Origin of the sequence: Aestuarium sp. (assembly GCF_023253315.1) — a bacterium.
Lineage (GTDB): Bacteria > Pseudomonadota > Alphaproteobacteria > Rhodobacterales > Rhodobacteraceae > Marivivens > Marivivens donghaensis.
In genome coordinates, this window is sequence record NZ_JALRGW010000022.1 from 1 (window position 1) to 47829 (window position 47829).

Genomic DNA, 47829 nt, shown 5'->3' on the forward strand with positions numbered 1-47829 from the left:
TCACCTGCTCGCCGGTGGCCTGCTCGGGGGCCATGTAGGCCATGGTGCCCACCACGCCGCCGGTCTGGGTCATGCCCGTCTCGCCCGACAGGCGCGCCACGCCCAGGTCCGCCACCCGTGCGTATCCGTGGTCGTCCACGAGGATGTTGGCAGGCTTGATGTCGCGGTGGATCACGCCGCGCTCGTGCGCGTGGTCGAGGGCGTCGAGGACGTCGGCGGCCATCTCGGCGACGGCGCGGTCGCCGGGTGGTGCATCCGCATAGACCTTTTCGAGCGAGGGGCCATCCACGAGCTCGCTCACCAGGTACAGCGATTCGGAGTCCTCGCCCCAGTCCAGCATGCGGACCACCCCGGGGTGCTCCAGTCGCGACGCGGCGCGGATCTCGGCGGCCACGCGCTTCTCCAGCCCGAGGTCCACGGGGATCTCCTTCACCGCCACCTCACGCCCCGTGGCGCGGTCCAGTGCCCGGTACACGCGCGAGGTCGCGCCGCGCCCGATCACGGCGATCAGGTCGTAGCGTCCCAGCACGCGGGCGGGTGCGCTGGCGCGGGTGGCTGCCTGGCTGGATCCTGGGATGCGCATGGGGCGAAGTGGCCTTCCACCGGCGACGGGGGAATCCTGCGAAGGAATCCGGGGCATGCGTGCCGAACGGACTGCCGATCGTAGACATCGCCTGCGCGGAGGCTGTGCGGCACGGGTGCGCTAGTGTTCCCGCGCCTCAAGGCCGCTCACCGGGCGGGTGGCGGAATTGGTAGACGCGCTGGCTTCAGGTGCCAGTGACCGCAAGGTCGTGGAGGTTCGAGTCCTCTTCTGGGCACCATAAAACTCCCCATCTCATGTTTTATGGAACAAACTACGCCTAGTACGGCGTGTTTCCGCCGTTTTCGCAGACATCTGCGCTCCATCCCGAGGTTGCGCGATAGCGACAGCAGGACTAGACCCGTTCCAAAGCCTTAGGCCAAAGACTCTGGAACGATATTTATGGCGAACTTCCTGTATCAGAATGACCTCCCCGACGGACTAGACCTCGGGAACATCGTCGCGATTGATTGTGAAACGATGGGTCTGAACCCGCATCGTGACCGTCTTTGTCTTATTCAGATGTCGGGCGGCGATGGGAACTGCCACATCGTTCAGGTCGCCTTTGGTCAGACCGAAGCGCCAAATCTGTGCAAAATGCTGACCGATCCAAACGTCCTGAAACTGTTCCATTTCGGCCGTTTTGATATCGCAGCGATGTACAAAACCTTTGGTGCGCTCACAGCTCCAGTCTATTGCACAAAGATCGCGTCAAAACTGATCCGCACGTTTACGGACCGCCATGGTCTCAAAAATCTTCTGCAAGAACTCCTGAGCGTCGATATTTCCAAGCAGCAACAACAGAGCGATTGGGGCGCGGAAACACTTACCAACGCGCAGTTAGACTATGCCGCGTCGGACGTACTGTATCTTCATCGTTTGAAAACTGAACTGGATAAAAAGCTCGCCCGCGAAGGCCGCACAGAGATTGCCCAGTCCTGTTTTGATTTCCTACCAACCCGTGCACAGCTCGACATTGCAGGCTGGCCCGATATGGACATTTTTTCGCACTGACATGGATAGAGAAAAGCTCATCAACACCGCCCGCCGCGTGATCGAAGACGAATCGCGTGCGCTAACCGTTCTGGCCGAGACGATTGGTGACAATCTCGCCCAAGCCGCAGAAATGATCCTCAACGCGCCGGGCCGCGTGATCGTGTCGGGCATGGGCAAGTCGGGTCACATCGGGAAAAAGATCACCGCGACTTTGGCCTCCACTGGAACGCCAGCGCATTTCGTACACCCCGCCGAAGCATCGCATGGCGATCTGGGCATGATTACCAAAGGCGATGTCGTTCTGATTCTGTCGAACTCTGGCGAAACACCTGAACTGGCCGATCTCATCGCTCATACGCGCCGATTTGGGATCACGATGATCGGCATCGCGTCTCGCGCAGAGAGTTCCCTTATGCAACAGGCGGACGTTCAGTTGCTGCTCCCGCAGTTGGGCGAAGCCTGCGGTCACGGCGTTGTTCCAACCATCTCGACCACGATGACGCTCGCGCTCGGGGATGCGCTGGCCGTTGCACTGATGGAACACCGCGAATTTGGCGCGGAACATTTCCGCCAATTCCACCCAGGTGGCAAGCTGGGCGCGCGCCTCTCCAAAGTGCGCGATCTGATGCATAAAGACGATACCATCCCACTCATCGAGGAAAACGCAGCGATGGGCGATGCTTTGCTCACCATCAGTCAAAAAGGGTTCGGCGTCGTTGGCGTTCTCAACTCCGATGGTTATCTCTGTGGCATCGTAACCGACGGCGACTTGCGCCGACATATGGACGGTCTACTGGATCATACCGCGGGTGAAGTGATGACCAAATCACCCCGTACCATTGGCCCCGACGCCCTCGCTGAAGAAGCCGTTGCCGTGATGAACGAAAAGAAGATCACCTGTCTATTCGTCGAGGATCCTGTGCAGTCGGGTCGGGTCGTAGGCATCCTCCACATCCACGACTGCCTACGTGCAGGTGTGGTGTAACAGGTGCAAAACGACGCCTACAGCCAGTTCGTCTCTTGGGCTAAGGTGGTTCTCCCCCTGAGCGCAATTGTGCTGTTGTCGACACTTTTCTTGATTGCCCGAAATGTGGGTGACACAAGCCAGATTCCATATGCCGATATCGAGGAAATCGCGCGACAGCCACGGCTCTCCGCGCCCAAAATGGTTGGCATGAGCGAGACAGGCGGGACCTACACAATTGAAGCAGATGTCGCGCGACAGGACCCCGACACAGATAATGGGCTCATTGCCGAAGCCATTGTAGTCAACATGACCACCATCGACGGGATTGAGACCACCGTGTCTGCGGGAATTGGAAAGCTCGATTCCAATGCAAAGGTTGTCACGCTCGATAACCTCGCTCGGGTGACCACATCCGATGGATATCTGATGGAGACCAGAGGCCTCGTCACATCCCTCACTGATGGTAGTCTCGAAACGACCGATCCGCTTGAGGTCCGCGCTCCATATGGAAGCCTGACCGCTGGCCGATTGACGATCACGCCAGATTCAGACGAACCGCAGCTAATTGTTTTCAACAACGGGGTCAGGCTGATATATCAGCCTCAACCCGAGGAATAATCATATGTCTTTGAAACGCGGATATTTGTTTGCCCTGTCGCTTTTGCTGGCATCGCCAGCCATCGCGCAAACGAATATTGCGCTGGACGGATTTTCCGCCGATGCGACTGCGCCCGTCGAAATCGCGTCCGAATCTCTTACCGTGAATCGGGACACTGGATCGGCTGTATTTACGGGCGATGTCGTGATTGCCCAAGGGACCTTGCGCCTGTCCGCCGACAGCGTTGAGGTGATCTACCTCGAAGCCAGCGGCGATATTTCCCGCCTTTTGGCCGAAGGTCATGTGATCTTTGTCACCGAAAACGATGCTGCCCAATCGGATCGTGCTGAATACAACCTCACCGACCGTCGACTCATCATGACAGGCAACGTTATGTTGACCCAAGGCGCCAGCTCGATTGCCTCAGAACGGATGACTGTGAACCTCGACACAGGCGAAGCGCAGCTTGATGGTCGGGTGCGGACGACGCTCACGCAACAGGACAACAATTGATGACTGACCTCTCTGTCACCGAAGGCGATGTTGGTCTGCAAATCGTCAATCTGCGGAAAAGCTACAAAAAGCGTACCGTCATTCGGGACGTAACACTACGTCTCAATCGTGGTGAGGTGGTCGCCCTGCTCGGTCCAAACGGCTGCGGTAAAACAACGACCTTCTACTCGATTGCGGGCCTCGTTTCGCCCGAAGGCGGTAAGGTGATCGTGGATGGCCGCGACGTGACTGCCCTACCCATGTATCGCAGAGCCCGTCTTGGCATCGGCTATCTTCCCCAAGAGATGTCGATCTTCCGCGGCCTCAACGTCGAAGACAACATCATGTCGATCCTCGAAATTTGCGAGAGTGACCCCAAGAGCCGCCGTGAACGACTCGAAAGCCTACTCAGCGAATTCAGCATCGAACACCTCCGCCGTGCGCCCGCCCTCGCGCTGTCAGGCGGGGAACGTCGTCGCGTTGAAATCGCCCGCTGCCTTGCTGCGGGTCCGAAATATGTGCTGTTCGACGAACCCTTTGCAGGCGTTGACCCGATCGCCGTAGGTGAAATTCGGCATCTCGTATCTGATCTGAAAAACCGAGGTATCGGCGTTCTGATCACTGATCATAACGTACGGGAAACATTGGAAATTGTGGACCGCGCATACATCCTTCACGATGGCAAAGTCCTCATGTCTGGCACCACTGAAGACGTGGTGCGCGACGAAAACGTGCGCCGCGTTTATCTGGGCAATACGTTCCGCGTGAACTGACCGATTTTCGCCGCTAGCCGAAGTGGGTCATTGACAAAACTTCGGAACGGTCGTGTCATGAAGGCGATGACACAATTTGTTCCCCTTCGCGTTCCTTCGCAGGCTCACCAGCCTGACGGACGCGCTCAGACCAACTGTCATCTTATCCCACACACCATCATACCAGCCGCGTTGACTCGCGAATGCTTTTCTATGGTCGTGTAAGCAAGTGAAGAGGAGATACCATGCGTTACCAAATCAGCGGAAAACAAATTGATATCGGCGAAGCCCTGCAGAGCCACGTCAAAACCGAACTCGGTGAGACGTTAGGCAAATACGCAGGTCGACCAACCGATGCGGTTGTTATCTTCTCCAAGTCCGGTCCCGAATTTGTTTGCGAAACCGTTGTCCACCTATCGACTGGCCTTACGGCCCAAGCAAAGTCGCATGCACATGAAATCTATGCAGCTTTTGACAGCTGCTGCGAAAAAATGGACAAACAACTCCGCCGCTACAAACGTCGGTTGAAGGATCACCACTCCGAAAGGACAACTCCGGTTGAACTTATGGCCAGTTCCTCTTATATCCTCGCCGCAACCGAGGAGTCGGAAGACGAGAGCGAAGCAGCTGTCGCGCCGATGATCATCGCTGAGATGGAAACCAAAATTCCATCCATTTCAGTTGGTGAAGCGGTGATGCAGATGGAGTTGGCCCATAGCACGGTCCAGGTCTTTAGAAACGAAAAACACGGCGGACTGAACGTAGTTTACCGCCGGGAAGACGGAAACATAGGCTGGGTCGATCCGAAGTAATCGACTTATGCCGTCGAAAGGCCCAAGGCGATTTAATGCAACTTTCGGATATTCTGAAGACCGATGCGGTCAAGACAATCACGTCTTCGACCAGCAAGAAACGGTTGTTCCATGACCTCGCCGACTTGGCGCAGAATTGCTACGGCTTTAATGCGTCTGACGTTGTCGATGCGTTGTTGGATCGCGAAAACCTTGGGCCTACTGGCGTGGGACACGGCATTGCCTTGCCCCATGCCCGCTTGAAAGATGCGACCTCCGTACGCGGCATCTTTCTGCGTCTCGAGAAGCCGCTCGACTTTGATTCCGTTGATCGCCAGCCTGTGGACCTCGTGTTTGCACTCTTGGCCCCTGACACTGCTGGTGTTGAGCACCTTAAAGCACTCGCTCTCGTCTCGCGCACAATGCGGGACCCTGCGATCTGCGCAAAGCTACGGGCGAATAGCGATCCTGCGACCCTGCACGCTATCTTGACGGAAGTGCAGTCGACACAGGCCGCCTAAGCGCACCACGCGTCAAAACCAAAACTCATGTAATCGCGTGAATAGGCATCGTTAGATGCCTTTTCTAATTCTGCGTCATAGATGCGCGCCAAACGATCCGCGAATGGATCGGTCACGGATGCAAAATCAGGGGCGTCCGTACGTCCAACAGACGCAGCAAGGTATGCCAAATCCAAGGGAAGTTGGTCTTCGCGGATGATAATGTCTGGCGTCGCGAAATTCGAAAACCCCTGAACAACGGCCCATTGCGAGGCCCATGAGTTATCGACCCTGATCGCCGTCTGCGCCTGCACGTTTGCCTTGAGGAAACTCAGAAACGACAAAAAGGCCGCCCGATGGGCATCGTCGTCATAAGCCTCGCTCGGAGGGGTGTCTTTTGGAATCGGCACCTTGAACATCTGGCGCAGGGTCTTGCGAATTTCACCATAAACAGGCCCGTCATCCAGCCCGAGGATATGTGCGCAGAACGCAGCGTGGGCGCGTGCCAAAGGATGACGCACAACCGTAAACGCTCGATGCCCAGGATTAGACCGTTTCCACTGACGCACCGTTTTCTGGGTAAAGCCCTCTATCACAGGGGCACCATCCAAACAGGTCAACCATTCTGCCACGGCAGCCTCTGGTCCACCTTTGATCGGCATATACATCAATGGCGTCTCGGCCGCCGCGATATACTGGGGGATCATGGCCCCACGGCGCGGTTCAAAGTTCGGCGTGCGAGACAGATTGAACCGATCCAACCGCGTGAGCGCCCGCTCCATCGCATCGAAGTTACTGACCTTCTCAGATATCGGCTCTGGGTTCTGTTTCTTGAGCGTCTTATCAAGAGCCTCAAGCCGTGCATTCGTGCCGAGGAATGCCGCGAGGCCATTCATCACATCAACGTCTTGTAGGTCCTCGTAGGCCACATAGAACGCTGTTTGACCCGTCTTTTGCAGGCTGTTGAGGAGGTAGATTTGAAACTCCTGTAAGGCCGTCAGATGGTTTTCGAACTCTTCGGCATTGAACGTGACAGTCTCTGACCGAACGTTCTTAACATTCGTAAGCTTCCACTGCCCCGTCGCCTGCGCGATTTTCCAACTCACATAGCTATCGACTGGATTTCGAGTCAGGACGATCTTTGCACAACGCGGATCAGACAGGGCAATGTCCAAAACGCGCGGATCGTGGTCGTGGAAATAGCGAAAGCCGCCCAGCCCATCGGAATGCGCTTTGATCGTATCAATCAGGTGGTTTGCATTTGCGTCTCGCTGAGCTTGCGACACACCCAAGATATTGTCTTTGTTCGGGTATCCGATGAAGTGCGGGTTAAACGCCTCGCCGTGGCATTCAATGCCGTCAAAAGCGTTCAAATTTGCTTCGAGGAAATTCGACCCCGTCCGCATTTCAGCAAAAACAATAAAGTAATCGAATTTCGACATAAACTACCGAACCAAATAGGGTTTTCGCGCACTGCGCGGTTCATTCGTGGCCACGGGATCGACGGGAAAATCTCCCATGAGGTAGGGGTGCATCCCCTGATTTTTCAAATTCTGTAGGAACTGCCCAAAGCCTGTTAGATCAACCATCCGGGGGGCTTCGGTCAGACGACGGACGTTCTTGCCGGTGATTTCGTCCACAACAGTTTGCAGCGCTTCCATCGGCGATTCAATAAACTCGGCCATGGTCCAAATACGGACGCGCGCCTTTGTATAAATCGCACGTAGCGCCAACAGGTGTTCGCTTTCGATCCTTTGCAGCCGCGCGGCTTCTTCGCGGAGATCAGCAAAATTGCGGTTCGATTGGAACAAAGGCACGGCCCATGCACCAGAAATCACACTGATCTGTGCGTTAGGATCACGCGCAACGTCCCAGCTGATATCTTGGGTGTCATGTGGGCCGAATTGAAAACACTGACGTTCGCCGCGGGTATTCCAAACAAGGCTCCGCAAGAAGCTTCGCGTGTTGTAGTCCCGCAACTTCGGACAGTCAGAAAGCGCACCAACAAAAGTCGCCTGGCGCCCCTCGAACTCAACCCGTTCCGGCGCAAACAAGTGACCGTGCACCCGCGCACCTGTCGCCTTCGCCAACCAAGGTTCGAAATCCTCGAACAACTCAGTAAAGCCTTCGAACATCGAATAGGGACCGCAGGTTACGCCATTTTCCCAGTCTTGGTTTGGAAAACGGCTCTGCATGTAGAGACCTGCGCGACCACGGGTTCGACGATCAACCGCGCGGGCAAAAATTCGATCGATTTTACCGGGGTTCGGTTCAGCCGCCTTTAGGCCCGCCGACGGTCCAAGGAAGGCGTCATACAAACGGTTCGCATGAGGCCAAATCTTACGCGCCACAAAACAATCCGACCGCCGCAAAAGCTGCAAGTGGTCGTCATAGAAAATGTGCGGCTTCCCTTGGAAATCGAATTTCGACAAGGTCAGCGAACGGCTCTCAACGTTTGGTGAATACAAACGAGACAGCGTTTGGAAATAGCTCTCGTCGGGGATCCAAACCTTCTTGAAATACCGATCATAGGTTGGTCGATCTGGGTCTTCGAGGATGGCAGACAAGGTCTGACGCGTCAGGCACCACCATTGGGAGCCCATGTGCGGGACGATGCCCTTGGGGATTTTACGTTTGAATTTCACGCGGCGCTGCAGGTCCACGTAGAAATCGAACAACTGGCGCTGGGTCTTCCACGAGAATGGAAACCGCAGCGTGAAACGTTCGTGGTCAAGCCCGCCGACCGTCCAAGGCACGTCAGCCGTTGTCGCGCTCTCGATAAAATCAACGCGTGGACGTTCGGTCAGATAGTCGTGCAGTTCATCAACGGGCCGCAAAGGCAAGCACGAGCCAGACGCCAAATAGACATGCGTAACCGATGGATGATCCCGCAGGATCTTTTCGCTGGCCTCTTGGGTCGCGGCAACGATGCCCCATGTTCCCCATTCACATTTATGACGGGGCGAGAAGGTTACTTCAGGCATGTCCGACACGGCACTTACGAATTTGTCGTAGCGCGCCTTGTTCACCTTGGCATCGACATGGACAACGACAGGGCAACCGCTTTTCACCCAATTGCGGATCACCTGCTCTGCACGATGCAGCGCGGTGTGAACCAGCATAACTACCCCAACCTGCGTCATGCCCAGTTCCCCTTGGACATAAGGCCCAGAATTTCGAGCTGGCGCCAGTTGATGTATTTTTCGGACCACTTGCACCACAGATCAGTGTTGTCCTGTAGCCCTGCGACATAGGCCTTATATTCGTGGCTCGCCGCGTAATGTTGTTTACGCGCGAGTTCCTCGTGGGCTTTCACGGTCAGCGTATCGAGGAACTTTGTATGGAGCAGAATGCCCGATGCCTTTTCGCCGCCCCATTCATCGTAAACGAGGTTCAGACCACGCGGGAGCAACATGTGAGTGCTGCTGACATAGGCGTAACGACGATCCCATTTCACCAATGGGACCTTATTCAACGCCGGTGCACGTTCCGGGTTTTCTTGGAAAAACGCCCGCGCCCGTGGGCCGCCTTGAATCCAAAGGTTGCCGAATGACGGGTTCCGCTGGATGGCGTAATTTCCGCTATCAAACCAATTAGCGATCTCTAGGGGGTCATCACCGCGGCGGTATGGGATCGCTGAAATGGGGCCTTTTGGATACATATCCAACAGCATCGCCGAGAACGATTTGATCGATGACGCGTCGAGCCAGTCGGTCAAAGCGCGAATGGGTCGCGTATCGCAGAACGGGAAAACAAACAGCTCGTCTGGATCGACGACCAAAGTCCAATGCCCGTGGCCGTATCGCATCAACAGCCAGTTCACCCAGTCGATGCCAAAACGGGACCTCTTATAGCTTTTACCCGTCGACCAAAGCGAAACGTCCGATTGATCCGCAAGATACTCTCGCCCACCATCATCGCTATCGTTGTCGATCATCAGAAAGTGGTTAACGCCGAGGTCACGGTAATACTTCAGGAAATACGGCAACCGCACGTCTTCGTTGCGCAGTGTCGAGACAAGCAGGATGTCGCTTTTCCGGATTTGAGAGGTGCGATCTGCGATAGGCGTAAGTTCGTGACGCTTGCGCAGCGCACGAACGAGCCAGCGGCGACGCTGAACCCTTAGCCTGTATGATCTCCAAAGCCCCAAAACGGCCCCTTACCTAGTCAGCTTTCAAGCGAAGCTGTCACTACTCCCAACACAGCCGCAAAGTGATCGTCCCACTTTGGCAATGATACGTAGGCAACCCGCTCCCCGTCTTCGTTTGTCTTTAATTCGTTAACGGTTTCCCGCCAAGAATAGTTATCTTGTGGGTCTAGGTAAACAATCCGATCACCCAAGGTTTCGCGGTAAACGGGTAAATCTGCGCAAACGACAGGCGTGCCCAGCGCGGCAGCTTCAATTGGGGGCATCCCGAAACCTTCTGCAATCGACGGAAAGAGCATCCCCTTAGAACCATGCACGACCGCCGCGAGAGCAGAATCGCTTAGACCGGGCACTTCGATCACATCGGGCACACCACGATCCAAAGCCTCAAAGACCGTTTGGTTCAGCCAACCACGGTTGCCGCAGATCAGCAAAAGAGGTCGCTCTTCGGCATCCAGAGACTCCCAAACCTCAAGCAAGAGAGAATGATACTTCCGTGGTTCAATGGTGCCGACTGTCACGAAATACGGTCGAGACAGATCAAGATCTGGCGGAATTTCCGCATACCGCGGCATCACGGGATCAATACCCGGATGCGCCACAATGATCGGCGGAACGCGCCCGTGCCGCTGCAGATGCGGTGTTAGGCTATCGCTCGTGACCTTAGACACTGCGATCACACGGTCGGCTTCTTCGGACACGACACGCAGTTGCCGATTGAAGTCGGTGACGGTTTGCGGACGCTGAACCTCTGGATAATCCAACGGGATCGTATCGTGGATCATCACGTGGACACGCGCATCGACGCTTAACTTGAACGCAGAAACGAATTCGAACTCCAAATTCGTATGCCCAACAATGTAGAGATCGACACCGTTGGGCAGATGCTCTGATAACATCAACGCCAATCGGCTGCGTCCACAACGGGCGACACGATGCTTGCGAACAAAGCTTTGAGCTGCCTGAACACGCTTTGGCATCTTGAACCTGAGACGCGAAAGAAGGTCTGACTGCCCCCACTCACCTTTCAATGTCGCCCGAAGAATGGATTGCCCGCCAGAACGATCGAGCAAAACATATCCGTAGGACGTTCGGGCGATGAAATAGCAAGGGACATCATCGGCTAGGAAACGGCGCAGATAGGCTAGTTCGACACGATCAACACCCGTCAGGACTCGACCCGCACGCCCAACCAGACGTGTGATGTCCAGAACCCTGCCTGAAGCGTTATTTATTATAGTGTCCACTTTGGTGCCAACGCCACGCGTCTGTAATCATTTGACGAAGTGTAGACCGAGACGGCGCCCAACCCAACTCCTCAATTGCACGCGTGCTACCTGATACCAATTTCGTTGCATCACCGGGTCGGCGATCCCCTTCGATCATCGGGACCTCTTTGTTCGTGACCTCGGCAGAATGCGCCACGACTTCGCGGACGGAAAAGCCGCTGCCTGTGCCCAAATTGAACACCCGACCATCTTTGCCATCTTCGAGCCACTTAACGCCCAACACATGCGCATCAACAAGATCGCAAACGTGAACATAGTCACGAATGCAGGTGCCATCAGGCGTATCGTAATCGGTACCAAAGATCGTCAACGCCGCGCGCTTACCGTCAATCGCATCCAGCATGAGCGGAATGAGGTGTGTCTCTGGCTGATGGAATTCGCCGACTTCAGATTCGGGATCGGCGCCCGCGACGTTGAAATATCGGAAAATCACTGACCGCAGGCCATGGCTCTGACCAAAATTAACCAACATGTCCTCAATGGCGCGTTTGGACGCGCCATAGGCGTTGATCGGCTGCTGAACACAGGTTTCGTCGAGCGTCACGCCATCCTGTTCGCCATAGGTGGCACAGGTCGACGAAAATACGAATTGCATACAGCCCGCATCGACAGCGGCCTCAATCAGGTTCAGGGACCCGCTAACGTTGTTTCGCCAATAGCTCCCTGGATCTTTCATACTGTCCCCAACTTGGCTCAGCGCCGCAAAGTGCATCACGGCAACGGGTTTATGCTTTGCAAAAACCTCGTCCAAGCGCGCGCGATCAAGCAAATCACCGCGTTCAAATGGACCGAATTTTACGGCGTCTTCCCAACCCGTGATCAAGTTATCAAAGGTGACGGGCGTATAACCCGCCGCCTTGAGCGCTTTGCACGCGTGCGAGCCAATATAGCCCGCACCACCCGTTACCAGAACAGTTGTCATAAACTTCGCCCTTAAAGTTGGGCCTGACGAACCGCGTAGAGATCATCAAGATACGTTTCGAATTCACCGCGAAGGTCCGACCGAGCAAGACCAAACGCAACAGTTGCCTGCAAGAAGCCTGCCTTAGAACCGCAATCGAAACGCTGGCCTTCGAAACGATAGCCGAACACATTGCGGTTCTGACGCAGTTCTTCTGCGATCGCATCGGTTAGCTGCAATTCACCACCCGCACCACGATCAATGGTCTCAAGGTTCCGCATCACGTCGGGGGTCAGAATATAACGGCCAATAACAGCGAGGTTTGACGGCGCATCCTCGGGCTTTGGCTTCTCAACCATGTTCTTGACCGAAACAACCGAGCCCATGTCAGCTTTGACATCCAAAAGACCGTAGGACGACGCCTTCTCCTGCGGGACTTCCATAGCGGCAACCATGCAGCCGCCCGTTTCTTCGTAAGCTTCGACCATCTGCTTCAAGCAGGGTTTATCAGCCGCGATCACGTCGTCAGGCAGCATGACGGCAAAGGGTTCATCGCCAATCAAACGACGGGCACACCAGACCGCGTGACCCAGACCCAAAGCACGGTGCTGACGAATATACGCAATCGCGCCGCTCTCCATGTAGGTGCTCTTCAAAACGTCGAGCAGTTCATGTTTGCCCTTCGCTTCGAGGTCAGTTTCCAGCTCGACCGAGCGGTCAAAATAATCCTCGAGCGCAGATTTCCCTTTGGACGTAACGAAGATGAAATCGGTAATACCTGCCTCGCGAGCCTCATCGATCGCGTATTGGATCAATGGGCGATCCACGAGAGTCATAATCTCTTTCGGGACCGATTTGGTTGCGGGCAAAAACCGCGTTCCGAGACCAGCAACCGGGAAAATCGCTTTGGTTACTTTTCTGCTCATGTCGTACTCCAATTAACTTGGCTAAATTTTTTAACAGCTGCCGCCTATCACAACAAAAATGCCGTTCACATCGCCTTATTCACAATAAGTAACAGTATCGACACGCTCGGCACGTTTCAGCCCAATGCTACGGAAATTTGTCTCTGATCCCAGCCAATCGGCTCATTTCATGTGCGGTTCGTGACTTTTTTGTCCACAGACGGAACATAGGATCTGACCGATCAGAGCGACCAAACAAACCACCGCGCTGTAACCAGATGCCGTCTTCTTGGAACCGAACGTGATGGAACAGAGCTGTTAGACTGTAGCGGAACACAGTCACACGGTAGCCTTCTTCGCGGGCCATTCGCGCAGCTGCCTTGACCCGAGACCAGGAATACCAACGCCCAACCAACGCCATGTGCCCTGCGTCAGCGACGTCTTTTTCAAACTTCAAGAACGGCTCTTTTGACGGCGAAATAGGCGCTAGTGGAGCGATATTCGCGGTTTCACCCTCAAGCAGACCTTGGGTCATCGTCGCCATGAGCACTGACACATCCTTCGGCTCAATCCGACCTGCGATCATATGCTCAATCAAACGCCGACGTTGGGCTTTGACTTCGGAGTCGATGACAGGACCGTGCTTCGCCTCGGGCAAGTGCTTGCGCAGGAAAACCTTCAAGCTCCGACCGATTGGAAAAAGCGTTGTCGGCGCACGGTCCTCACGACGCTTATCACTGGCTGCGAAACCATGATGAACCTGAGCACGCGGGACAATCGCTGTTGTCATTTCCAATCCCGCCAGACGCATGTTCAGGTCTGTTTCGTCCAAATAGAACTGAAACGCAGAATCAAAGCCACCTAGCTTGCAGAGCAAATCACGATCAAAGGCCATATTCGTGCCTTCGGTTTTGATGCCTTGCTGTGCTGAGCCTTCAACACAAATCGGTTCATCACTGTCGAGAAGCAGTTCCTCTGACCACCCGTTCGGACGCACGTCGCGGGCTTTCCATTGAAAAGAAATTCCATTGCGACCGCGCACATAGCCCCCAGCAGCAACGGCCTGACGGCTCGCTATTGGTCCGACGAGGTGGTCGAGCCACGTCGGCTCTGGGATCGCATCGTCATCGATAAACGCGACGATGGTCCCTGCCGCCACCTCAAGCCCTGCATTGCGCGCTGCAGCAATGTTGGCCTCATCGAACGGGATCAACTTGATGCTTTTCGCAAATCCACCCGCGGCCATCTCTTCGCAGCCGCGTTGATCCGCGACCACAATGATTTCGAAATTCGGGTGCAATAGCTGCATCAGCCCCTTCACGCACCGCCGCAAATGCTGCGGACGGTCGCGGCTGACGACAATTACGCTGACAGGAGCCGCGCTCACGCCGCTCCCATTTTCTTGAGCATCGCTTCGATGCGCGGCACGTCTTCGGGGTTATTCAATTCCCAGAATTGGCGACCACGGGCTTCGACCTCAACGCAGAGAACATGTACGCCACGTTCAAGAAAACGAAGCTGTTCAAGCCCTTCCAGTTTTTCCAACGGGCCAGCAGCCCAGCGCGGGTAAGCGGCCAAAGCAGAGGGACGGTAGGCATAGACACCGACGTGGTGGAAAACGGGTGTTTCTTCGTCATCAGCGTAAGTCTTGCCAGTGTAGGGAATGACCTCTTTGCTGAAATAGAGTGCGTTATAGTCGATGCCGAACACAGCGGTCGTGCCACCAACACGCCCAGCGCGGCGATCTTCAAGGAACCCGTTGAGAGCTTCACCTTCGGTCCGCAGAACAGGTGTCGCAACTTCGGCAACGGGGCTCGCCTTTAGACCCTTGATCAGCTCTTCGACGAACCAATGCGGGGTCAAGGGTGCGTCACCTTGAAGGTTCACAACAACATCGTAACCGCCGCCCAGTTTATCAAACGCTTCTGCGCAACGCTCTGTGCCGTTCTGGCAGGACTCAGAGGTCATAACGACCTCGGCACCGAACGCTTCCGCAGCCTCGCGAATGCGGTCGTCGTCAGTCGCAACGACAACCTTGTCCACGCCTTGAACCATCATCGCGGCTTCCCAGCTGCGCTTGATCAGGCTTTTCGCTTCACCCGTTGCGCCCTTTAGCTCAACAAGAGGCTTCCCCGGATAGCGAGTGGAAGCAAAACGTGCTGGGATTACGATGAGTGTGGACACTTAAGCCTCCTTGAGATCAACGCCCGGCGCATAGGCGATAAAGAACGGGTTCGCGAAGCCCTCTTTGCCGTAGCGAAGTGGCTGATGGTTGTCGAAACGCACAACGTCGCCACCTGCGCCGACCAAGACAGCGTGTCCAGCAGCCGTATCCCACTCCATCGTGCGGCCAACGCGCGGATAGAGATCGGCCTCACCCGTGGCAACAAGGCAGAACTTCAGCGAAGAGCCGGCGGACTTCAAATCTTTAGATTTGTATTTCGCCAAATAGTCATCTGTTGCCTGATCGCGGTGCGATTTCGAAGCAACCACAAACAGCGCCTCATTATCAGGTTTTGACACACGAATAGGCTTCAATTCGCCAACGGTCTCTTTATTGAACGGACCGATTTCTTCGACCGCGTTCCCGCCGGCATCGGTGTAGAACAGGCGTTCTTTTGCAGGTGCATAGACAATACCGCGCACAGGCGAACCATCCAGAACATAAGCAATGTTCACAGTGAAATCGCCGCGGCGGTTGATGAATTCTTTGGTACCGTCGAGCGGATCAACAATCAAAAACGTTGAAACATCTTGGCCGTGGCTGTCAGCTTGCTCTTCGGTCACGAGTGCCACATCAGGAAACGCAGCCCGCAATCCAGCCGAGATGATCGCATCAGCAGCTTCATCGGCCTCGGTCACTGGGCTTTCGTCGCTCTTGGTCTTAATTTCAAAGTCAGGACTATTGTAAACTTCCATGATCTTGTCCCCCGCTTCGAGCGAGAGTTGACGCATCACGGTGACGAGTTTTTCTAAATTCATTAAATTCTCCTGACGGACTGCCCGTATTTACCATAAAATTGATCGGCAAAGTCGTGCCTCTTATGGTAGAGGCTTAAGAGAACGGCAAGAAATTCGTTGATATTCGGGCGCAAGACCCGGCCAGTCACAGGCAAGTTTAAGATGTTCCAAGTCAAGCAACCGCGCACAATGCTGGGGTCCCTCGGGTCCATGCTGGAGCTCATCTTCCACTCGACTGTGCGCGAGATTCGCAAAAGCCACCGCAACGCAATCGTCGGCCTGTTGATGAACATGGTGCAGGCGCTCGTTTTTGTTGGTGCGTTCTATGCGATGTTCCAACTTCTTGGCATGCGACGGAGCCAGATCCGTGGCGATTTCCTACTCTAAATTATGTCAGGCGTGTTTCTCTTCCTCACCCATACCAAGGCGATGGGCGCCGTTTTTGGGTCTGGCGGATCGACCTCAGCGATGCTCAAACACGCACCACTGAACTCATTAATACTGATCTCATCTGCGGCACTAGGCTCGCTCTACACACAGGTGCTCTCGCTCCTGACGATCCTGTATCTCTACCACGTGATCGGGAACCCGATTTCAATCGATAACCCCGTTGGTGCTATGTCCATGCTCCTCCTTGCTTGGTTCTCGGGCGTGGCAATCGGCGTGATTTTTCTGTCGGTCAAACCATGGCTCCCCGAATTCACAGGCATTGCACAACAGATCTATGCACGCATGAACATGATCGCATCGGGCAAGATGTTCGTCGCCAACGCAACGCCGAGCTACATTCTCGCCATGTTTGACTGGAACCCACTGTTCCATTGTATCGATCAGGAGCGCGGATTTGTTTTCGTGAACTACTACCCGCACCACAGCAATTACACTTACCCAATCGTCGTCAGTGTCATTTGCATCACAATCGGCCTCATGGCCGAATTCTTTACCCGCAAATATGCATCCGAAAGCTGGAGCGCCGCTCGGTAATCACGTCACCACCCGCAAGGTGACATTAATCCGACCACCGTTGGTCAAGAGCGTCGATGTGTTCGGCTTCACCCGGTCAATGCCGTGAAACAAAAGACGCGAAGGCCCTCCGAGGACACAGACATCGCCGCTTTCCAACCAGATACTCTCGGTCGAGCCACCGCGTGTTTCGTTTCCAATGCGGAACAATGCAGAGTCTCCCAAAGAAATCGAAACCACGGGAGCGCCGAAATCCTTTTCATCCCGATCCTGATGCAAACCCATTTTTGCTGTTGAGGAATAGTAGTTGATCAGACAACTTTCAGGACTTCGCTCTGATCGAGAGACCGCATTCCAAACGGCAAGAACCGATTGAGGAATCTCAGGCCACGCGACACCTGAGGGGTGCTGCTGTTCGTAGCGATAACCCTTTGCGTCTGACACCCAACCGAATCGACCTGCGGATGTCATCTTTACACTCATCGACTGCCCGCTTGCCGTTTTCGGCGTAAAGAACGGAGCCACTTGGGCAACCACGCGCAAATCATCAACCATCGCGGACTGCTCGGCTTTCGATAATAGCCCATTGAACACATTCACACCCCGAACAGTCAGGGTTGGCTCTGGTTGATCCTGCATATCTTCGTTGCCCAAGTTGTTTTTTACCATCTTTGCGGCCCTGCCCCCGTTGCAGGCAGCAATTGTCAACCTTATATACCCGTTGATCCACGGTTCGGACCACTTTCCGAGCCAGATTTAACTCCAGATGGTTCAGGTGCCGTTCACCGGGCCTGGGCAGCTCAAACCGCCTAAGAAGAGGGATTTGAAAAATGGGAAAAGTCATTGGTATTGACCTTGGTACCACGAACTCCTGCGTAGCCATCCTTGATGGTTCCAAACCGCGCGTCATCGAAAACGCTGAAGGCGCACGTACCACTCCGTCGATCGTCGGTTTCACCGAAGACGAGCGCCTTGTTGGTCAGCCGGCAAAACGCCAGGCCGTTACCAACCCTGACAACACTGTATTCGCTGTTAAGCGTCTTATCGGTCGTCGCACCACCGACGCTGAAGTCGAAAAAGACAAGAAGCTCGTCCCCTACGCAATTGTAGACGGCGGCAACGGCGACGCATGGGTTGAAATTCGTGGCGAGAAATATTCGCCGAGCCAAGTTTCGGCTTTCATCCTGCAAAAGATGAAAGAAACCGCTGAGTCCTACCTAGGCGAAGAAGTGACTCAAGCAGTTATCACCGTTCCGGCATACTTTAACGACGCTCAGCGTCAGGCAACCAAAGACGCCGGCAAAATCGCTGGCCTCGAAGTTCTGCGTATCATCAACGAACCGACCGCTGCGGCACTCGCCTACGGTCTGGACAAAGATGAAACCAAAACCATCGCTGTATATGACCTTGGCGGCGGTACATTCGACGTAACCATCCTCGAAATCGACGATGGTCTGTTCGAAGTAAAATCGACCAACGGCGACACCTTCCTCGGCGGTGAAGACTTTGACATGCGCATCGTCAACTACCTCGCTGACGAGTTCAAGAAAGAGCACGGCGTTGACCTGACCTCTGACAAAATGGCTCTGCAGCGTCTGAAAGAAGCCGCTGAAAAAGCCAAAATCGAACTGTCGTCGTCGCAGCAAACCGAAATCAACCAGCCGTTCATCTCGATGGGTTCGAACGGTCAGCCGTTGCACATGGTCATGAAACTGACCCGCGCAAAGCTGGAAAGCCTCGTTGCTGACCTGATCAAGAACTCGATCAAACCGTGTCAGGCTGCTCTTAAGGACGCTGGTCTCACCACTTCCGACATCGACGAAGTCGTTCTGGTCGGTGGTATGACCCGCATGCCGAAAGTTATCGAAGAAGTAACCAAATTCTTCGGTAAAGAGCCGCACAAGGGTGTGAACCCGGACGAAGTTGTTGCGATGGGCGCTGCTATTCAGGCAGGCGTTCTGCAGGGCGACCTGAAGGACCTCGTTCTTCTGGACGTAACCCCGCTGTCGCTGGGCATCGAAACGTTGGGTGGCGTGTTCACCCGTCTGATCGACCGCAACACCACGATCCCGACCAAAAAATCCCAAGTCTTCTCAACCGCAGAAGACAACCAGAACGCTGTGACCATTCGTGTGTTCCAGGGTGAACGCGAGATGGCTGCCGACAACAAAATGCTCGGTCAGTTCAACCTCGAAAACATCCCGCCAGCACCGCGCGGCATGCCGCAGATCGAAGTGACCTTCGACATCGACGCAAACGGTATCGTATCCGTTGGCGCGAAAGACAAAGGCACAGGTAAAGAACAGCAGATTACAATTCAGGCCTCTGGCGGTCTGTCGGACGAAGACATCGAAAAGATGGTCAAGGACGCAGAAGAAAACGCAGAAGCCGATAAGAAGCGTAAAGAGTTGGTCGAAGCGAAAAACCAGGCTGAAAGCCTCGTTCACGCAACCGAGAAATCGATCGAAGAGCACGGCGACAAGGTTGACCCGTCGACCATCGAAGCGATCGAACTGGCAGTCGCTGCCCTCAAGGACGAACTTGAAGGTGACGACGCTGGCAAGATCAAGTCGGGCATCCAGAACGTAACCGAAGCGTCCATGCGCCTTGGTGAAGCCATCTACAAAGCATCCCAAGACGGTGGCGACTCTGACGCTGCTGACAACGATGGTGCAGATGACGATATCCTCGACGCTGACTTCGAGGACCTTGGCGAAGACAAGCGCGGCTAATCATAGCCCTGCTGTGAATAGGCCGGCCCAGACTGATTGGGCCGGTTTGTTCCTTTCCCAAAGGGGGAACGCATGTCAAAACGCGATTATTACGAAGTTTTAGGTGTATCCAAAGGCGCGACCGCGGAAGAGCTGAAAAAGGCCTACCGTACGAAAGCCAAAGAACTGCACCCAGACCGTAACTCTGACAATCCGGACGCAGAATCCCAGTTCAAAGAAGTGAACGAGGCCTATGACGTCCTGAAAGACGCCAACAAAAAGGCAGCCTATGACCGTTATGGCCATGCTGCGTTTGATGGCGGCATGGGTGGCGGACCACGTGGTGGTCAAGGGCACGGCGACTTTGCCTCTGCCTTCTCGGATGTTTTCGACGATCTGTTTGGCGACTTCATGGGTGGTGGCCGTCAAGGCGGTGGCCGTTCGCGCGCTCAACGCGGCAACGACCTGCGCTACAACCTGCGCATCACGCTCGAAGAAGCCTTTGGCGGTCTGCAAAAGACCATCAACATTCCAGCATCGAGCCAGTGTGGTTCGTGTAACGGAACGGGCGCCGAAGGCGGCAGCGAACCCATCACCTGTCCAACCTGTTCGGGCATGGGTAAAGTGCGCGCTCAACAGGGCTTCTTTACCGTCGAACGGACCTGTCCGACCTGTAACGGCATGGGCCAGACAATCAAGAACCCGTGCAAATCCTGCCACGGTGCAGGCCGCGTCGAAAAAGAAAAAGCACTGTCGGTCAACATCCCGGCAGGCGTTGAAACTGGCACTCGCATCCGCCTCGCTGGCGAAGGCGAAGCCGGTCTACGCGGTGGCCCATCGGGCGACCTGTATATCTTTATCGAAGTGGCAGAGCACGAGCTCTTTGAACGCGAAGGAACATCCTTGTTCTGCCGCGTTCCAGTATCGATGGTTGATGCAGCACTGGGCGGCGAAGTTGAGGTGCCAACAATCGAAGGTGGCCGTAGCCGCGTGAAGATCCCTGAAGGCAGCCAATCTGGTCGCCAGATGCGTCTTCGCGGTAAAGGTATGCCCGCTCTGCGTGGTGGCTCAACTGGCGATATGCTGATTGAGCTGGTTGTCGAGACACCTGTGAAACTGACGTCCAAGCAAAAAGAACTCCTCCACGAGTTCCAAGAGCTCAGCACTGAAAACAACCCGCATTCGTCGAAGTTCTTTTCGGCGGTCAAAGGGTTCTGGGACTCGATGAAAGGCTAATCCAGCCATCATCCCAACGATCAAAGGGCGGCCATCACGGTCGCCCTTTTTCGTTTACTCGGCCTTAATCTGTCATCGGCAATGCTCGCAGTATGACCCAGTCCCCGCACATGGCCGAAGCGCCACTCCCGTTTTTCGACCTCAATGATGAGGTTGTTTTGCCTATTCAGGCAAAAGGCCAGCCATCCTACATCAAAGATCACCGCACCCGCCTACGGGAACGGTTCATGACGGGTGGCGCAGAAGCCCTCCCCGATTACGAAATGCTAGAACTCGTGCTGTTTCGCGCCATTCCGCGTCAGGATGTGAAACCACTGGCGCATGCGCTTTTGGATAAATTCGGGGATTTCGGTCGTGTGATCACCGCGCCAACTGCTACTCTTAAAGGGATCAAAGGCGTCGGTGATGCGGTCGTCGTTGAACTCAAGATCATCGAGGCCGCCGCGCAACGGCTCGCACGGTCAAAGATCATGCAACGTCAGGTGATAAGCAGTTGGAATGAGGTTCTCGACTACTGCCACACGGTCATGGCGCATCGGGAAACAGAACAATTCCGCATCCTGTTTCTCGACCGAAAGAACGTCCTGATTGCCGATGAAGAACAGTCCAAAGGCACGGTCGATCATGTGCCCGTCTACCCAAGAGAAGTCGTCAAACGGTCCCTTGAATTGAATGCCTCCGCTTTGATCCTCGTTCATAATCATCCGTCTGGCGATCCGACCCCGTCAGAAGCTGACATAACCATCACGCATCAAATCGAGCAGGCGTTAACCGTCATGGGGATCACGCTGCATGATCATCTGATCATTGGAAAATCTCGGGAACGCAGTGTCCGCGCCGAGGGTCTGATCTAGTCACCGACCCAAAGTTCTACACGGCGATTCATGCGGCGACCCCACTCTGTTTCATCGCAGCCCATCGGCAGGGCCTCACCGAATCCGTTCGCCGAAATGCGCACCCCATCAGGAACGTCGCCACCCAGTGCTGCTGTAAGTTCTGCCAACACCGCATCGGCCCTAGTCTGAGAGAGGTTCTTGTTGATGCTCGCGGCCCCAGTTCCATCGCTAAAACCCGCAAGGGCCAGACGGCGACCGTCAAACTGGCCATCGCGTATCGCTTGGGCGAGGAACAATAGATGCGATTCAGAAACAGGTGTCAGCGTGGTCGCGCCCTCAGCAAATCGGAAGGTTGTCGACAAACGGGCTTGCCCATCCAACGTGCGCAACATTTCTTGAAGCTCGGTCAATGAAACTTCACTACCCGCCTGCAAAATAGCGTTTGCAAGCCGCTCGCCTTGCTCATCCCAGCCAATCGGCACTACACCTTGGTCCACAAAACCAGCTCTCCGTATGACGGCTTGCGCCTCGTTGCTACGCAGCCAAGCCAGAAATTCCGCAGCCTGCGGTGCGATACGGTATTCAGGTAGATAAAGGTAAAGCGGCATCGTCAGTGGATAATCACCCGTCTTCAACGAGGTCCTACGAGGGATAGACCTCAACCCACAGACATCCTGCAAAATCATCGGCGCCGCTTTGCCAAAAGCCCCCATCGGCACAACACCGATAGCCAGTGGGTCTTCGGCCACGAGGTTGGTCATTTCGGGCCCGACATTTATGCGGATGGCTTCTTCGACCGCATCCGTGTCACCCAAAACCATGGATTGGAACCCGTGCGCTTGATCAGAGTTTTCAGCGGCCAAGACAGGGTGGACTACCCCATCTTCCCCCTTGAGGTCGGACCAGTTTGTAACGTCGCCACTGAACACAGACGACAGAGCATCCAGAGAAATGGATTTGACGGGTTGGAGCGGGGATACAACGGGCACCAAAGCATCGAGCGCCAATATGCGTGCCCGACCATTCGCGTTAAGCGCCCCTAAACCCGCAGCCATTGATGCCGCGTTTTCTGCTGCCGTCGCGGGACGCGCAGACATGACCACATCGGCTGTTCCATTGCGCTGCATTTCAAAACCAACCGAACTCTCGTTCAACGCAAAATAGACCTCCAGTTCGGGCGCACCGAGAGGGCCGATCTGATATTGCAGCGCACTTTCGCCTTCGAGCGCCGAGATATTCAGGTTCCGTTGCCGTCCATATGCCTCGACCAACGCAGGAAGAAGGACCTCGCCAATGCGGGGCGATCCTGCGAACCGAAGTTCGGCCGCTCCGTTGGGTGCAGGGCACCGCAATCCCTCGCAAATCACACCTGCGTAGGCGACCGTCACAACGCCGTATTCGGTCCGCAGGCGCATGTAGTCGCCATCAAAGCTCAAGACATCGCCACTAATCGCGAGCCCGCCCTCTGTCCGCAGATTAACGGGTTCAGCAGTGGCAATGTCACACGCAAAGAGCGCGGCCAAAGCAGCCGCGCCAATGCGTTTTAAATTTGGGACCTTACAACTTATACGCGTCATTTCGCGGCGAGTGTTAAGTCCGTGAACATATTTTTCAACACAAGAAAGTCTCCAACTGCATCGCAGTCTGGCATAGTGACTTGTAGGTCAACAGCTTCGGCGTCGTGCTCTGGCCCAATCTGGATACTTTGGGCTGCAACTTCACGCCCACAGTTGCGGATCGTGATAGACGCTTCAACACTAAGTTCGATCGCTCCGCCGGACGCAGAATGAGCTGTTGGGTAGGTATAGACCTCGGCGATCAGGGGTTCAGGCAATTCGTCATTGCCCAATCGAACAAGGAAACCCTGCCCATTCGCTGCAGCGCTTGGCGACCGTGGTGCATCCGCCCAGACGTGACCGTCCGACCCAAACTCCGCACCGAACTCAAAGGCGTGGATACCGACCGCTGAGTTGCCTTGCCATTGCAGAACAGCGCGATCCAATTCCGCGACATCAGGAACAATCACGCTCGCTACCGCGCCCATCCCGTCGTCAAAAGCCGCAATGAATACGGCGTTATCGGTAAGAGCTGGAACTTCGGCCGCAAACTGGCCGTCCTCATCGGTTGCGACAGAGAACATCATGCCCTGATGGTGCACAGTGAACCGCGCCTGGGGATAGCACGACGCGTCTACCGTCAGATTCACCATGCCGAAAGCGCTCGCCTCCGCTGCCATTTCGGGCACACAGTCGACGTTTAACGCGATCTCATCGGCGGGGTCGGAAATTGGCTCGTCTGGAACCGTCGCAGCGACAAGGATCGGCACAATGTCAGTCACGACAGGATCAATGCTGGCGGGCACCTTCAATTCTGTGACCTGAACCTCAGGCGCGACCATGAATGGGCCAGCGTCTTCGGGTAGGGCAACATCACGAAGCGCCACGGATGGCTCAACTAAAACGGTGCTTTGGACGGGTGCTGGCATCGCCTCAACATCAGTCGAACGTTCAGCAAACGCGTTGCCGTTTTGCATAACAAAACCAACGGCAAGAGCAGCCGAAAACGTGACGCCAGCAGTCATCATTTTTCTAGAGCGGGACAATTCACCCTCCACCAACACTTAAATTCAGTTTTCAACCTAAGGGTGGAAGATGGTGTTAGCTGGACCTGACTGGGGAAAGTTCTGGGCTGAATTGGGGCGTAATTGGTCATTGGATAGAAAAAGGCCGGCGTCATTGCTGACACCGGCCCCTAATTTCAACAGTCGCTATAGCTCAGAACTTGCCGTGGCAATATTTGAACTTCTCGCCCGAACCACAGGGGCACGGATCGTTGCGCGACGGATCACCCCAAGTCGTTGGGTCATTCTCGTCAAAACCAGGTTTTGCGTTCGCTGCTGGATGCTTTGGCTGTTCTGCCGCTGCCTGCGCCTGACGCTGCTGTTCAACCATTTGACGCAGCATCTGTTCTTGCTGCTCTTTGGACATCGGCTGAATGCGCGAAAGTTTCTGGGTCACGTCCTCACGCAAACCATCCAAGAGGCTTTCGAACAATTGGAAGGCTTCGGTTTTGTATTCGTTGAGCGGGTCACGCTGCGCATAACCACGGAAACCAACAACCGACCGAAGGTGTTCGAGCGTCAACAAGTGTTCACGCCATTTACCGTCGATGGTTTGAAGCAGGATCTGCTTTTCGATCTGGCGCATAGTCTCGGCACCAAAGGCTTCGGCTTTTTCAGCCATAAGCGCATCGGTCGCCTCATAGAGACGGTCGCGGATATCGCTGTCGTCCACGCCCTCTTCAGACGCCCATTCAACGACAGGCACGTCAACACCCAGCTTGTCGACACATGCAGCCTTAAGACCTTCAGCATCCCACTGATCCGCATAGGAGCGCGCAGGAATGAACTGGTCGACCAGATCGTCGACAACGTCCTGACGCATATCACCAACAATCTCGGACAGGTCCGCCGCTTCCATGATTTCGCGGCGCTGCTTAAAGATCACCTTACGCTGATCGTTCATCACGTCATCGAACTTCAACAGCTGCTTACGAATGTCAAAGTTGCGGCCTTCGACCTTAGCCTGCGCACGTTCGAGCGATTTGTTCACCCACGGGTGAATGATCGCTTCGCCCTCTTTCATACCGAGGCCAGAGAGGACTTTCTCTAGACGCTCGGACCCAAAGATACGCATCAGGTCATCGTCAAGCGACAGGAAGAACACCGAACGACCTGGGTCACCCTGACGGCCCGAACGGCCGCGCAGTTGGTTATCGATACGACGGGATTCGTGACGTTCGGTTGCCAGAACGAACAGACCACCAGCCTGCTTAACCGCCTCTTCGTCACCCTTGTGCGCTTCTTCGATCTGCGCACGGATGGCTTCGGGGTCGGCCTCAGGGTTCGCGGCAATCGCCTCGAGAACTTTGTGCTCAACGTTACCACCGAGCTTAATGTCAGTACCACGGCCCGCCATGTTCGTCGCAATCGTCACAGCGCCGAGCTTACCAGCCTCTGCAACGATCTGCGCTTCTTGCTCGTGCTGACGCGCGTTCAGAACGTTGTGCGGGATTTTTGCAGCGGTCAGAAGCTGGGACAGGAATTCCGATTTTTCAATCGAGGTCGTACCGACAAGGATCGGCTGGCCTTTTTCATGGGCGATACCGATCTCTTTGACGATAGCATCAAATTTTTCCTGAGCCGAACGGTAAACCTGATCATGTTCATCTTTGCGCGCAATCGGACGGTTGGTCGGAACTTCGACAACGCCGAGACGGTAGATTTCCATGAACTCGTCGGCTTCGGTCATCGCCGTACCCGTCATGCCGCCCAGTTTTTCATACAGGCGGAAGTAGTTCTGGAATGTCACCGACGCGAGGGTCACGTTCTCGGGCTGGATCGCGCAGTTCTCTTTGGCTTCGATCGCTTGGTGCAGACCGTCCGACAGACGACGGCCCGCCATCATACGGCCTGTGAATTCGTCGATCAGCACAACGTTGCCGTCACGAACGATGTAGTCTTTGTCCTTGGTGAACAGCTTGTGAGCACGGAGGCCTTGGTTCACGTGGTGAACAATGGTGGTGCTTTCCGGATCGTAGAGCGACTGGTCGGCAGGCAGGATACCTGCGGTCCGAAGACGTTCTTCGAGGAATTCGTTGCCCTCATCGGTAAAGGTCACCTGACGGGACTTTTCATCGATGGTGTAGTGCGATTCAGCCAGCTCTGGGATCAAAGCGTCGATGGCTTTGTACAACTCCGAACGGTCTTGCGCTGGACCAGAAATGATCAGCGGGGTCCGCGCTTCGTCGATAAGGATCGAGTCGACCTCGTCCACGATCGCGAAGTAATGCTGACGCTGCATCATTTGGCTCAGTTCGGACTTCATGTTGTCACGAAGATAATCGAAACCAAGTTCGTTGTTGGTCGTGTAGGTGATGTCGCAGGCATAAGCCGCGCGCTTTTCGTCTTCGGGCTGCTGAGGAACCACAACGCCTGTTGTCAGACCCAAAGCACCGTAAACTTTGCTCATCCATTCCGCGTCACGACGTGCGAGGTAATCGTTCACCGTCACAACGTGAACGCCTTTGCCCGTGAGCGCATTCAGATAGGCCGCGAAGGTCGCCATGAGCGTTTTACCTTCACCGGTCTTCATCTCGGAAATGTTACCTTGGTGCAGGAAAATCCCGCCCATCAACTGCACATCAAAGGCCCGCAGACCCAATGCACGCTTTGCGGCTTCGCGACAGTTCGCAAAGGCCTCGGGCAGCAGCGAGTCGAGTGATTCACCACCCTCGATGCGTCCCTTAAATTCGTTGGACTTCTCGATCAGCTGTTCATCTGTCAGCTTCTCGAATTCGGGCTCCAGCGCGTTGATCTTTGCGATGATCGGCTTGGTTGCCTTGATCTTGCGGTCGTTCGCGGTGCCAAACACCTTTTTGGCCAGCGTTCCGAATCCCAGCATGTTCTCTCCGCGCCCTCAATTTGGGGCCTAATGACGTCGTTATGATGAGGAGGTTGCTTGTCGCTCACAGCAGCAACGCCTAAACAGGTGACAAGACGGTCCCTCAATGCCTCTTCGGGATGTAAGGGGAGGGCCATAAAGTGTCAACGCTGCGGGGCTTTCGCAGCCGAATTGGGAAAGATTTGATGAAGAAATTCGCTACATTCGCAGCAGTAAGTGCCCTCGCCCTCTTTGCGGCCACTGCACAGGCTGAGGAAGCGACCGGAAATACCGTCGTCGCGACTGTAAACGGCACCGATATCACACTGTCGCACATGATCATCACCATGGCGCAACTGCCCGCCCAATATCAACAACTCCCGCCCGAAGTTCTCTGGGACGGTATCCTCGAACAACTGATCCAACAACAGTTGCTCGCCGATGAAATGACTGATCTGCCTGCGCGCGCCCAATACGCGATCGAAAACGAAACCCGTTCGATCAAAGCGGGCGAGCGCATCTCTGTTCTGTCCGAAGCTGCAGTCACCGAAGAGGCTCTTCAGGCTGCCTATGACGCGCAATTCGCTGACGCAGAGCCGACACCTGAATACAACGCGTCACACATCCTCTTGGCCACCCAAGAAGAAGCGCTCGCCGCGAAAGCTCGCGTTGATGCAGGCGAAGACTTCGCAACCGTTGCTACCGAACTTTCGACAGGTCCATCTGGCCCGAACGGTGGCCAGCTCGGCTGGTTCGGCCCAGGCATGATGGTAGAGCCCTTCGAACAAGCCGTCGTCGCTATGGAAGTCGGCACTGTATCTGAACCCGTTGAGACTCAATTCGGCTGGCACATCATCAAACTGAACGAAACACGCGATCAGGCAAACCCGACCCTCGACGATATGCGAGACGAACTCGCCGCTAAAATCCAAGAGGAAATGATCACCACCTATCTGGCTCAGATCACCTCTGATTCTGACATTACACGCATCGAAGCTGGCTCGATCGATCCAGCCGCTCTCACCAACCTCGACCTGCTGGAGCAGTAAAACTATGCCCGTCTCGCCTCTTGCCCCTGCGGCATTCCCCGACCTTCCGGTCATTGATGGCGTCCGTTTTGCATCGGCTATGGCTGGTGTGAAATACAACAACCGCACCGATGTGATGCTGGCCGAATTGGTCGAAGGCAGCACCGTTGCAGGCGTTTTCACACGGTCGGCCACACGGTCGGCGAACGTTTTGGACTGTCAGGCCAAAAACGGGAAAACACAGGCGGGACGGGCCGCCATCATCGTGAACTCGGGCAACTCGAACGCCTTCACAGGCGCTCGTGGTGTTGAAGCTGTGACCGCCCTCTGCGCTGGCGTTGCGGAACAGACTGGTATCGAAGCTGATCGCATCTTTACCTCGTCAACTGGCGTGATTGGCGAACCCCTACCCTACGACCGTATCACCGCGAAAATTGGCGAGCTATCCGCGAACCTCAACGCGGGCGGCATCGAAGGCGCTGCAAAGGCAATCATGACCACTGACACCTTCCCGAAAGGGTCCGCGGCTGAAATCACCGTGAACGGTAAGACGGTCAAGATTGCAGGCATCGCCAAAGGTTCAGGCATGATCGCGCCTGACATGGCCACCATGCTCGTCTACATCTTTACAGATGCGAAAATCGGCTACGACGCTCTGCAGGGTGTCCTGTCGAAACTCACCGACAAAACCTTCAACTGCATCACCGTCGACAGCGATACATCGACTTCTGACACGCTCCTCATCGGTGCAACGGGCGCATCTGGCGTGGATGTCACCGGCAATGCTGACTTTGAGGCCGCGCTTCACAAGGTAATGCTCGACCTGTCTCATCAAGTGATCCGCGACGGCGAAGGCGCAACGAAATTCGTTGAGATCCAAGTTACAGGCGCAGCCAACGACGCAGACGCAAAACGCGTCGGCCTTTCAGTCGCGAACTCTCCGTTGGTTAAAACCGCGATTGCTGGCGAAGATGCCAACTGGGGTCGTATCGTTGCCGCTGTCGGTAAATCTGGTGCCGAAGCCGACCGTGATCGTCTCTCCATTCGGTTTGGCGACATCACCGTAGCTGAAAACGGATGGCGCGCGCCAAATTATTCCGAAGCGGACGCAAGCGCTTACATGAAAAATGCTGAACTGATCATCGGTGTTGATCTCGGCATCGGGACTGGCGCGTCAACGGTTTGGACCTGTGACCTGACCTACGAATACATCCGGATCAACGCGGACTATCGCTCGTGACGAAGAAAATCATCCTTGTTTCCGCAGTCGCGCTCATCGATGTCGATGGGCGCGTTCTGCTTGCGCAACGTCCCGAGGGAAAGTCACTCGCGGGTCTGTGGGAATTTCCAGGCGGCAAGGTTGAAGTCGGCGAAACGCCGGAGGCCGCACTGGTCCGCGAACTCCACGAAGAACTCGGTATCGAAACGTGGAATTCCTGCCTCGCGCCGCTGACGTTTGCGTCGTACAGCTACGACGATTTCCACCTTCTGATGCCGTTGTTTGCGTGCCGGCGCTGGAATGGCACACCACAGCCCAAAGAGGGCCAAAAGCTGGCTTGGGTCCGCAAGGAACATCTGAACGATTTCACGATGCCCCCTGCCGACATTCCGCTCATCCCAATTCTACGCGACTGGCTCTAAAATCATCCTTTGGGATAGCTATTTTTAACAGCCACCCATCAGGTAGCTTTAACTCTAGGCGACAACCTGAGGTGTTAGAAATGTACCGTACAATTATTATCGGCAGCAGTGTGTCCTTGCAGGGCAAGTTTCTGCGCGACGCGGATAACGGCAACGTTGTAATCAGCGTCGGCAACCGCACTTACGTTGGGCGTCCAGCAAACGTTGCGGCCTAAGATCGGAACCTTTTCCGACATGACAAAGAAAAAGGGACGGTCCTCTCTGGACCGTCCCTTTTCTTTTGTGCGAAACGCGGCCTGATTACAGGCTGCGCTCGATTTCTTCACGTTCAAAGATCTCGATAACGTCACCTGGACGGATATCGTCATAGTTCTCGAACGCCATACCGCATTCCTGACCGGACTGAACCTCGGCCACTTCATCTTTGAAGCGCTTGAGGGTCTTGAGCGTACCTTCGTGGATAACAACGTTATCACGCAGCAGGCGCACACCAGCCGAACGACGGGCCACGCCTTCGGTGACCAGACAGCCAGCAACTTTGCCGACGTTGGAAACCTTGAACACCTCTTTGATGTTCGCGTAGCCGATGAAGTTCTCGCGGATTTCTGCGGACAGAAGGCCAGATGCAGCAGCTTTGATGTCGTCAACGAGGTCATAGATGACCGAGTAGTAACGAATTTCAACGCCCTTCTGGTTCGCGGAGTTACGTGCCGGTGCGTTCGCACGAACGTTAAAGCCGATAACCGGGGTGCCCGATGCTTCTGCAAGACCAACATCGGTCTCGGTGATCGCACCAACGCCGTAGTGAATAACGCGAACGCGGACTTCGTCGTTGCCAACTTTTTCCAGCGCTTGAACGATAGCTTCAGCAGAACCTTGAACGTCAGCTTTAACAACAACTGGCAGCTCAGAAACGTTCTCGTCTTCTTTCGCTTTCGCCATCAGCTGTTCGAGGGTGGTCGCTGCACCTGCCGCTGCGCGTTTTTCTTTCGCAGCATGAGCACGGTATTCAGCGATCTCACGCGCCTGCGCTTCGGTTTCGGTCACGTTCAGAACGTCACCTGCTTCCGGAGTGCCGTTGAGGCCAAGAACCTCAACAGGAACAGACGGACCAGCCTCGTCAACACGCTCACCTTGGTCGTTGATCAGCGCGCGGACTTTACCCCACTGCTCACCCACAACGAAGATATCGCCACGTTTCAGAGTACCGTTCTGAACCAGAACAGTTGCAACCGGACCACGACCCACATCGAGCTGAGCTTCGATCACAGCGCCCTGAGCAGCGCGGTTCGGGTTCGCTTTGAGTTCGAGGATTTCCGCCTGAAGCGCAATTGCTTCGAGGAGGCTGTCGAGACCCATGCCAGTTTTGGCCGAAACTTCAACGTCCTGAACGTCGCCAGACATCTTCTCGACCACGATTTCGTGCATCAAGAGGTCAGTACGGACCTTATCAGGGTTTGCTGATGGTTTATCGCACTTGTTGATCGCAACGATCATCGGAACTTTCGCCGCTTTAGCGTGAGCGATTGCTTCGATGGTCTGCGGCATCACGGCGTCGTCAGCCGCAACAACGAGAACAACAATGTCCGTTACCTGAGCACCACGAGCACGCATCGACGTAAACGCCGCGTGGCCCGGAGTGTCAAGGAACGACAGAACAGCGCCAGAGTCGGTGGTTACCTGATACGCACCGATGTGCTGGGTGATGCCGCCAGCTTCGCCAGATACAACGTTCGCCTTGCGGATCGCGTCGAGAAGCGAGGTCTTACCGTGGTCAACGTGGCCCATGATGGTGATGACCGGCGGACGCGGTTTCAGGTCTTCAGCTTTGTCCTGAACCTGCTCAATCGCTTGTTCAACGTCAGCATCCGACACACGCTGTACGCGGTGGCCGAACTCTTCGATGATCAGTTCCGCGGTATCAGCATCAATCGTCTGGTTCTGTGTCGCCATGATGCCGTTCTGCATTAGAGCTTTCACAACATCAGCCACACGTTCGGCCATACGGTTCGCAAGTTCTGCAACGGTGATCGCTTCAGGAAGCTGGACGTCACGCACGATTTTCTCGCGCTGCATTTGTCCACCCATCGCTTTTTGACGGGCTTTCTCTTGCTTACGCTTCATCGCCGCCATCGAGCGGTGACGACCGTCACCACCTGCCAGCGCATCATTCAGCGACAACTTGCCAGAACGGCGACCACCATCACGCGACGCCACTTTGGCTTTCGCGTTTTTCGCGTCATCACGGGCGTCGTCACGTTGACGATCAACCTTGCGCGGGCCAGCGCCCACGGAACGACCAGAGCGGTCATCCTCACCACCTGCAGGCGCAGCAGCGGCAGCAGGTGCCGGCGCAGCAGCGGCAGCTTTCTTTACTTCAGCAGCACGCGCGGCTTCTTCAGCTTCACGCTTTTTGCGCTCTTCTTCTTCCGCTTTCGCACGGAGAGCTTCTTCGCGCTCGCGCTCTTCGCGTTCTTTTGCTTCGATTTCGGCACGACGACGATCACGCTCTTCTTCGCGTGCTTTGTCTTCGGCCTCACGCCTTGCGGCATCTTCGGCTTCGCGGGCTTTCGCTACCGCGAGTGCCTTCATACGGCGTTCCAGTTCGGCATCAGAAATACCGGCTGGACGCTTGGAGGGGTCACCTACAGTTGGTCGTGTAGTGCCGCCTGGTTTGGCTGCACCTGGCTTGGGAACCACAACGCGTTTGCGCTTGGTCTCAACCACGACGTTCTTGGTGCGTCCGTGGCTGAAGCTCTGCTTCACATTTCCCGAACCGCCACGCAGACCAAGAGGTTTTTTTCCGTCGTTATCGCTCATCTAGCTACTTTTTCCTTTCCGGTGGCCGAATTGCCGCCGTCAGTTATACGCATGCTTTTCAGCTTTGCGGCTTCCTCTACAACACGGTCGCTGAGTCCGCCATAAGCGAGCGCGCCATGTATCACACTTTGACGCCCGAAAGCCAAACCCAATTCATCAGCCGTGAGGCAGTCGAAATATCGGGCGCCTTCCGGCGTCCAGAGTTTGGTTTTTCCGCGCGCGGATCCATCGCTGGCCTGCAAGAGAACGCGAACACGTTCCCCGCCTGCCAACCAGTCCTTAACTTTCTCAAAGCCCCCGATGGCATAGCCGCCCTTTCGAGCCAGTGCGATCAAATCAGTCACACGGCGCACAAGTTGACGCTCTACGTCATCGGCGAGCCCTTCAGGCACCGTCACCGGAGCCTTTGCAGATCGCGAAAAATGACCCTTTCCAGCCTGTTCCAGAGCACTGCGAGTGGCTGAAACCCACATGCCCCGACCGGGAAGTTTCTCCATCACATCAGGATAGACCTGATTATCAGGACCAACCACAAAGCGGATCAACCCAGACACAGGCTGAACTTCGCCAGTGACGATGCACTTGCGTTCAGTTTCCATATCCCGATTTTTATGTTGTCCGCCACGGGTCATTCTCAAGAACTCCGAGGATTACTCCTCAGCCCCCTCTTCAATCTCATCTTCTGCGTCCGCTTCGAGCTCTTCAGGGTCAACCCAGCCAAGCATGACGCGAGCGGTCATGATCATGTCCTGAGCTTCTTCGAGGCTCACGTCGAACTTCTCGAGGACGCCATCGTCCTTGACGCGTTCGCCGTCCACAGTGGTCCAGCCGCCAGCCAATTCCCAGTCCGCGCAGGTCGCGAAATCTTCGAGCGATTTCACGCCGTCTTCGGCAAGGGCTTCGATCATTTGCGGTGTCAGACCTTCGAATTCAACGAGGCTGTCTTCGACGCCCAACTCACGTGCACGTTCCATCGCTTTGCGGTTCTGGGCTTCCAGAACGTCGCGAGCGCGTGCCTGCAATTCGTTTGCAGTGTCGTCATCAACGCCGTCGATCACGAGCAGTTCGTCAACGTCAACGTAGGCAACTTCTTCGAGGTTGGTGAAGCCTTCTGAAACCAGCAACTGAGCAAAGAATTCGTCGAGATCGAGGTTTTCCATGAACAACTTGGTGCGCACTTCGAACTCGGCCTGACGACGCTTGGATTCTTCTTCCTCGGTCATGATGTCGATGTCGAGACCCGTCAGCTGAGACGCCAGACGCACGTTCTGACCACGGCGACCAATCGCGAGAGACAGCTGTTCTTCAGGAACAACGACTTCGATTTTGCCAGCTTCTTCGTCCAGAACCACTTTCGACACTTCTGCCGGCTGCAGCGCGTTCACGAGGAAGGTTGGTGTATCTTCATTCCACGGAATGATGTCGATTTTCTCGCCTTGAAGCTCGTTCACAACGGCCTGAACACGGCTACCGCGCATACCGACGCAAGCGCCAACCGGATCGATCGAGTTATCGAACGAGATAACAGCGATCTTAGCGCGCGAACCAGGGTCACGAGCAACCGCTTTGATCTCGATGATGCCTTCGTAGATTTCCGGCACTTCCATTTTGAAGAGCTCAGCCATGAACTCAGGAGCGGTACGCGAAAGGAAGATCTGCGGGCCACGAGGTTCACGACGAACGTCTTTAACGTATGCTCGAATACGGTCACCTGGGCGGTATGCTTCGCGGCCGATTTTTTCGTTGCGACGCAGAACAGCTTCACCAGCACCTACGTCAACGATGACGTTGCCGTATTCTTCACGCTTAACGGATCCGTTGATGATGGTGCCTGCGCGGTCTTTGAATTCTTCGTACTGCTTGTCACGCTCAGCTTCGCGGACTTTCTGAAGGATAACCTGCTTAGCGGACTGAGCAGCAATACGGCCCAGTTCAACCGGCGGGACTTCCTCAGAGAATTCGTCACCAATTTGCGGGTCAGCCATATATTGCTTCGCCTGATCGACGGTGAACTCAGCCTGATAGTTCTCAAGATCTTCGTCAGCAACAACGGTACGGACACGGGTAAAGGTTGCTTTACCAGTTTTGCGGTCGATCGACACGCGAATGTCCATTTCCGAGCCGTAACGCGATTTCGCTGCACGAGCGAGCGACTCTTCCATCGCTTCGACGACCAGGTTCGGGTCGATCATTTTCTCGCGGGCTACGGCTTCGGCTGTTTGCAGCAGCTCAAGCTGGTTGGCAGAGGTAATTGCCATGTCTCTTACTCCTCGTCGCCATCAATGATGGTTTCAACTTCATCATACTGGGCCTCATCGATTTGGCCCTTGTCTTTGCGACCGCGCAAAACTTCGCGGATCAATTCATCTGTCAGAACCAGTTTGGCATCTGACAGCCAGTCGAATTTCAGACCGATGGTGATGTCTTCGCCCTGCTCATCAAGCGTGATCAGGACTTCATCACCTTCGACGCCAGCAAGCTGGCCTTTAAAGCGCCGACGACCGTCGATCATCTCGCTGGTTTCGATCTTGGCCTCGTTGCCGGCCCATTGCTCGAAATCCTTGAGACGTGTCAGCGGACGATCGATACCGGGGGACGATACTTCGAGGCTGTAGGCCTCAATGATCGGGTCCTCGACGTCGAGCGTTGCCGAAAGCGCGGTCGAAATCTTAGCGCAGTCGTCAACCTCGATGGTGCCATCGGGTTTCTGCGCCATAACCTGCAAGGTGGTTTCCTTGAGGCTTTTCATCAAACGGACGCGCACAACTTCGTACCCCATGTCCTCAATGACAGGGGTAATAATTTCTGCGATCCGGCGGTCCAATGCCGCCTTGGCGATCAGATCAGTCATCTGTTCTCCAAAAACAAAAAAACGGGCTCGCGGCCCGTCGATCTTTCCCGGTGGAGCGTCGGGTCGGAACCGTCAGCGCCGCTGTTGAGAGGCCATATAGGCCCATACTGCTGAGTCTGCAAGGGAAACCGTCAGGCCACCCACCACCGTTCTGCCATGCGCGCGTTATCCATGGGCCAAAGGTTGCCAATCGACGTGGGGATTGCGACCCGATCCGAGGTTGCACCGATCCAATTTGCAAACGCGGGAATAATTGCACCGCCCTGATCGCGTAGGATTTTCTGCATTTCAGAGTAGAGTTCTGACCGCAGATCAGGGTCAAACTCCGCCCGCGCCGCGACAAGCAACTGTTCGAACCGTCCATCCGCCCAGCGCGTATCATTCCAAGGGCTACCTGCATGATAGGCCGTCGAGAGCATCCAGTCTTCGGTCACTCGACCTGACCAATAGGTCGCTGCGAAAGGTTGGCTCCCAAAGGTGTCGCCCCAATACCCAACAGATGCCGCCTCTATGATCTGAATATCAATGCCCGCTGGCGCGGCAGCCGTGCGGAACAGATCGACCGCAGACGAATTCATCGCGACATCGGACGTGAACAGATCAACTGAGACGTTCGACAGCCCAGCCCGACGCAAATGCCATGCGGCACGCTCAGGGTCATGAGCCAGAGGCGCAAGCCCCGCATAGAACTGGTTCGCAGGTCCAATCGGGCTATCCGCCGCGACACGTCCGTGACCATGCAACACCTGATCAACAATCGCCTGCCGATCGATGCCATGCTTCAGCGCCAGACGAATATTCAGATCGTCAAACGGAGCCGTATCTGTTCGCATTCCAAACGCGAGGTGCATATTCCCCGTCGTCTCGATGATATTTATCCGCGGATGGGTCGAAAGCCGCGATACGGCAGCAGGGTCCACCCGATCAACAGCATCCACCTGACCTGTAAGAAGCGCATTCATCCGCCGCGCACGATCATTCATCGCCACGTATTCAACGCGGTCGAACCAACCTGCCGAGCCGTCTTTGTAATGGCTCTGCACGCGACGCCCAACAAACCGTACCCCCGGCTCAAAACTCTCAACGCGGTAGAGGCCCGTGCCAATCCCGTGGGCGATCGCTTCATCGATCTGACCAGAGGGGTAGATGATCAGGTGATAATCGGACAGCAAATACGGAAAATCGGCGTTCCCAGAAGTCAGCGTGAATCGCACCTGATGGTCCGACAAACGAGATATGTCCTGAATGCCATCAACAATAACCCGCGCACCTGATGACGTTCCGCGATGGAGATCAAAACTGTCGATCACATCCTGCGCCACAAACGGTTTGCCGTTGTGGAAACTCACGCCACGCCGCAACGCAACCGTCCAAATGCGACCGTCCGCCGATGACTCCCAGCTTTCGGCGAGCTCACCGACCAACGATCCATCCGCCGTCACTTCGGTCAGACAATCAAAAACAGCGCCCTGCCCGCAGGCTATCATGAAACTGTCTGAAAACGTCCGTGCATCCCAACTGTCCAGCGGCGATGCCCCCGAAAGACCAACAGTGAGTCGTCCACCAATAGAACCCGCACGCGCCGATATGCCCGATGCAGTCAAAACCGCAGCGGCGATACCGTATTTCAGCAGGTTTCTTCGTTTATAGGACTGCACCTGTGCAGACTCCGTTTGGATTCAACTTGAACACCGTAGCGAAGCAAATCGCTTGGGTCCATGCCATCCAAGAACTTGTTGGGAGCCATCAGGTTACCCGCAGCCTCCTTATGGGTGAATGGCTATTAAAACTCCGCCGCGATCTCATCCATGATCCGCACCAATTCCCGCGTGATCCCCGGCTCAGACAGCGCATGACCCGCCTGTGGGATCATCCGCATCCGCGAGCCAATCCAGCCTTTGTGTAGTTTGTATGCCGAGGTCGGCGGGCAGATCATGTCATAACGACCTTGGACAATATGGCCTGGGATACCGCGCAGGCGGTGAAGGTTGTTCAAGATCGCAGTGTCGTCGGTCAGGAACCCCTTGTTGATAAAGTAATGGTTCTCTAGCCGCGAAAATGCCCGTGCGTATTCACCGGGTGCTTCGCCTGCAAAACCGTTGGATTCGATGGATGCCAGCGCGTTCTCCCAAGTGGCCCAAGCCCGCGCGTAGCGGGTCTCTTCCATCAGGTTTCCGCTGAACAAACGGCGGTGATAGGCGCCGATCATATCGTCCCGCTCTTCTTCAGGAATGAGGCTTTCGAAACGGGCCCAAAGGTCAGGCCAAAACGCACCCGCGCCACCGCCATAGAACCAATCCAGCTCTGGATCGGTCATCAGGAATACGCCGCGCAGGATCAAACCTAACACTCGTTCAGGATGGGTCTGCGCGTAGATCAAGGCCAGCGTCGCGCCCCAACTTCCGCCAAAGGCAAACCAACGTCCGATATTCAGGGTCTCACGGATCTTCTCCATATCCGCGACAAGGTCCCACGTCGTGTTCGCCTCGATGCTCGCATGAGGTAAGGACCGACCACATCCACGCTGATCGAACAGAACGATACGATACACGTCTGGGTCGAAATAACGACGCATCGCAGGGCTACAACCGCCACCCGGTCCACCGTGAACAACTATGACAGGCACACCGTCACGCCGACCACATTGTTCGACATACACTCTATGCCCGTCGCCCACATCCAGCATCTGCTGGTCAAATGGGTCGATCGGGGGATAAAGGTGCGGCACCGCGCGTCTTTGACCTGAGACTTTGTCCATGTCACCTCTATATAGCACGGTAAACCGCCAGACCATTCCCCCTTTGGAGGCAAAGATGACCCAGACGACCGTTGATCCCGCAGAAGTTGCCAAATTCGAAGCTATGGCAGCGGAATGGTGGGATCTTGAGGGCAAATTCAAGCCGCTCCACATGATGAACCCGATCCGGCTGAAATACATCACCGAACAAATCGCTGCTGAATTTGGTCGCGATTTGGACGACGACAAACCGTTTGCGGGGCTGCGAATTCTGGATATCGGATGCGGTGGCGGCCTGTTGTGCGAACCGATGGCGCGTCTGGGTGCCACGATTGTTGGCGTCGATGCGGCCGAACGGAACATCCCCGTGGCCCAAGCCCACGCCCGTCAATCTGGCCTCGACATCGATTACCGTTGGACCACCGCGGAAACGATGGCTGCTGCGGGTGAACAGTTTGACGTGGTTCTCAACATGGAAGTAGTGGAACATGTGGCTGATCCACTGGCCTATCTGACCGCCTGCCAACAGCTCTTGAAGCAAGGCGGCCTGCACATCTGTTCGACTATCAACCGCAACCCCAAGAGCTTTGCCGTTGCGATTTTGGGTGCGGAGTATGTGATGCGCTGGCTGCCAAAAGGCACGCACGAATGGTCAAAGTTCATCACGCCAGACGAACTCTATGACTTGATCCGCAAGGGCGGCCTCGACCCCGTTGATCGCAAAGGGTTCGTGTTCAATCCAGTGCTATGGACATGGTCGATCAGTGATCGCGACTTGTCGGTGAACTACGTCACCGCATCGATCAAACGTTAATCGTTTTCGCTCAGCTGCAACCGCAGCTCACGAAGCACAGGCAGGACGGCGCGGACTTTTTCTGCGCCGACCTTATCAACGAGCCCCGCAATCACGGGCGTCATAGCTGCAAGTGCCGCATCACGCGCGGCAAGACCCGCAGGGCTGATAGCCACCAGCTTGCGTCGTGCATCGTCCCAGTCAGGGCGAATATGCACCCAGCCTGCCCAATCTAGTTTCCCCAGCGTATTCGTCATCGCACCTCGGGTCAGGTGAAACGTCTTTGCCAATTGCGCTGGCGTGCGTTCATCACCAGCATGAGCAAGGTGATTCAGGACGGAAAAATGGGACAGTTCCATACCCTTGGGCAGCACACGAACCACATTGGCACGGGCCAACTGATCCACGGTCAAGATCTCGCTAAAGAGCGAAACGGCAAGGTTATTTGAATTCTTGTCCATCCGGTCCCCTAAAAACTCGATCATGCAACAAAGACGGTACGCGCGCCCGTGCTTGTGCCACCTCATCGGGGTTCAAATCAATGAAAACAATGCCTTCGTCTACTCCAGCATCGACTAAAACCTCTCCCCAAGGGGAGATTACCATCGAATGACCGTAGGTTTGACGTGGTTTGCCCGAACGAACAGCGTGATTGCCTGTTTGTGCTGCAGCCAGAACATAAGCCCCATTTTCAATTGCTCGCGCCCGCAAGAGAGGTTCCCAATGCGCGGCGCCCGTGACGGGTGAAAACGCAGCTGGGGCCAATAGGATCGTCGCACCCGCCTGACAAAGCGCACGATGCAAATACGGGAACCGAACATCGTAACACACCGTCAGCCCCAAAATGCCAAAGGGCGTTTCGCATGTTACCGCCTCTTCGCCTGGTCGAAACCCTGCGGATTCGCGAAACGTTTCAGTCTCAGAGACCTGAACGTCGAACATATGGATTTTATCATAACGGGCGCGGATCGACCCATCGGGCGCGATCACGAAGGACCGATTGGCAAAACGCCCATCTTCATCCCCCGTTTTGATCGCGAGCGACCCGATAGCGAGCCAAATTTCATGCTCAGCCGCAGCATCGCGCAGCCCTGCCAAAACAGGATCATCTGCTTCGAGGTGTAGAACGTCGTTCTGATGCTGCCGATCTTGGCTAATGATGTTCGTCACTTCGGGCGTCAGGACGAACCCAGCACCACCAGCAACGGCCGATGCAATCATCTCTTTGACCCGCGACAGGTTCGTCAGCGGATCGTCACTTGAACTGATCTGTAAAAGCGCAGCCCTCACGCCAGCATCGGGTCGAGCTTACCCGCGCGTTCAAGGGCAAACAGATCATCGCAGCCCCCAACATGGGCGCCATCAATGAAAATCTGCGGCACGGTGCGGCCACCATTCGCACGCTCCACCATTTCAGCGCGGCGATCTGGGTGTTCGATCACGTCGATCTCAGTAAAGGCGACACCTTTGGAGGTCAGCAGATGCTTTGCGCGGTGGCAAAAGCCACAAAACGGGGAGGAGTAGATTTCTACGGGTTTCATAACGGACCTTTCGTGTTCACCCGTATATTTAGGTTTCTTTATACGCTCGCGCCAGTGTCAGAACGCAAACCTGCTTTGCGCCAGCCAAACGCGCCCCTTCTGTCGCCGCAGCAAGAGTAGCGCCAGTGGTCATCACATCGTCGATGATCAGAACGGAACGCCCCCGCATACGGCAGCCATTTTTAGGATGTGGTCGGATTGAACCTTGCTGGACAGCAAGTCGGGCCTCGCGCGACATACCTTCAGTCGGCCGCGTGCGATGCACTTTTGCCAAACCATCAACAACAACGGGTCGACCCAAAATACGACCTGTTTCGGCAGCTAAAAGGGCCGATTGGTTGAACCTGCGCCGAAACAACCGCGCCCAATGCAGCGGAACCGGCACAATCACCGTATCATCGCTCAATAACGGACGTGCCGCGCGGGACAGCATCGCCGACAGCATTGGCACAAGGTCTTGTCGGTCCCCGTGTTTGAGCGAAAGCACCAGCTTTTGCCCACCACCCGAATATCCAAACACGGTCCTCCCTGCTGCCCAAGGTCGCGGCTCGGCCAGACATTCGTCGCAGAGCGCGGTTTCATCCTCGCCCATCAGCGGCACACCACAATGATCACAGACCAAACCATTCACGAAATCGGTGGTGGCCCAACAGTCAGGACAAAGGCCAAAGTCAGCGTCAGTGAGTTGATCACATAGGCCACACTGACGCGGCAGAACCATGCGGACAACACTATGCAACATCGTTGGTATTCCCTAAACAAAGGGCATGAGAACCCCGCCAAATATCGCCGACCGCGCATCGCTGGACCGCAACCGGTCTCGTATGACTGCAACATTCATGCTCGATGCTGTGGCAGACGAGATTCAGGAAAGACTGATCGAGGTTAACAGGCCGTTTAACGCGCCCGCGATTGTCTCTGGTCAGCCTGAATATTGGGCGACGCACTTCCCTGACGCGGTCCAAGTGGCAGACACCGATTTACTAGCCCTTGATGCAGGTCGGCATGATCTCGTGATCCATGCGATGTCGATGCATTGGGCCAATGACCCCATCGGCCAAATCGTCCAGTCTCGTCACGCTCTCAAACCCGATGGCCTGTTTTTGGGCGCGATGTTCGGGGGACAAACGCTCCACGAACTACGGAGCGTTCTAGCCGAAGCCGAAAGCCGCGTGACGGGCGGCCTATCGCCACGCGTCGCCCCAATGGCAGAGATACGTGATCTTGGCGCGTTGTTGCAGCGATCAGGCATGGCGTTGCCCGTTGCGGACGCGATGCCACTGAATGTGACCTACGAGGATGCTTGGGCGCTGATGCGTGACCTTCGTGCTATGGGTGAGGCCAACGCGCTGTCGCAACGACTACGAAAGCCGACCCGCCGCGCAGTCTTTGCGGAGGCGGCAAAGCTATATGCCGAACACTTTAGCGATGCGGACGGGCGTATTCGTGCAACATTCGAAGTGATCTTTTTAACGGGCTGGGCTCCTGATGAGAGCCAACAAAAGCCCCTCCGCCCAGGATCAGCCACGGCGCGACTGGCGGACGCACTTGGTGCAAAAGAACTCAACCTGCCCCAGACAGATGATTGACCCATCGGGGTTTTGACATATCTCTGGCCCAAACTACGGAACGGGACTGACATGAAAGACATAAAGAACACTGGCGGATTGGCGAAATGCCCCGTCCACGCACCAGCCGACCACCCCGCAATCAAGCCGCGCCGTATCGGCGTTTTGCTGGCAAACCTCGGTACGCCTGATGCAACGGATTACTGGTCGATGCGCCGCTACCTCAGCGAATTTCTATCTGACAAGCGTGTCATCGATTACCCAGCGTGGAAATGGCAGCCGATCCTGCAGGGCATCATTCTGTCAATCCGTCCGCAAAAATCGGGTGCTGCCTATCGCTCCATCTGGAACACTGAAAAAGACGAAAGCCCGTTGATGACCATCACGCGGGATCAAACCACTGCGATCCGCGCAAGCTTGCACGGGTTGTTCGGTGAACAAGTGATCGTCGATTTCTGCATGCGCTACGGCAATCCATCAACGGAATCAAAAGTCCGCGAGATGGTTGATGCAGGCTGCGACCGCATCCTGTTTTTCCCTCTCTATCCGCAATACGCGGGCGCGACATCGGCCACGGCAAACGATCAGTTCTTCCGTGCGCTGATGAAGGAAAAATTCCAGCCCGTCGCACGTATCGTACCGCCCTATTTCGAAGACCCTGCCTATATTGATGCACTAGCGGCGTCTGTGCAGCGCGCCTACGACGCAATGGATGAAAAACCATCGATATTGGTTTGCTCATACCACGGTTTGCCGAAACGATACTTGACCGAAGCGGGCGACCCCTATCACTGCCATTGCGCCAAAACCACGCGCCTCTTGAAAGAACGGCTTGGTTGGGATGACACGCAGATCAAAACGACCTTCCAGTCGAAATTTGGCCCCGAAGAATGGCTTCAGCCCTACACCGTCGAAGAGGTCGCGCGCCTTGCCGAACAAGGTCACAAACACATTGCAGTGATCGCACCTGCCTTCAGCGCCGATTGCATCGAGACGCTGGAAGAAATCAACGAAGAGATCAAAGAGAGCTTTGAAGAGGCGGGGGGCGAGCATTTCAGCTACATTCCATGCCTCAACGATGACCCAGCGCATATCGAAGCGCTGACTGGCGTCATCATCCAGAACCTCAAAGGCTGGATTGGGTAAAAGAAAAGGGCCGGTTGCATCGCAACCGGCCCAATTTTGTCACTGAGACTTCGAATTAGTTCGAAGCTGCAGCAGCGATCAGAGCAACCAGGATCAGCGGAATGATCAGGCCCGAAGCGGACGACGAAGTCGCTGCTTCTTCAACAACTACTGGCTCAACAGTTACAACCGGAGCCATGCCACCTGCGAAAGCAGCAGAAGCGAAACCGGTGAAAGCAGCGGCGAGAGCGATTTTTTTCATAACAATTCTCCAATTTTCTTGTCGCAGGAACCTAAGTGTTGAGGACGGTCCGCGACAGTCAAGACTTACCTCGTGTACGAGTGTAAACTAGATAATCAGGCGTTCTGCCAAGAGGTTTTCTTATTTTCGCCACAAAAGATTTTGTGATTGTGGTTAAATCAGCAACACCTGAGTGCCTACTTTGGTCAATCCATAAAGCTCCGCGATGTGTTCATTGTACAGGCCGATACACCCGTTCGACGACCGACGACCGATTTTGCGCGTGTCATGGGTGCCGTGGATTCGGTAATACTGCCACGACAGATAGAGGGCGTGGGTCCCAAGTGGGTTATCTGGCCCCGGCCCAATGTAGTCTGGCCATTCGGGGTTCCGCTCTAGCATCGACGGTGTAGGACGCCATTCAGGCCCAATAACGCGACGCACAATCTCTGTTTTACCCAAGCGGGTAAGGTCGGCCGTCAACGGCACAGAGGTCGGGAAGAGCTTGTAAACAGACTGATCCTCGGACCAGAAGTGAAGTGCACGGCTCTGCGTATCGACCAATATCGCGCCGTTGCGAAGGGTGTCGAAATACGGGCGCCAATCCAAGGATCGGAAGCTCGAGATGTTCCGTTGAACCGAATGCGAGATATCGCTTTCGATTTCTGTCGAACCTTCGGTCTGCGCGACGCTACGGGTGCCGATGGTTGCGGCGGCAGCGGCCACAAATGCACGGCGGCTAAATTTCGGGTCGGTCATGTCTGTATGCTCCGGCGTGGTAAGGGCCACGGTTGTTTGATGATGAAATACGCTTTTGTGCTGTTTCATTCAATTCACACATAGCGGAGATCGGCCAAACCTTGCGCAACTGGGTTTGAATTGCCACGAATCAACGGATATGAGTTTCGCGTCTAACAGGAGTTCATCATGAATCGTCGTCACGTTATGTTCGGGTTCGCGGCTTTGGGTCTTGCGGGCTGCACGTTGGGTAACGGGCCGCGCCTCGGTCCAGATGGGCTCCCTCTGCCGTCTATCTATGTCATCGAACCAAGCGACGAAGCCGCGATCGAATATCGGATGCTCGACGGTGTGAACGTTCTTCGTCAGGCACGTGGCCTGACACCACTTACGCTGAACGCGCAATTGAACGCGGCTGCCGCGACCCATTCGCGTGACATGTCCCTTCAGAACCGTCCGTGGCACTTTGGATCAGACGGCTCCTCGCCGCTCGACCGCGGTCGTCGCGTTGGCTATTCGGGCCAGATTCTGGGTGAAAACATCTCTGAAACCTTCGAGACAGAGATGCAGACCTTGGCTGCGTGGCTTGAACAGGCAGACACGCGCGATGTGATCCTTGACCCCAACGCCCGCGAAATGGGCTTTGCATGGTTCCAAGAATCCAACGGCAAAATCTGGTGGACCTTTGTGACGGGCAAGCCCCTTTAAGGGTAGATAAAGATCGGCGTTCCGTTCGGGACCATCGCGTAAATCTCTTCGATCTCAGCGTTCGAGACAGCAATACAGCCCGCCGTCCAATCAATGCTGCTATCCGCGATAGATGGTGTCCCGTGGATAAAGATTTCACCACCGGGGGCGCGGCCTTGCGAGGCGGCATAGGCTCTGTCCTGAGCATTCGGATATGAGATGCCGAGCGACAGGTGATAAGCCGAATTCGGGTTCCGACGGTTGATCACATAGGTTCCTTCGGGCGTCTTACCGTCACCTTCGAACTGTTTATGACCTTCGGGGGCAAAGCCCATACGGATGTCGTAGCTCCGCATCACATCGTTATCGTGCATGAGATACATGCGACGAGCGCCTTTGTTCACGACGATCGACGTCACCTCTGGTCCGTCATAGGACACAAATTTCGACGTTCGCCCGCATGACGATAGGCCAAGCGCGATGGTTAGGATCAATAAAATCCGTGTGAACATTGGGTACTGCCTCGATGCGATTTTCGCTTTTTATTGCGCACCGTTTACACCAATTTGAATCCGCCGCCTAGCTACCCAAATTGACATCAATTGCGCGTAAATGCAGCAACGACCTCGGTGTGGTGTGACCAGCGGAACTGATCGACAACCGTCACTGGACCAAGCGTAAAGCCCGCATCAATCAATGTCTTCGCATCACGAGCAAAGGTCACTGGATTGCACGACACCATTGCCACAGTAGCAACTTTGGACGCAGCAATTTCAGCAACTTGAGCCTCTGCACCCGCACGCGGCGGGTCGATCACGATAGCGTCGAATTCATTCAGTTCGTCGGGCAAAAGTGGACGGCGGAACAGGTCACGAGTCTCGACCGAAACGCGGTGCAACCCGCCAGTGCTGCGCCAACCACGGTCCAATGCGTCCATCATCTCTCGGACGCCCTCAACCGCATGAACCGAGGCCTTCCGCGCCAAAGGCAGGGTAAACGTCCCCGACCCCGCAAAGAGGTCCGCGACTTTATCCGCGTCTCCAACAATTGCGCTCACCGCATCTTGCAGGGCTTTCTCACCATGCTTTGTCGCCTGAAGAAACGCCCCAGGCGGTGGCACGACGAGTGATCCACCGAAATCCTGACGCGGCGGGTGGATGGTCACAACGGGTTCATCAACCCAAACCAAACGGGCGATCCCGTATTCGTTCGCCCACTGCGCCAGATCGACCCGCAGATCGGTCGTGAGTTCTTTTTCAGTCTGAATATGGACATCGGGACCATCGACACTCAGGCTGACAGTCATCGCGACTTCAGCCTTACGGCTCGCCGCGAGGGCGGTTAGTGCATTGAGCGCGGGAAGTGTTGCGATCAGTTCTGGCGCCAAAAGCTGACAATCGGGCACTTCTACCAGCGTGTCAGAGGCGCGCGCGTGGAACCCGACCAGAGTTCCCTTTTTCGTGCGACGACCAGCCAGTTTTGCACGGCGACGGGATTTGATCGGGCTTGTGATTGTTCCTGCGATAGTCGCTTCAATCCCTTGCGCAGACAGGGCACGCTCAACAGTCGATGCCTTCCAAGCCGCAACAAAGGCTTCAGACGCATGCTGCATCGCGCAGCCGCCGCAGGATTTATAATGGCGGCACGGCGGACTAACGCGATCAGCCGAAGGTGAGACGATGCGAACGCCGTCATCTGTCACTTCAACCTCTTCCGAGGGAAGCGTGCGCGGAACCATCGTGCCATCTTCGGCGCGACCTAAACCAGTGTGTGTGAGGCTTTGAATTTTCATGGCGCTTCCTTAGCGGGGCAATTCATCCAGCGCTAGAGATCAGAGCATCTCGCGACAACGTAAATCCAGAGGCAATCCAATCCGCTTCGAGTTTGCGGAGCCGTTCGCCCAATGCAGCCCCCGTAAAAGCTGGCATCAGATCAGCCGCCTTGACGGGAAACGATTGATGGATCGCATGATGCACGATCGCCAGTTCGTCGGGATCAATTGGTTGTCCCATTGATGCCTGCCGCACGAGGTAGCTGTCTTCGGCAGTATCTTTGTACCGATACCCTAGTTCGCCCAAATCCATACTGATGCCAGCCTGAATAGCCTCAAGCCGCCGCTTGTCCGTGTTCGACAACCGCAACCGTTCAGGAACATCCTCGCCCCCAATGACTGCCAATCGGCGGATCGGATCAGGACTACGGTCGCCCTCTAAATGCACAAGGATCGCAAGGCTTTGGGCCTGCGCACCGGGGAGGACCGCATAAAGAACTCCGCTCGCCGCCATTGCTGCCATCGCAGGCGCAGGGTCAGCAGCAGACAGTAATTTACGCATTTCAGAACCAACACGCTCCGCCGACAATTGGGCCAAACCATCGAGGTGTTCAGCACAGGCGGCCAACCCGTCCGCATCGATGCCCAGCGCAGGATCGCCATACCAAGCCGAAAAACGGAAGAATCGAAGGATCCGTAAGTAGTCTTCGCGAATACGCTGATCCGCATTACCGATGAAGCGAAGATGCCCAGCGCGGAGGTCAGGCAGACCATTCACGGGGTCAAATACCTCGCCATTCGGCGCGGCATAAAGAGCATTCATCGTGAAATCACGGCGGCGGGCGTCCTCATCCATCGTGTCGGCAAAATCGACGACCGCGTGACGGCCGTCGGTGTCCACATCCCTGCGGAAGGTGGTAATCTCAAACGGGATACCGTCAGCGACTACGGTGATTGTGCCGTGATCAATGCCCGTCGGAATCGCCTTCAAACCAGCCTGTTTTGCCTGCTTTAGAGTCTGTTCTGGCCGCGCATCGGTCGAAATATCCAAATCCGACACGGGTTGCCCAAGCAGAGCATTCCGCACGCACCCACCGACAAAATAGGCCTGAAACCCGCCGTCCATCAGCGCCTTGCAGACAGCTTGCGACGCGGGGTGCGTTAACCACTCTGCCGTCAGTCGCATAGTCGTTCCGCCAATCCGCGCAACATCCGCGCAGTG

General features: G+C 55.5%; 49 protein-coding genes and 1 tRNA gene. 21 read left to right on the plus strand and 29 right to left on the minus strand.

Annotated elements, in window-relative coordinates:
• Nucleotides 1–583 (minus strand): serine/threonine-protein kinase (locus tag AC1QQ2_RS10965; protein ID WP_479713170.1); only part of this gene is annotated, 583 nt, incomplete at its 3' end.
• A 157-nt stretch (nt 584–740) separates the two neighbouring features.
• On the opposite strand from AC1QQ2_RS10965, the gene AC1QQ2_RS10970 reads away from it, so the two are divergent.
• The 8 genes from AC1QQ2_RS10970 to AC1QQ2_RS11005 all read left to right on the plus strand — a co-directional run bounded on the left by AC1QQ2_RS10970 (nt 741) and on the right by AC1QQ2_RS11005 (nt 5697).
• Nucleotides 741–821 (plus strand) — tRNA-Leu (locus AC1QQ2_RS10970).
• A gap of 161 nt (nt 822–982) precedes the next feature.
• Nucleotides 983–1594, plus strand: a complete 612-nt coding sequence (locus AC1QQ2_RS10975) for a ribonuclease D (protein WP_479713171.1) — start codon at nt 983–985, stop codon at nt 1592–1594.
• Nucleotide 1595: 1 nt separating this feature from the next.
• The gene (locus AC1QQ2_RS10980; RefSeq protein WP_249946642.1) at nt 1596–2561 is read left to right on the plus strand and encodes a KpsF/GutQ family sugar-phosphate isomerase; all 966 of its coding nucleotides are present in this window, start codon (nt 1596–1598) and stop codon (nt 2559–2561) included.
• Between the two features lie 3 nt (nt 2562–2564).
• A complete protein-coding gene (locus AC1QQ2_RS10985) occupies nt 2565–3161 on the plus strand; it encodes a hypothetical protein (protein ID WP_479713172.1) in 597 nt (198 codons plus the stop codon).
• A gap of 4 nt (nt 3162–3165) precedes the next feature.
• Nucleotides 3166–3654 carry a lipopolysaccharide transport periplasmic protein LptA gene (gene lptA / locus AC1QQ2_RS10990; protein WP_249946640.1) on the plus strand — a complete coding sequence of 163 codons (489 nt, stop codon included), beginning with the start codon at nt 3166–3168 and terminating at the stop codon, nt 3652–3654.
• On the plus strand, nt 3654–4406 hold the full coding sequence (gene lptB / locus AC1QQ2_RS10995) for an LPS export ABC transporter ATP-binding protein (RefSeq protein ID WP_067552580.1): 753 nt from the start codon (nt 3654–3656) through the stop codon (nt 4404–4406). Before lptA ends, lptB begins: the two co-directional genes overlap by 1 nt.
• Nucleotides 4407–4630: 224 nt before the next feature.
• The gene (hpf, locus tag AC1QQ2_RS11000) at nt 4631–5197 is read left to right on the plus strand and encodes a ribosome hibernation-promoting factor, HPF/YfiA family (RefSeq protein WP_105236142.1); all 567 of its coding nucleotides are present in this window, start codon (nt 4631–4633) and stop codon (nt 5195–5197) included.
• 35 nt (nt 5198–5232) lie between these two features.
• Nucleotides 5233–5697, plus strand: a complete 465-nt coding sequence (locus tag AC1QQ2_RS11005; protein WP_249943014.1) for a PTS sugar transporter subunit IIA — start codon at nt 5233–5235, stop codon at nt 5695–5697.
• On the opposite strand, the gene AC1QQ2_RS11010 is transcribed toward AC1QQ2_RS11005, so the two are convergent.
• From AC1QQ2_RS11010 to cysQ, 9 genes are all read right to left on the minus strand, one after another.
• Complete coding sequence (locus tag AC1QQ2_RS11010; RefSeq protein WP_479713173.1) at nt 5694–7118, minus strand: nodulation protein NodH; 1425 nt, start codon at nt 7116–7118, stop codon at nt 5694–5696. The genes AC1QQ2_RS11005 and AC1QQ2_RS11010 overlap by 4 nt on opposite strands.
• Nucleotides 7119–7121: 3 nt before the next feature.
• Complete coding sequence (locus AC1QQ2_RS11015) at nt 7122–8819, minus strand: beta-1,6-N-acetylglucosaminyltransferase (protein WP_245918095.1); 1698 nt, start codon at nt 8817–8819, stop codon at nt 7122–7124.
• Nucleotides 8816–9826, minus strand: coding sequence for a glycosyltransferase family 2 protein (locus tag AC1QQ2_RS11020; protein WP_105236145.1), 1011 nt, complete (start codon nt 9824–9826; stop codon nt 8816–8818). The genes AC1QQ2_RS11015 and AC1QQ2_RS11020 overlap by 4 nt, the downstream gene beginning before the upstream one ends.
• A 17-nt stretch (nt 9827–9843) precedes the next feature.
• A complete protein-coding gene (locus AC1QQ2_RS11025) occupies nt 9844–11070 on the minus strand; it encodes a glycosyltransferase family 4 protein (protein WP_479713174.1) in 1227 nt (408 codons plus the stop codon).
• Nucleotides 11051–12034, minus strand: coding sequence for a UDP-glucose 4-epimerase GalE (gene galE / locus AC1QQ2_RS11030; RefSeq protein ID WP_479713175.1), 984 nt, complete (start codon nt 12032–12034; stop codon nt 11051–11053). The genes AC1QQ2_RS11025 and galE overlap by 20 nt, the downstream gene beginning before the upstream one ends.
• Before the next feature lie 11 nt (nt 12035–12045).
• Nucleotides 12046–12939 (minus strand): UTP--glucose-1-phosphate uridylyltransferase GalU, encoded by an 894-nt coding sequence (gene galU / locus AC1QQ2_RS11035; protein ID WP_105236148.1) that lies wholly within the window; start codon nt 12937–12939, stop codon nt 12046–12048.
• A gap of 127 nt (nt 12940–13066) precedes the next feature.
• Nucleotides 13067–14305 carry a glycosyltransferase family 2 protein gene (locus tag AC1QQ2_RS11040; RefSeq protein WP_479713176.1) on the minus strand — a complete coding sequence of 413 codons (1239 nt, stop codon included), beginning with the start codon at nt 14303–14305 and terminating at the stop codon, nt 13067–13069.
• Nucleotides 14302–15102: a 3-deoxy-manno-octulosonate cytidylyltransferase gene (locus AC1QQ2_RS11045; protein WP_105236150.1), complete on the minus strand. Its 801-nt coding sequence runs from the start codon at nt 15100–15102 to the stop codon at nt 14302–14304. Before AC1QQ2_RS11045 ends, AC1QQ2_RS11040 begins: the two co-directional genes overlap by 4 nt.
• Nucleotides 15103–15900, minus strand: coding sequence for a 3'(2'),5'-bisphosphate nucleotidase CysQ (gene cysQ, locus AC1QQ2_RS11050; RefSeq protein ID WP_479713177.1), 798 nt, complete (start codon nt 15898–15900; stop codon nt 15103–15105).
• Nucleotides 15901–16089: 189 nt separating this feature from the next.
• Between cysQ and AC1QQ2_RS11055 the strand changes: the two genes are divergently transcribed.
• Together AC1QQ2_RS11055 and AC1QQ2_RS11060 are read left to right on the plus strand one after the other, a co-directional pair.
• Entirely contained in the window at nt 16090–16266 is a 177-nt protein-coding gene (locus AC1QQ2_RS11055; protein ID WP_479713178.1) for a hypothetical protein, read from the plus strand.
• A gap of 3 nt (nt 16267–16269) precedes the next feature.
• On the plus strand, nt 16270–16863 hold the full coding sequence (locus AC1QQ2_RS11060; RefSeq protein WP_479713179.1) for an ABC transporter permease: 594 nt from the start codon (nt 16270–16272) through the stop codon (nt 16861–16863).
• On the opposite strand, the gene AC1QQ2_RS11065 is transcribed toward AC1QQ2_RS11060, so the two are convergent.
• Nucleotides 16864–17511 carry an alpha-ketoglutarate-dependent dioxygenase AlkB gene (locus tag AC1QQ2_RS11065; protein WP_479713180.1) on the minus strand — a complete coding sequence of 216 codons (648 nt, stop codon included), beginning with the start codon at nt 17509–17511 and terminating at the stop codon, nt 16864–16866.
• A 161-nt stretch (nt 17512–17672) separates the two neighbouring features.
• Here AC1QQ2_RS11065 and dnaK point away from each other — a divergent pair, with 161 nt between their 5' ends.
• The 3 genes from dnaK to radC all read left to right on the plus strand — a co-directional run bounded on the left by dnaK (nt 17673) and on the right by radC (nt 21643).
• Nucleotides 17673–19574, plus strand: coding sequence for a molecular chaperone DnaK (dnaK, locus tag AC1QQ2_RS11070; RefSeq protein ID WP_479713181.1), 1902 nt, complete (start codon nt 17673–17675; stop codon nt 19572–19574).
• A 72-nt stretch (nt 19575–19646) separates the two neighbouring features.
• A complete protein-coding gene (dnaJ, locus tag AC1QQ2_RS11075; protein ID WP_249946627.1) occupies nt 19647–20789 on the plus strand; it encodes a molecular chaperone DnaJ in 1143 nt (380 codons plus the stop codon).
• Between the two features lie 92 nt (nt 20790–20881).
• Nucleotides 20882–21643 (plus strand): RadC family protein, encoded by a 762-nt coding sequence (gene radC / locus AC1QQ2_RS11080; RefSeq protein ID WP_479713182.1) that lies wholly within the window; start codon nt 20882–20884, stop codon nt 21641–21643.
• On the opposite strand, the gene AC1QQ2_RS11085 is transcribed toward radC, so the two are convergent.
• The 3 genes from AC1QQ2_RS11085 to secA form a co-directional block, all read right to left on the minus strand.
• On the minus strand, nt 21640–23148 hold the full coding sequence (locus tag AC1QQ2_RS11085; protein ID WP_479713183.1) for a phosphate ABC transporter substrate-binding/OmpA family protein: 1509 nt from the start codon (nt 23146–23148) through the stop codon (nt 21640–21642). The two genes, radC and AC1QQ2_RS11085, sit on opposite strands and share 4 nt — an antisense overlap.
• Before the next feature lie 50 nt (nt 23149–23198).
• Entirely contained in the window at nt 23199–24227 is a 1029-nt protein-coding gene (locus AC1QQ2_RS11090; protein WP_479713184.1) for a hypothetical protein, read from the minus strand.
• A gap of 172 nt (nt 24228–24399) precedes the next feature.
• On the minus strand, nt 24400–27087 hold the full coding sequence (gene secA / locus AC1QQ2_RS11095) for a preprotein translocase subunit SecA (RefSeq protein ID WP_479713185.1): 2688 nt from the start codon (nt 27085–27087) through the stop codon (nt 24400–24402).
• A gap of 185 nt (nt 27088–27272) precedes the next feature.
• Between secA and AC1QQ2_RS11100 the strand changes: the two genes are divergently transcribed.
• The 4 genes from AC1QQ2_RS11100 to AC1QQ2_RS11115 all read left to right on the plus strand — a co-directional run bounded on the left by AC1QQ2_RS11100 (nt 27273) and on the right by AC1QQ2_RS11115 (nt 29950).
• Nucleotides 27273–28115 (plus strand): peptidylprolyl isomerase, encoded by an 843-nt coding sequence (locus AC1QQ2_RS11100; protein ID WP_479713186.1) that lies wholly within the window; start codon nt 27273–27275, stop codon nt 28113–28115.
• A gap of 4 nt (nt 28116–28119) precedes the next feature.
• Nucleotides 28120–29334, plus strand: a complete 1215-nt coding sequence (gene argJ, locus AC1QQ2_RS11105; RefSeq protein WP_479713187.1) for a bifunctional glutamate N-acetyltransferase/amino-acid acetyltransferase ArgJ — start codon at nt 28120–28122, stop codon at nt 29332–29334.
• Nucleotides 29331–29735: an 8-oxo-dGTP diphosphatase MutT gene (mutT, locus tag AC1QQ2_RS11110; protein ID WP_479713188.1), complete on the plus strand. Its 405-nt coding sequence runs from the start codon at nt 29331–29333 to the stop codon at nt 29733–29735. The genes argJ and mutT overlap by 4 nt, the downstream gene beginning before the upstream one ends.
• Nucleotides 29736–29815: 80 nt before the next feature.
• The gene (locus tag AC1QQ2_RS11115; protein WP_292251242.1) at nt 29816–29950 is read left to right on the plus strand and encodes a hypothetical protein; all 135 of its coding nucleotides are present in this window, start codon (nt 29816–29818) and stop codon (nt 29948–29950) included.
• An 85-nt stretch (nt 29951–30035) separates the two neighbouring features.
• On the opposite strand, the gene infB is transcribed toward AC1QQ2_RS11115, so the two are convergent.
• The 6 genes from infB to pip all read right to left on the minus strand — a co-directional run bounded on the left by infB (nt 30036) and on the right by pip (nt 38164).
• Nucleotides 30036–32555, minus strand: a complete 2520-nt coding sequence (gene infB / locus AC1QQ2_RS11120; RefSeq protein WP_105236161.1) for a translation initiation factor IF-2 — start codon at nt 32553–32555, stop codon at nt 30036–30038.
• Entirely contained in the window at nt 32552–33187 is a 636-nt protein-coding gene (locus AC1QQ2_RS11125) for an RNA-binding protein (protein ID WP_067552522.1), read from the minus strand. The genes infB and AC1QQ2_RS11125 overlap by 4 nt, the downstream gene beginning before the upstream one ends.
• An 18-nt stretch (nt 33188–33205) precedes the next feature.
• Nucleotides 33206–34813, minus strand: coding sequence for a transcription termination factor NusA (nusA, locus tag AC1QQ2_RS11130; RefSeq protein ID WP_249946620.1), 1608 nt, complete (start codon nt 34811–34813; stop codon nt 33206–33208).
• Between the two features lie 5 nt (nt 34814–34818).
• Entirely contained in the window at nt 34819–35406 is a 588-nt protein-coding gene (gene rimP / locus AC1QQ2_RS11135; protein ID WP_067552516.1) for a ribosome maturation factor RimP, read from the minus strand.
• A gap of 131 nt (nt 35407–35537) precedes the next feature.
• Nucleotides 35538–37064 carry an ABC transporter substrate-binding protein gene (locus tag AC1QQ2_RS11140; RefSeq protein WP_479713189.1) on the minus strand — a complete coding sequence of 509 codons (1527 nt, stop codon included), beginning with the start codon at nt 37062–37064 and terminating at the stop codon, nt 35538–35540.
• Between the two features lie 125 nt (nt 37065–37189).
• Nucleotides 37190–38164 carry a prolyl aminopeptidase gene (gene pip, locus AC1QQ2_RS11145; protein WP_479713190.1) on the minus strand — a complete coding sequence of 325 codons (975 nt, stop codon included), beginning with the start codon at nt 38162–38164 and terminating at the stop codon, nt 37190–37192.
• Nucleotides 38165–38219: 55 nt separating this feature from the next.
• Here pip and ubiG point away from each other — a divergent pair, with 55 nt between their 5' ends.
• The gene (ubiG, locus tag AC1QQ2_RS11150) at nt 38220–38957 is read left to right on the plus strand and encodes a bifunctional 2-polyprenyl-6-hydroxyphenol methylase/3-demethylubiquinol 3-O-methyltransferase UbiG (RefSeq protein ID WP_249946617.1); all 738 of its coding nucleotides are present in this window, start codon (nt 38220–38222) and stop codon (nt 38955–38957) included.
• On the opposite strand, the gene AC1QQ2_RS11155 is transcribed toward ubiG, so the two are convergent.
• The 4 genes from AC1QQ2_RS11155 to AC1QQ2_RS11170 are packed head-to-tail and all read right to left on the minus strand — an operon-like array spanning nt 38954 to nt 41219.
• Complete coding sequence (locus AC1QQ2_RS11155) at nt 38954–39397, minus strand: MarR family winged helix-turn-helix transcriptional regulator (protein WP_067552504.1); 444 nt, start codon at nt 39395–39397, stop codon at nt 38954–38956. The two genes, ubiG and AC1QQ2_RS11155, sit on opposite strands and share 4 nt — an antisense overlap.
• The gene (locus AC1QQ2_RS11160; RefSeq protein WP_479713191.1) at nt 39378–40226 is read right to left on the minus strand and encodes a carbon-nitrogen hydrolase family protein; all 849 of its coding nucleotides are present in this window, start codon (nt 40224–40226) and stop codon (nt 39378–39380) included. The genes AC1QQ2_RS11155 and AC1QQ2_RS11160 overlap by 20 nt, the downstream gene beginning before the upstream one ends.
• Entirely contained in the window at nt 40223–40477 is a 255-nt protein-coding gene (gene grxC / locus AC1QQ2_RS11165) for a glutaredoxin 3 (protein WP_067552498.1), read from the minus strand. Before grxC ends, AC1QQ2_RS11160 begins: the two co-directional genes overlap by 4 nt.
• A gap of 28 nt (nt 40478–40505) precedes the next feature.
• Entirely contained in the window at nt 40506–41219 is a 714-nt protein-coding gene (locus AC1QQ2_RS11170) for a double zinc ribbon domain-containing protein (protein WP_479713192.1), read from the minus strand.
• Nucleotides 41220–41244: 25 nt separating this feature from the next.
• Between AC1QQ2_RS11170 and AC1QQ2_RS11175 the strand changes: the two genes are divergently transcribed.
• Together AC1QQ2_RS11175 and hemH are read left to right on the plus strand one after the other, a co-directional pair.
• Nucleotides 41245–42066 (plus strand): methyltransferase domain-containing protein, encoded by an 822-nt coding sequence (locus AC1QQ2_RS11175; RefSeq protein WP_479713193.1) that lies wholly within the window; start codon nt 41245–41247, stop codon nt 42064–42066.
• Nucleotides 42067–42117: 51 nt separating this feature from the next.
• Nucleotides 42118–43191 carry a ferrochelatase gene (gene hemH / locus AC1QQ2_RS11180; RefSeq protein ID WP_479713194.1) on the plus strand — a complete coding sequence of 358 codons (1074 nt, stop codon included), beginning with the start codon at nt 42118–42120 and terminating at the stop codon, nt 43189–43191.
• A gap of 55 nt (nt 43192–43246) precedes the next feature.
• Here the strand turns inward: hemH and AC1QQ2_RS11185 are convergent, their stop codons facing one another.
• Nucleotides 43247–43432 carry a hypothetical protein gene (locus AC1QQ2_RS11185; protein ID WP_067552489.1) on the minus strand — a complete coding sequence of 62 codons (186 nt, stop codon included), beginning with the start codon at nt 43430–43432 and terminating at the stop codon, nt 43247–43249.
• Nucleotides 43433–43585: 153 nt separating this feature from the next.
• Nucleotides 43586–44170 carry a L,D-transpeptidase gene (locus AC1QQ2_RS11190; protein ID WP_067552486.1) on the minus strand — a complete coding sequence of 195 codons (585 nt, stop codon included), beginning with the start codon at nt 44168–44170 and terminating at the stop codon, nt 43586–43588.
• 168 nt (nt 44171–44338) lie between these two features.
• On the opposite strand from AC1QQ2_RS11190, the gene dalA reads away from it, so the two are divergent.
• Nucleotides 44339–44857, plus strand: a complete 519-nt coding sequence (gene dalA / locus AC1QQ2_RS11195; RefSeq protein ID WP_249946611.1) for a divisome-associated lipoprotein DalA — start codon at nt 44339–44341, stop codon at nt 44855–44857.
• Here the strand turns inward: dalA and AC1QQ2_RS11200 are convergent.
• The 3 genes from AC1QQ2_RS11200 to AC1QQ2_RS11210 form a co-directional block, all read right to left on the minus strand.
• Nucleotides 44854–45348: a L,D-transpeptidase family protein gene (locus tag AC1QQ2_RS11200; RefSeq protein ID WP_479713195.1), complete on the minus strand. Its 495-nt coding sequence runs from the start codon at nt 45346–45348 to the stop codon at nt 44854–44856. The two genes, dalA and AC1QQ2_RS11200, sit on opposite strands and share 4 nt — an antisense overlap.
• 86 nt (nt 45349–45434) lie before the next feature.
• Complete coding sequence (locus AC1QQ2_RS11205) at nt 45435–46628, minus strand: class I SAM-dependent RNA methyltransferase (protein WP_479713196.1); 1194 nt, start codon at nt 46626–46628, stop codon at nt 45435–45437.
• Nucleotides 46629–46650: 22 nt separating this feature from the next.
• Nucleotides 46651–47793 (minus strand): CCA tRNA nucleotidyltransferase, encoded by a 1143-nt coding sequence (locus AC1QQ2_RS11210; protein ID WP_479713197.1) that lies wholly within the window; start codon nt 47791–47793, stop codon nt 46651–46653.
• Between the last annotated feature and the right edge of the window lie 36 nt (nt 47794–47829).

Excerpts from the sequence above, each read along its gene's own strand:
- AC1QQ2_RS10975 (WP_479713171.1), top strand. The coding sequence starts at position 983 with ATGGCGAACTTCCTGTATCAGAATGACCTCCCCGACGGACTAGACCTC.
- AC1QQ2_RS10980 (WP_249946642.1), top strand. The coding sequence starts at position 1,596 with ATGGATAGAGAAAAGCTCATCAACACCGCCCGCCGCGTGATCGAAGAC.
- lptA (WP_249946640.1), top strand. The coding sequence starts at position 3,166 with ATGTCTTTGAAACGCGGATATTTGTTTGCCCTGTCGCTTTTGCTGGCA.
- lptB (WP_067552580.1), top strand. The coding sequence starts at position 3,654 with ATGACTGACCTCTCTGTCACCGAAGGCGATGTTGGTCTGCAAATCGTC.
- hpf (WP_105236142.1), top strand. The coding sequence starts at position 4,631 with ATGCGTTACCAAATCAGCGGAAAACAAATTGATATCGGCGAAGCCCTG.
- AC1QQ2_RS11005 (WP_249943014.1), top strand. The coding sequence starts at position 5,233 with ATGCAACTTTCGGATATTCTGAAGACCGATGCGGTCAAGACAATCACG.
- AC1QQ2_RS11010 (WP_479713173.1), bottom strand. The coding sequence starts at position 7,118 with ATGTCGAAATTCGATTACTTTATTGTTTTTGCTGAAATGCGGACGGGG.
- AC1QQ2_RS11015 (WP_245918095.1), bottom strand. The coding sequence starts at position 8,819 with ATGACGCAGGTTGGGGTAGTTATGCTGGTTCACACCGCGCTGCATCGT.
- galE (WP_479713175.1), bottom strand. The coding sequence starts at position 12,034 with ATGACAACTGTTCTGGTAACGGGTGGTGCGGGCTATATTGGCTCGCAC.
- galU (WP_105236148.1), bottom strand. The coding sequence starts at position 12,939 with ATGAGCAGAAAAGTAACCAAAGCGATTTTCCCGGTTGCTGGTCTCGGA.
- cysQ (WP_479713177.1), bottom strand. The coding sequence starts at position 15,900 with ATGAATTTAGAAAAACTCGTCACCGTGATGCGTCAACTCTCGCTCGAA.
- AC1QQ2_RS11055 (WP_479713178.1), top strand. The coding sequence starts at position 16,090 with ATGCTGGAGCTCATCTTCCACTCGACTGTGCGCGAGATTCGCAAAAGC.
- AC1QQ2_RS11060 (WP_479713179.1), top strand. The coding sequence starts at position 16,270 with ATGTCAGGCGTGTTTCTCTTCCTCACCCATACCAAGGCGATGGGCGCC.
- AC1QQ2_RS11065 (WP_479713180.1), bottom strand. The coding sequence starts at position 17,511 with ATGGTAAAAAACAACTTGGGCAACGAAGATATGCAGGATCAACCAGAG.
- dnaK (WP_479713181.1), top strand. The coding sequence starts at position 17,673 with ATGGGAAAAGTCATTGGTATTGACCTTGGTACCACGAACTCCTGCGTA.
- dnaJ (WP_249946627.1), top strand. The coding sequence starts at position 19,647 with ATGTCAAAACGCGATTATTACGAAGTTTTAGGTGTATCCAAAGGCGCG.
- radC (WP_479713182.1), top strand. The coding sequence starts at position 20,882 with ATGACCCAGTCCCCGCACATGGCCGAAGCGCCACTCCCGTTTTTCGAC.
- secA (WP_479713185.1), bottom strand. The coding sequence starts at position 27,087 with ATGCTGGGATTCGGAACGCTGGCCAAAAAGGTGTTTGGCACCGCGAAC.
- AC1QQ2_RS11100 (WP_479713186.1), top strand. The coding sequence starts at position 27,273 with ATGAAGAAATTCGCTACATTCGCAGCAGTAAGTGCCCTCGCCCTCTTT.
- argJ (WP_479713187.1), top strand. The coding sequence starts at position 28,120 with ATGCCCGTCTCGCCTCTTGCCCCTGCGGCATTCCCCGACCTTCCGGTC.
- AC1QQ2_RS11115 (WP_292251242.1), top strand. The coding sequence starts at position 29,816 with ATGTACCGTACAATTATTATCGGCAGCAGTGTGTCCTTGCAGGGCAAG.
- infB (WP_105236161.1), bottom strand. The coding sequence starts at position 32,555 with ATGAGCGATAACGACGGAAAAAAACCTCTTGGTCTGCGTGGCGGTTCG.
- AC1QQ2_RS11125 (WP_067552522.1), bottom strand. The coding sequence starts at position 33,187 with ATGACCCGTGGCGGACAACATAAAAATCGGGATATGGAAACTGAACGC.
- nusA (WP_249946620.1), bottom strand. The coding sequence starts at position 34,813 with ATGGCAATTACCTCTGCCAACCAGCTTGAGCTGCTGCAAACAGCCGAA.
- rimP (WP_067552516.1), bottom strand. The coding sequence starts at position 35,406 with ATGACTGATCTGATCGCCAAGGCGGCATTGGACCGCCGGATCGCAGAA.
- pip (WP_479713190.1), bottom strand. The coding sequence starts at position 38,164 with ATGGACAAAGTCTCAGGTCAAAGACGCGCGGTGCCGCACCTTTATCCC.
- ubiG (WP_249946617.1), top strand. The coding sequence starts at position 38,220 with ATGACCCAGACGACCGTTGATCCCGCAGAAGTTGCCAAATTCGAAGCT.
- AC1QQ2_RS11155 (WP_067552504.1), bottom strand. The coding sequence starts at position 39,397 with ATGGACAAGAATTCAAATAACCTTGCCGTTTCGCTCTTTAGCGAGATC.
- grxC (WP_067552498.1), bottom strand. The coding sequence starts at position 40,477 with ATGAAACCCGTAGAAATCTACTCCTCCCCGTTTTGTGGCTTTTGCCAC.
- AC1QQ2_RS11170 (WP_479713192.1), bottom strand. The coding sequence starts at position 41,219 with ATGTTGCATAGTGTTGTCCGCATGGTTCTGCCGCGTCAGTGTGGCCTA.
- AC1QQ2_RS11175 (WP_479713193.1), top strand. The coding sequence starts at position 41,245 with ATGAGAACCCCGCCAAATATCGCCGACCGCGCATCGCTGGACCGCAAC.
- hemH (WP_479713194.1), top strand. The coding sequence starts at position 42,118 with ATGAAAGACATAAAGAACACTGGCGGATTGGCGAAATGCCCCGTCCAC.
- AC1QQ2_RS11185 (WP_067552489.1), bottom strand. The coding sequence starts at position 43,432 with ATGAAAAAAATCGCTCTCGCCGCTGCTTTCACCGGTTTCGCTTCTGCT.
- AC1QQ2_RS11190 (WP_067552486.1), bottom strand. The coding sequence starts at position 44,170 with ATGACCGACCCGAAATTTAGCCGCCGTGCATTTGTGGCCGCTGCCGCC.
- dalA (WP_249946611.1), top strand. The coding sequence starts at position 44,339 with ATGAATCGTCGTCACGTTATGTTCGGGTTCGCGGCTTTGGGTCTTGCG.
- AC1QQ2_RS11200 (WP_479713195.1), bottom strand. The coding sequence starts at position 45,348 with ATGTTCACACGGATTTTATTGATCCTAACCATCGCGCTTGGCCTATCG.
- AC1QQ2_RS11205 (WP_479713196.1), bottom strand. The coding sequence starts at position 46,628 with ATGAAAATTCAAAGCCTCACACACACTGGTTTAGGTCGCGCCGAAGAT.
- AC1QQ2_RS11210 (WP_479713197.1), bottom strand. The coding sequence starts at position 47,793 with ATGCGACTGACGGCAGAGTGGTTAACGCACCCCGCGTCGCAAGCTGTC.